The organism is Providencia sp. PROV208 (genome assembly GCF_028479465.1).
GTDB classification, from domain to species: Bacteria; Pseudomonadota; Gammaproteobacteria; order Enterobacterales; family Enterobacteriaceae; genus Providencia; species Providencia alcalifaciens.
In genome coordinates this window covers 230,687-288,118 of sequence record NZ_JAMPNS010000010.1, presented here as the reverse complement: position 1 = coordinate 288,118, position 57,432 = coordinate 230,687, and the positions used below count along the sequence as shown (strand labels likewise).

60 protein-coding genes and 1 tRNA gene (2 of these 61 only partly in view) are annotated in these 57,432 nt (G+C 40.4%); 33 read left to right on the top strand and 28 right to left on the bottom strand.

Going from position 1 to position 57,432, the window contains the following annotated elements; translation table 11 throughout:
• The 4 genes from trhO to ttrB all read right to left on the bottom strand — a co-directional run.
• Window positions 1-984: the 5' portion of an oxygen-dependent tRNA uridine(34) hydroxylase TrhO gene (trhO, locus tag PR766_RS09135; protein ID WP_006662072.1), read on the bottom strand. 63 nt of this gene lie to the left of the window's left edge; only the first 984 of its 1,047 coding nucleotides appear in the window; it begins with the start codon at window positions 982-984; the stop codon falls past the left edge of the window.
• A gap of 525 nt (window positions 985-1,509) precedes the next feature.
• Entirely contained in the window at window positions 1,510-4,611 is a 3,102-nt protein-coding gene (gene ttrA, locus PR766_RS09130) for a tetrathionate reductase subunit TtrA (protein WP_154636135.1), read from the bottom strand.
• Window positions 4,604-5,632: a tetrathionate reductase subunit TtrC gene (ttrC, locus tag PR766_RS09125; protein WP_036965175.1), complete on the bottom strand. Its 1,029-nt coding sequence runs from the start codon at window positions 5,630-5,632 to the stop codon at window positions 4,604-4,606. The genes ttrA and ttrC overlap by 8 nt, the downstream gene beginning before the upstream one ends.
• Window positions 5,632-6,369, bottom strand: a complete 738-nt coding sequence (gene ttrB / locus PR766_RS09120; RefSeq protein ID WP_036960530.1) for a tetrathionate reductase subunit TtrB — start codon at window positions 6,367-6,369, stop codon at window positions 5,632-5,634. Before ttrB ends, ttrC begins: the two co-directional genes overlap by 1 nt.
• A 261-nt stretch (window positions 6,370-6,630) precedes the next feature.
• On the opposite strand from ttrB, the gene ttrS reads away from it, so the two are divergent.
• From ttrS to PR766_RS09085, 7 genes are all read left to right on the top strand, one after another.
• The gene (ttrS, locus tag PR766_RS09115; RefSeq protein ID WP_036960528.1) at window positions 6,631-8,376 is read left to right on the top strand and encodes a tetrathionate respiration histidine kinase TtrS; all 1,746 of its coding nucleotides are present in this window, start codon (window positions 6,631-6,633) and stop codon (window positions 8,374-8,376) included.
• 113 nt (window positions 8,377-8,489) lie between these two features.
• Entirely contained in the window at window positions 8,490-9,086 is a 597-nt protein-coding gene (ttrR, locus tag PR766_RS09110) for a tetrathionate respiration response regulator TtrR (protein WP_006657911.1), read from the top strand.
• 67 nt (window positions 9,087-9,153) lie between these two features.
• Complete coding sequence (locus PR766_RS09105) at window positions 9,154-10,101, top strand: Kdo(2)-lipid IV(A) acyltransferase (RefSeq protein ID WP_006662077.1); 948 nt, start codon at window positions 9,154-9,156, stop codon at window positions 10,099-10,101.
• 167 nt (window positions 10,102-10,268) lie between these two features.
• Window positions 10,269-11,492, top strand: a complete 1,224-nt coding sequence (gene mdtG / locus PR766_RS09100; RefSeq protein WP_006657909.1) for a multidrug efflux MFS transporter MdtG — start codon at window positions 10,269-10,271, stop codon at window positions 11,490-11,492.
• 377 nt (window positions 11,493-11,869) lie between these two features.
• Complete coding sequence (locus PR766_RS09095; protein ID WP_006657908.1) at window positions 11,870-13,402, top strand: peptide MFS transporter; 1,533 nt, start codon at window positions 11,870-11,872, stop codon at window positions 13,400-13,402.
• Window positions 13,403-13,547: 145 nt separating this feature from the next.
• Window positions 13,548-14,339, top strand: coding sequence for a PhzF family phenazine biosynthesis protein (locus tag PR766_RS09090; protein ID WP_154636136.1), 792 nt, complete (start codon window positions 13,548-13,550; stop codon window positions 14,337-14,339).
• A gap of 134 nt (window positions 14,340-14,473) precedes the next feature.
• A complete protein-coding gene (locus tag PR766_RS09085; protein WP_006657906.1) occupies window positions 14,474-14,881 on the top strand; it encodes an acyl-CoA thioesterase in 408 nt (135 codons plus the stop codon).
• Window positions 14,882-14,966: 85 nt separating this feature from the next.
• Here the strand turns inward: PR766_RS09085 and PR766_RS09080 are convergent, their stop codons facing one another.
• A complete protein-coding gene (locus PR766_RS09080; protein WP_036960522.1) occupies window positions 14,967-16,295 on the bottom strand; it encodes an amino acid permease in 1,329 nt (442 codons plus the stop codon).
• Window positions 16,296-17,034: 739 nt separating this feature from the next.
• Here PR766_RS09080 and PR766_RS09075 point away from each other — a divergent pair.
• Together PR766_RS09075 and PR766_RS09070 are read left to right on the top strand one after the other, a co-directional pair.
• Window positions 17,035-17,637 carry a tetratricopeptide repeat protein gene (locus PR766_RS09075; protein ID WP_006657904.1) on the top strand — a complete coding sequence of 201 codons (603 nt, stop codon included), beginning with the start codon at window positions 17,035-17,037 and terminating at the stop codon, window positions 17,635-17,637.
• Between the two features lie 196 nt (window positions 17,638-17,833).
• The gene (locus PR766_RS09070; RefSeq protein ID WP_006657903.1) at window positions 17,834-18,271 is read left to right on the top strand and encodes a universal stress protein; all 438 of its coding nucleotides are present in this window, start codon (window positions 17,834-17,836) and stop codon (window positions 18,269-18,271) included.
• Window positions 18,272-18,481: 210 nt separating this feature from the next.
• Here PR766_RS09070 and agp read toward each other — a convergent pair whose 3' ends face one another.
• Window positions 18,482-19,735, bottom strand: a complete 1,254-nt coding sequence (gene agp, locus PR766_RS09065; protein WP_036974779.1) for a bifunctional glucose-1-phosphatase/inositol phosphatase — start codon at window positions 19,733-19,735, stop codon at window positions 18,482-18,484.
• A gap of 238 nt (window positions 19,736-19,973) precedes the next feature.
• On the opposite strand from agp, the gene PR766_RS09060 reads away from it, so the two are divergent.
• Complete coding sequence (locus PR766_RS09060; protein ID WP_006662083.1) at window positions 19,974-20,411, top strand: GNAT family N-acetyltransferase; 438 nt, start codon at window positions 19,974-19,976, stop codon at window positions 20,409-20,411.
• A 58-nt stretch (window positions 20,412-20,469) separates the two neighbouring features.
• Here the strand turns inward: PR766_RS09060 and PR766_RS09055 are convergent, their stop codons facing one another.
• The 4 genes from PR766_RS09055 to fdnG all read right to left on the bottom strand — a co-directional run bounded on the left by PR766_RS09055 (window position 20,470) and on the right by fdnG (window position 25,713).
• Window positions 20,470-21,003 carry a GNAT family N-acetyltransferase gene (locus tag PR766_RS09055; protein ID WP_224063783.1) on the bottom strand — a complete coding sequence of 178 codons (534 nt, stop codon included), beginning with the start codon at window positions 21,001-21,003 and terminating at the stop codon, window positions 20,470-20,472.
• A gap of 114 nt (window positions 21,004-21,117) precedes the next feature.
• Window positions 21,118-21,774: a formate dehydrogenase-N subunit gamma gene (gene fdnI / locus PR766_RS09050; protein WP_006657899.1), complete on the bottom strand. Its 657-nt coding sequence runs from the start codon at window positions 21,772-21,774 to the stop codon at window positions 21,118-21,120.
• A complete protein-coding gene (gene fdxH, locus PR766_RS09045) occupies window positions 21,767-22,654 on the bottom strand; it encodes a formate dehydrogenase subunit beta (RefSeq protein ID WP_006662085.1) in 888 nt (295 codons plus the stop codon). Before fdxH ends, fdnI begins: the two co-directional genes overlap by 8 nt.
• A gap of 11 nt (window positions 22,655-22,665) precedes the next feature.
• Window positions 22,666-25,713 (bottom strand): formate dehydrogenase-N subunit alpha, encoded by a 3,048-nt coding sequence (gene fdnG, locus PR766_RS09040; RefSeq protein ID WP_096759658.1) that lies wholly within the window; start codon window positions 25,711-25,713, stop codon window positions 22,666-22,668.
• Window positions 25,714-26,168: 455 nt separating this feature from the next.
• Between fdnG and PR766_RS09035 the strand changes: the two genes are divergently transcribed.
• The gene (locus tag PR766_RS09035; RefSeq protein WP_154636137.1) at window positions 26,169-26,717 is read left to right on the top strand and encodes a hypothetical protein; all 549 of its coding nucleotides are present in this window, start codon (window positions 26,169-26,171) and stop codon (window positions 26,715-26,717) included.
• 173 nt (window positions 26,718-26,890) lie between these two features.
• Window positions 26,891-27,163, top strand: coding sequence for a hypothetical protein (locus tag PR766_RS09030; protein ID WP_154636138.1), 273 nt, complete (start codon window positions 26,891-26,893; stop codon window positions 27,161-27,163).
• Window positions 27,164-27,200: 37 nt separating this feature from the next.
• Here the strand turns inward: PR766_RS09030 and PR766_RS09025 are convergent, their stop codons facing one another.
• Both PR766_RS09025 and PR766_RS09020 read right to left on the bottom strand, forming a co-directional pair.
• Entirely contained in the window at window positions 27,201-27,524 is a 324-nt protein-coding gene (locus PR766_RS09025) for a YnfA family protein (protein ID WP_006657894.1), read from the bottom strand.
• 62 nt (window positions 27,525-27,586) lie between these two features.
• The gene (locus PR766_RS09020) at window positions 27,587-27,853 is read right to left on the bottom strand and encodes a DUF2798 domain-containing protein (protein ID WP_006657893.1); all 267 of its coding nucleotides are present in this window, start codon (window positions 27,851-27,853) and stop codon (window positions 27,587-27,589) included.
• Between the two features lie 271 nt (window positions 27,854-28,124).
• Here PR766_RS09020 and PR766_RS09015 point away from each other — a divergent pair, with 271 nt between their 5' ends.
• From PR766_RS09015 to aac(6'), 4 genes are all read left to right on the top strand, one after another.
• Window positions 28,125-28,661 (top strand): dihydrofolate reductase family protein, encoded by a 537-nt coding sequence (locus PR766_RS09015; RefSeq protein ID WP_036974772.1) that lies wholly within the window; start codon window positions 28,125-28,127, stop codon window positions 28,659-28,661.
• Complete coding sequence (locus tag PR766_RS09010) at window positions 28,658-29,251, top strand: TetR/AcrR family transcriptional regulator (RefSeq protein WP_154636139.1); 594 nt, start codon at window positions 28,658-28,660, stop codon at window positions 29,249-29,251. The genes PR766_RS09015 and PR766_RS09010 overlap by 4 nt, the downstream gene beginning before the upstream one ends.
• A gap of 150 nt (window positions 29,252-29,401) precedes the next feature.
• Window positions 29,402-30,553: a beta-ketoacyl-ACP synthase III gene (locus PR766_RS09005; protein WP_154636140.1), complete on the top strand. Its 1,152-nt coding sequence runs from the start codon at window positions 29,402-29,404 to the stop codon at window positions 30,551-30,553.
• 41 nt (window positions 30,554-30,594) lie between these two features.
• Window positions 30,595-31,038, top strand: coding sequence for an aminoglycoside 6'-N-acetyltransferase (gene aac(6'), locus PR766_RS09000; RefSeq protein WP_006657889.1), 444 nt, complete (start codon window positions 30,595-30,597; stop codon window positions 31,036-31,038).
• A gap of 65 nt (window positions 31,039-31,103) precedes the next feature.
• On the opposite strand, the gene PR766_RS08995 is transcribed toward aac(6'), so the two are convergent.
• From PR766_RS08995 to PR766_RS08985, 3 genes are all read right to left on the bottom strand, one after another.
• Entirely contained in the window at window positions 31,104-31,532 is a 429-nt protein-coding gene (locus PR766_RS08995; protein ID WP_006662090.1) for a TOBE domain-containing protein, read from the bottom strand.
• Window positions 31,533-31,809: 277 nt separating this feature from the next.
• The gene (can, locus tag PR766_RS08990; RefSeq protein ID WP_006657887.1) at window positions 31,810-32,493 is read right to left on the bottom strand and encodes a carbonate dehydratase; all 684 of its coding nucleotides are present in this window, start codon (window positions 32,491-32,493) and stop codon (window positions 31,810-31,812) included.
• A 169-nt stretch (window positions 32,494-32,662) separates the two neighbouring features.
• Window positions 32,663-32,998, bottom strand: coding sequence for a hypothetical protein (locus tag PR766_RS08985; RefSeq protein WP_112860135.1), 336 nt, complete (start codon window positions 32,996-32,998; stop codon window positions 32,663-32,665).
• A 202-nt stretch (window positions 32,999-33,200) separates the two neighbouring features.
• Between PR766_RS08985 and PR766_RS08980 the strand changes: the two genes are divergently transcribed.
• The gene (locus PR766_RS08980) at window positions 33,201-33,698 is read left to right on the top strand and encodes a hypothetical protein (protein WP_006662092.1); all 498 of its coding nucleotides are present in this window, start codon (window positions 33,201-33,203) and stop codon (window positions 33,696-33,698) included.
• 97 nt (window positions 33,699-33,795) lie between these two features.
• Complete coding sequence (locus PR766_RS08975) at window positions 33,796-34,671, top strand: leucine-rich repeat domain-containing protein (RefSeq protein ID WP_154636141.1); 876 nt, start codon at window positions 33,796-33,798, stop codon at window positions 34,669-34,671.
• An 80-nt stretch (window positions 34,672-34,751) separates the two neighbouring features.
• Here the strand turns inward: PR766_RS08975 and PR766_RS08970 are convergent, their stop codons facing one another.
• Window positions 34,752-36,167, bottom strand: coding sequence for an NAD(P)/FAD-dependent oxidoreductase (locus PR766_RS08970; RefSeq protein ID WP_006657878.1), 1,416 nt, complete (start codon window positions 36,165-36,167; stop codon window positions 34,752-34,754).
• Window positions 36,168-36,579: 412 nt separating this feature from the next.
• On the opposite strand from PR766_RS08970, the gene PR766_RS08965 reads away from it, so the two are divergent.
• Window positions 36,580-36,795, top strand: a complete 216-nt coding sequence (locus PR766_RS08965; RefSeq protein ID WP_036974768.1) for a KTSC domain-containing protein — start codon at window positions 36,580-36,582, stop codon at window positions 36,793-36,795.
• Window positions 36,796-36,845: 50 nt separating this feature from the next.
• Here the strand turns inward: PR766_RS08965 and PR766_RS08960 are convergent, their stop codons facing one another.
• The 3 genes from PR766_RS08960 to PR766_RS08950 form a co-directional block, all read right to left on the bottom strand.
• A complete protein-coding gene (locus PR766_RS08960; protein ID WP_006657876.1) occupies window positions 36,846-37,307 on the bottom strand; it encodes a GNAT family N-acetyltransferase in 462 nt (153 codons plus the stop codon).
• A 33-nt stretch (window positions 37,308-37,340) separates the two neighbouring features.
• Window positions 37,341-37,859 (bottom strand): GNAT family N-acetyltransferase, encoded by a 519-nt coding sequence (locus PR766_RS08955; RefSeq protein ID WP_154636142.1) that lies wholly within the window; start codon window positions 37,857-37,859, stop codon window positions 37,341-37,343.
• Between the two features lie 102 nt (window positions 37,860-37,961).
• Complete coding sequence (locus PR766_RS08950) at window positions 37,962-38,861, bottom strand: LysR substrate-binding domain-containing protein (protein ID WP_006662095.1); 900 nt, start codon at window positions 38,859-38,861, stop codon at window positions 37,962-37,964.
• 148 nt (window positions 38,862-39,009) lie between these two features.
• Here PR766_RS08950 and PR766_RS08945 point away from each other — a divergent pair, with 148 nt between their 5' ends.
• The 4 genes from PR766_RS08945 to PR766_RS08930 all read left to right on the top strand — a co-directional run bounded on the left by PR766_RS08945 (window position 39,010) and on the right by PR766_RS08930 (window position 41,674).
• Entirely contained in the window at window positions 39,010-40,020 is a 1,011-nt protein-coding gene (locus tag PR766_RS08945; protein ID WP_006657873.1) for an aldo/keto reductase, read from the top strand.
• Window positions 40,021-40,071: 51 nt separating this feature from the next.
• Window positions 40,072-40,869, top strand: a complete 798-nt coding sequence (locus PR766_RS08940; protein WP_006657872.1) for an SDR family NAD(P)-dependent oxidoreductase — start codon at window positions 40,072-40,074, stop codon at window positions 40,867-40,869.
• Window positions 40,870-40,896: 27 nt separating this feature from the next.
• A complete protein-coding gene (locus PR766_RS08935) occupies window positions 40,897-41,307 on the top strand; it encodes an SRPBCC family protein (protein WP_154636143.1) in 411 nt (136 codons plus the stop codon).
• 154 nt (window positions 41,308-41,461) lie between these two features.
• Complete coding sequence (locus PR766_RS08930; protein ID WP_154636144.1) at window positions 41,462-41,674, top strand: DUF1471 domain-containing protein; 213 nt, start codon at window positions 41,462-41,464, stop codon at window positions 41,672-41,674.
• Window positions 41,675-41,725: 51 nt separating this feature from the next.
• Here PR766_RS08930 and PR766_RS08925 read toward each other — a convergent pair whose 3' ends face one another.
• The gene (locus PR766_RS08925) at window positions 41,726-42,046 is read right to left on the bottom strand and encodes a MoaF-related domain-containing protein (protein ID WP_036965210.1); all 321 of its coding nucleotides are present in this window, start codon (window positions 42,044-42,046) and stop codon (window positions 41,726-41,728) included.
• A 267-nt stretch (window positions 42,047-42,313) separates the two neighbouring features.
• Between PR766_RS08925 and PR766_RS08920 the strand changes: the two genes are divergently transcribed.
• The 5 genes from PR766_RS08920 (at window position 42,314) to PR766_RS08900 (ending at window position 48,114) form a co-directional block, all read left to right on the top strand.
• The gene (locus PR766_RS08920) at window positions 42,314-43,228 is read left to right on the top strand and encodes a TIGR03571 family LLM class oxidoreductase (RefSeq protein ID WP_154636145.1); all 915 of its coding nucleotides are present in this window, start codon (window positions 42,314-42,316) and stop codon (window positions 43,226-43,228) included.
• A 200-nt stretch (window positions 43,229-43,428) separates the two neighbouring features.
• Window positions 43,429-44,586, top strand: coding sequence for an MFS transporter (locus PR766_RS08915; RefSeq protein ID WP_154636146.1), 1,158 nt, complete (start codon window positions 43,429-43,431; stop codon window positions 44,584-44,586).
• Window positions 44,587-44,879: 293 nt separating this feature from the next.
• Window positions 44,880-45,980 carry an alkene reductase gene (locus PR766_RS08910; protein WP_006657866.1) on the top strand — a complete coding sequence of 367 codons (1,101 nt, stop codon included), beginning with the start codon at window positions 44,880-44,882 and terminating at the stop codon, window positions 45,978-45,980.
• A gap of 68 nt (window positions 45,981-46,048) precedes the next feature.
• Window positions 46,049-46,996 carry an alcohol dehydrogenase catalytic domain-containing protein gene (locus PR766_RS08905; protein WP_036965215.1) on the top strand — a complete coding sequence of 316 codons (948 nt, stop codon included), beginning with the start codon at window positions 46,049-46,051 and terminating at the stop codon, window positions 46,994-46,996.
• A 218-nt stretch (window positions 46,997-47,214) separates the two neighbouring features.
• Window positions 47,215-48,114, top strand: a complete 900-nt coding sequence (locus PR766_RS08900; RefSeq protein ID WP_006662101.1) for a LysR substrate-binding domain-containing protein — start codon at window positions 47,215-47,217, stop codon at window positions 48,112-48,114.
• Window positions 48,115-48,140: 26 nt separating this feature from the next.
• On the opposite strand, the gene dkgB is transcribed toward PR766_RS08900, so the two are convergent.
• Complete coding sequence (gene dkgB, locus PR766_RS08895; protein ID WP_006662102.1) at window positions 48,141-48,944, bottom strand: 2,5-didehydrogluconate reductase DkgB; 804 nt, start codon at window positions 48,942-48,944, stop codon at window positions 48,141-48,143.
• Between the two features lie 453 nt (window positions 48,945-49,397).
• Here dkgB and PR766_RS08890 point away from each other — a divergent pair, with 453 nt between their 5' ends.
• Window positions 49,398-50,291 carry a hypothetical protein gene (locus PR766_RS08890; RefSeq protein ID WP_006662103.1) on the top strand — a complete coding sequence of 298 codons (894 nt, stop codon included), beginning with the start codon at window positions 49,398-49,400 and terminating at the stop codon, window positions 50,289-50,291.
• Window positions 50,292-50,482: 191 nt separating this feature from the next.
• Here the strand turns inward: PR766_RS08890 and PR766_RS08885 are convergent, their stop codons facing one another.
• The 4 genes from PR766_RS08885 to PR766_RS08870 form a co-directional block, all read right to left on the bottom strand.
• Complete coding sequence (locus PR766_RS08885) at window positions 50,483-50,743, bottom strand: hypothetical protein (RefSeq protein ID WP_006657861.1); 261 nt, start codon at window positions 50,741-50,743, stop codon at window positions 50,483-50,485.
• Window positions 50,744-51,134: 391 nt separating this feature from the next.
• The gene (locus PR766_RS08880) at window positions 51,135-51,497 is read right to left on the bottom strand and encodes a DUF1622 domain-containing protein (RefSeq protein WP_006662105.1); all 363 of its coding nucleotides are present in this window, start codon (window positions 51,495-51,497) and stop codon (window positions 51,135-51,137) included.
• Window positions 51,498-51,814: 317 nt separating this feature from the next.
• A complete protein-coding gene (locus tag PR766_RS08875) occupies window positions 51,815-52,246 on the bottom strand; it encodes a hypothetical protein (protein WP_036965219.1) in 432 nt (143 codons plus the stop codon).
• A gap of 246 nt (window positions 52,247-52,492) precedes the next feature.
• A tRNA-Ser gene (locus PR766_RS08870) sits at window positions 52,493-52,580 on the bottom strand.
• A gap of 194 nt (window positions 52,581-52,774) precedes the next feature.
• Here PR766_RS08870 and PR766_RS08865 point away from each other — a divergent pair.
• Window positions 52,775-53,104, top strand: a complete 330-nt coding sequence (locus PR766_RS08865; protein ID WP_006657858.1) for a TusE/DsrC/DsvC family sulfur relay protein — start codon at window positions 52,775-52,777, stop codon at window positions 53,102-53,104.
• 3 nt (window positions 53,105-53,107) lie between these two features.
• On the opposite strand, the gene PR766_RS08860 is transcribed toward PR766_RS08865, so the two are convergent.
• Complete coding sequence (locus tag PR766_RS08860) at window positions 53,108-53,386, bottom strand: acylphosphatase (protein ID WP_036960421.1); 279 nt, start codon at window positions 53,384-53,386, stop codon at window positions 53,108-53,110.
• Window positions 53,387-53,604: 218 nt separating this feature from the next.
• On the opposite strand from PR766_RS08860, the gene hspQ reads away from it, so the two are divergent.
• Window positions 53,605-53,925, top strand: a complete 321-nt coding sequence (gene hspQ / locus PR766_RS08855; protein WP_006657855.1) for a heat shock protein HspQ — start codon at window positions 53,605-53,607, stop codon at window positions 53,923-53,925.
• 75 nt (window positions 53,926-54,000) lie between these two features.
• Here hspQ and PR766_RS08850 read toward each other — a convergent pair whose 3' ends face one another.
• Window positions 54,001-54,414, bottom strand: a complete 414-nt coding sequence (locus tag PR766_RS08850) for a CoA-binding protein (RefSeq protein ID WP_036960420.1) — start codon at window positions 54,412-54,414, stop codon at window positions 54,001-54,003.
• Window positions 54,415-54,526: 112 nt separating this feature from the next.
• Here PR766_RS08850 and PR766_RS08845 point away from each other — a divergent pair, with 112 nt between their 5' ends.
• Complete coding sequence (locus tag PR766_RS08845; protein ID WP_006657853.1) at window positions 54,527-54,985, top strand: methylglyoxal synthase; 459 nt, start codon at window positions 54,527-54,529, stop codon at window positions 54,983-54,985.
• Window positions 54,986-55,050: 65 nt separating this feature from the next.
• Here PR766_RS08845 and helD read toward each other — a convergent pair whose 3' ends face one another.
• Entirely contained in the window at window positions 55,051-57,105 is a 2,055-nt protein-coding gene (helD, locus tag PR766_RS08840) for a DNA helicase IV (protein ID WP_154636147.1), read from the bottom strand.
• Window positions 57,106-57,228: 123 nt separating this feature from the next.
• Here helD and yccS point away from each other — a divergent pair, with 123 nt between their 5' ends.
• A protein-coding gene (gene yccS / locus PR766_RS08835; protein ID WP_155250257.1) for a YccS family putative transporter crosses the window boundary here: on the top strand, window positions 57,229-57,432 show its start. Its footprint extends 1,947 nt past the window's final position; only the first 204 of its 2,151 coding nucleotides appear in the window; the start codon lies at window positions 57,229-57,231; its stop codon lies off the right edge, out of view.

Here is a 57,432-nt window from a genome sequence, read left to right as displayed (position 1 = left end):
ACTTACTTCTCGACCTGCACGGCGAGCACGCTGCTCTTCTTCAGGTAATTTCATCTCTTCAGTACATGCATGGCTACAGCATCCTTCATATTTTTCAGCGCAACTTGGGCATTGAATAAATAATAAGTGACAGCCATCATTTTTGCAGTTTGTGTGGGTATCACACTCATCACCACATTGGTGGCAGTGTGCTAATGTATCATCAGTGATACGCTCACCCATGCGGTTATCGAACACAAAGTTTTTACCTTTGAAGCGTAATGGCAAACCTTGTTCTTTTGCTTTGCGCGCATATTCAATGATCCCACCTTCCACATGATAAACATTTGGGAAGCCGTTATGTAGCATGTAAGCACTCGCTTTTTCACAGCGAATACCACCAGTGCAATACATCACCACATTTTTATCTTTCTGATCTTGTAGCATTTCAACCGCCATTGGCAGTTGATCTCTAAACGTATCAGAAGGGATTTCTATCGCATTATCAAAGTGACCCACTTCATATTCATAGTGGTTACGCATATCGACAAAAATTGTGTTTGGGTCGTCAATCATTTCATTGACTTGTTCAGCCTTTAGATACTGCCCTGTATTCGCAGGGTTAAATGTTTCATCATCAATACCATCAGCAACAACTCGGTCACGCACTTTCATGCGTAGTACCCAAAATGATTTGCCGTCATCATCAATAGCGATATTTAAACGCAGACCATTTAAAGCTGGCTCTGTCGTATAAATAAGTTCACGCAATGCATCCACATTAGATGCAGGGACGCTAATTTGAGCGTTTATCCCTTCTTTTGCAATATAGACACGACCAAATACACTCAACGCTTTGAATTGTTGGTACCATTCATTACGAAATGCAATAGGATCTTGAATATTAAAATATTTATAAAAAGAAATAGTGGTACGTGGCTCGACCTCCGCCAACATACGTTCTTTTAGAATTTTATTTGAAACTTGGTTATGTAACACTGGCATGGTGTTCGCTTTCCTTCGTAATGCTTTGATATAAAATAAATTTCAATTACTAACCGTGAATTGCTAGTTAATTGTGAGTTATTATCCCCTTTATTATGTTAATAAAAAACCATTTATTTTTAGTGGGTATTACATTTTCTATCAAATTTTTATGGTGTTGTTAAACGATAATTGCATAATTTAGCCAGTGATAAACAAATCGCCCTCAATATTCATTTATATCGGGAACGAATTCAAAAAGCATCATACTCGATTATTGTGGATACATTTGAAATGGTAGACCCACTGATTAAAACCATTGGTGAGAAAAAAAGTCAGCATGTTGATTGTATGCTTAATAAGAAAAAAGGGAGGGCTCCCCCTCCCTGGCATTTGCCGAAGTTACGATGGGTAAACCGCATCGTAGAGCGCAATGTCAACTGCAAAGGCTCTTCCCTACTCCGCTATGCAGAACAGAGTAGGTCAGAAGCCCCTTACTACACTTTACTACCGTACAACTTTTTAACTTATAGGCAAACTTCACCTTTAACCAAGTAATTCAATACGGGCTGGTAAACCTTGTCTCACGGAGGCACCAGAAACCCAATCAAGCCAAGTATTGGCGACCTCACGCGTCGGGTCCGCAAACCCCAAGTCATTCAAGTTAATACCTGAACCATTTGCCGCATTCATTAGCATTGGCGCACCGTCTAAATAGTGCTGTTTTGCACCCATTTCAGTGTGCCCATAGCCATGCTCAACCGCCAAAACTCCCGGCATAACCCCATCAAGCACACTAATCTGAGCCTCCGCATGACCACCCGGCGTGGTAATTTTGATCCAATCCCCGTGTTTTACCCCCATCTTCGCCGCATCATCGGGATGAATCGCAACTAAGTTTGTTGGCTTCACATGGCGTAGACGCTCGATCATCGTCGTAGAGCTGCTCATGACATGGGATTTAAAGGACATCATTTTTAATGGCCACTCTTTCTCTGGGAATACCGCATTAACATCTTCACCATTTGCCATACGTGGCGGATAGTAAGTCGGGCAACCACTAAAACGCTCACCCGTAATAGCATGACGGTTAATGGCTACGGTTGGATTCCAAATTTGTAACCCTTTCTTCCATTGTGGACCTGTCGCATCACCATCCCACGCTTTTTCATAAGGAGCAAACCGACCACCACGAGTAAAGATATACGCTACACGGCGAACTTCTTCCGGTTTCAATGTCCGAGTAATATCAGGCATGATGCGTTCCACTCCACTGATTTTGATGTCTTCCGTTGCTGCTTCTGGAACTGGTTTCTCACCCAGCCAAGCCATGTTCGCCGCGACTCGAAGATAATAATCCTCGGCGGTGTTGAGTGGATACATATTGCCATCCATATCCGCGATGACATTATCGCCGAAGCCGGGTAATTTCAGTTCTTTTGCGACGGCAATACAGAATGCTTCTATTGAAATTGGCTGACCATCCACCGTTTTTGCAGTACGAGATTCAACAATTGGCCAACGCGCCGTACTCGCTTTCACTTGAACACCAGACCATGGGGCACTGAACCCCCAACTTTCAAAGTTATGGGTATCTGGCACAATGTAGTCCGCCAACGCCGTGGTTTCATTCATGAAAGCATCAATACCAATAATCAAAGGCAGATGTTTCGGGTCTTTCAGTTTTTCTTCCATCACCTGACGAATACCCGCAATACCATACACAGGATTAGTCATATTGGTGATCCACGCTTTCAGCGAATATGGATAGCCCAATAATGCAGATGCAAGCTGCTCGGTTAACTGACCTTTTGCAAACGGATACCAAGGAGCTTTAGCTGGATACGGTTTTTCACCCGCCGCCACTCTTGCTTTGAATTCATCCGATTTTTCATAAACTTCATTACTGCGTGATAACACCACCCCTTTAGGCTTCACTTTGCCTTTATAGCCAGCGATATTGTAACGGGGGCCATCATTTTCACCGTTAAATTTGCCGCCACCTACAGACACGCCACCTTTCAGGTTTAAATTACCAATGAGAGCATTGAGCATAATCACAGCCCAAGCCGTATAGAAACCATTCCCACTCATCATACCGCCGTGAGAAATCACCGCCGCTTTTCTATCGTAAGAAGTTAAGGCTTTACCCAGTGATTCAATGGTTTTTACTGGAACTTGGCAGCGCTGGCTATATTCTTCTAGCGTCATGCGATCCGCAGCTTCTTTTAAACATTGGAAACTGGATTTTACAGTGACTTCGCTACCATCATGCAAAGTCACTTGACGAGTGACGAACAACTCCGCATTGGTCACATCATCCGCGAGCTTCAGCTCACCATTCGCATCCTGTACTAAATACGCTTTTTTCTCTTCATCCTTGCCATTTTCAGCGACTTCTGGCACCACACCCGTCAAATGGAATTCTTGTAGTAAATTACCTGCCAGCGGATGCGCATCATCGGTGATCACCAAATGGGTTGCATTCGTCCAGCTTTTTTCGCCTGCCGCTTCCATCGATTTTTCACTTGGTACGCTGAGATACGCTGCGTTATAGCGATTATTTTCAATAATCCAGCGGATCATTCCCATCACTAATGCCGCATCCGTTCCCGGCTGAACTGGCACCCAGTGACCATGATCATTCGCTAGCGTTGTGGTTAATGGTAATGCAGGAGAAACAACAACATAATTAAAAGAATCTCGCAGACGAGCACTCGCCAACTGGCGACCTTGACGTTTAAATGGGTTTCCTGATTGTGCCGGAGAGGTTCCAATAAACAGCGCAAAGCGCGTATTGTCCCAATCAGGCTTAACGTGGGCGTTTTTGTCCAAATCATCCATCAACGCACCGGAGCCCGCACGATAGGCAAGACCACAATAAGCCCCGTGAGCACCAAAGTTTTTACTCCCAAACGCATTTTGAGCAAAGCGACGAATAAACCCATCACGACCATCATCTCCGGCATTCGTCACCAATAACTGATTCGCTTTTGGTCCTAACTTTGGTTGAGATGGATCTAATGGCGTTTCTAGGTCCCGAATAGCACGTAAGCCATCCACGTGCCCTTCGCCAAATAAATCTCCACCTTCAACAACTTCTTTAATTAATTGCTCGAAGCTAATACGTTCCCATTTACCTTCACCGCGTTTACCTACACGCTTCATTGGTTCGAGAATACGTAATGGGCTGGTTAGCCCTTCCATTAACGTTGCACCACGGGCACAAGCTGTCGAACGATGCTCTAAGCCACTTTCGCCCCCCATTTTGGCAAATGCTGTCGATAACGGCATACCATAAGGGAAATGTTTTTCGTGGGATAATGGATGATAAGGGTTACCGGCGATGCGCAGCACTTCATTTTTTGCGCTATCTACACGGGCACGGATCCCACATTGGGTCCAACAACCAAAGCATTGTGTCATCGAGACAACTTGCTCCGGATTTTCCTTCCAACCACCAATCGCCGTTCCTTCAGGAATAAGTGAATTACCATTAATGCGATTCAGCGTCACTTTCCCAGAAGTGCCATCCACTAAACCATCCACAGCACGCTTGGCAACTTCACGGTAGCTTGCACCAAATAAGGCAAGACCACCGACAACTAAACCACCTTTAAGCCATTGACGTCTTGAGAATTTAGCCATGTTGCACTCTCCCCGCAAACCAGCGAACACCTTCGCGAACAATAATTGTTAATGCAATCCACAATCCAAACGTACCGACTATTGCCAGTAATCCATCATTCCCTAATGGGAAATGATATGGATTGGTAATTATGTTGTATTTTGGCACCGCTTGGACTTCCATCAGGAAAATCCAGCGTAATACCCACGCTAACGCCATAGACACTAACGCTAAAATGGTGATGTAAGGCACTGAACGAACAGCTTTTACATTGCTCACTGCCATCACAAAGGTGATAGCCCACAGCGCACAAACGCCCATCAACATCCACCAGCCCGGGCTTGCCACATCTAATTGTTGGCGAACCGCAATACCTGATGTGGTATCACCGGAGATCCACAGGGCAAAACAGACCGCAAACAGCAACAAGCTAATCACTTGGAAACGAGCCAAACGATTTTGATATTGCGGCTCACGACGTGCGCCTAAACTCATCAGAGCAGGTAACACTTGTAGTGCACTTAAGAACATCAAGGCAGGTATCCACCAGCTAAACCAAATTGGACGAGCAACTAAAACAGACGCTTCACGACCGGTATACAGCAGTAATCCCATCGCAGACAGGGCACCTAACAGTGCAACCCAACGGGTCGCTTTATACTCTTTCTTCCAAATCAATTTGACCAATAGCGCTACAAAGTACAACCCAACAAACGTGGTAAATAGCGGTAGCAACACAGAGCCCCACCACATCCAAGACCACATTGTTGGATGTGCATAAAAGTGCCATACACGCGCGGTTTGGTGCAGGTCAGCCGTCAATGCCAATGGAGCAGTGATCCCCATCGTAATCGCAATAAAAACAGCAATCATTTCGAGGCGACCATTCTCACTGCGATTTTGCCAATGAAGATAGCAGGCATACAGCACCGCACAGGCAGCAATACCAATAAAGAAAAAGTATTGCACTGCCCAAGGAAGCCAGAAAAACTCTTGTGGCTGCGCCATAATTTCAGAAATATAGGTCACTTGTTCGCTCATCAGAACACCTCCTGCCATAATGCCGGTTGCCCTTTACCTTGCAACGGCTCCACAAACGCATCATCCAGCCCTAAATAAAACACCTGTGGCAACGTGCCACTTTCTGGTTTCAATACTTTGATTTGCGCTTCATGCTCTGTCAGCATCTTACGGATGGTGCTATTGGGATCTTTTAAATCGCCAATAATACGCGCGCCACCGACACACGATTCCACGCAAGCAGGTAATAAGCCGACTTCTAAGCGATGTGCGCAGAACGTACATTTGTCTGCAGTTTGTGTTGAGTGGTTAATAAAACGCGCATCATACGGGCAAGCTTGTACACAATAGGCACAACCCACACAACGTTCATTATCAATAACGACAATGCCATCTTCACGCTGGAAAGTTGCTTGCACTGGGCAAACAGGCACGCAAGGAGGGTTATCACAATGGTTACACAAGCGGGGCAATAGAACGTTAGTCAACCCATCTTCCCCTTTTAAGGAAACTTGATATTGGTTAACAGTGGTTCTAAATTGACCTTGTGGTGTTTGGTTTTCAACGGAACAGCTGACCGTACAAGATTGACACCCTACACAACGGCGTAAATCAATCAGCATTCCATAACGTTTTTCAGGGTTGCCTTCACGGCGAGTTGGGGAAAAACTCAAACCCGCCTCAGCGATTGGGATCAGCGATGCACCCGCAGTGACGGCTCCAATCTGTTGTAGGAATTTTCGTTTACTCAGATCCATAATCGGCTCCAGTATTGACATTGCTAATGCGAAAATAAAAGTTAATAATCAATCTATTATTGGTTTATCTTACGTTTGGGTAACACCGTGTTACCGATGTCTGATAACCACTAAATTCTTATTTCTCTTTAAAATCGGTGTGTTATCTTTGTGCTACTCGAATGATTCTGATGCCATAGTAAGAATAAAAGCCTTGTACCCCTATTGTGGTTTACCACATACCCGAAGGGATATTGATCTAACGCAACGAATAAACCCCAAATGTTAAAAAAATCGTCTATGCCGTTGTATCACATACTTTTAATAACCTTACTGCTATGGTGCATACCTGCGGGCGCGGCACAATGGACCATTGGTGTTCTCGCCTTACGTGGACCGAATTTCACACAGTTGCACTGGCAGCCTTTGGTCGATACGCTTAATCAGTCCATTCCCGGTGAACGCTTTATCCTAAAGCCCCTGAATCTTGAAGAAATGAAAGAGGCGATTTCCAATCGCAAAATCGATTTTTTGCTGACCAATCCTGCACAATTTATTCAGCTTGATAATCGGTACCATCTTCGCTGGTTGCTCTCTTTGCGTTCTGATGTTGAGCCGAACAGTACAACCCGCAACGTGATTGGTAGCCTTATCTTGGTACGCAGTGACAGCGATATTCACGATGCAAACCAACTCATTGGTAAAAAGGTCGGTGCCATTTCGACGGATGCCTTTGGGGGATATTTGTTAGGTTATAAAGTGCTACGAGACTTGGGATATGACGCGGAAAAAGATTTTCGAATGCAATTTTTAGGCTTTCCTGCCGACGCATTATTATACGCCTTACGGGATAAATCATTGACTGCGGCAATTGTCCCTGTTTGTTTATTAGAAAACATGGATAGCGAAGGACTGATTGATAAACACCAATTCCGACCACTGATTCAAAAAGAGAGTGCATTGCCCTGCTTAACGAGCACTGAACTCTACCCTAACTGGTCATTTGCTGCGTTAAGCGAAGTGCCCGATAATTTGGTGGATAAAGTCACCAAGGTTTTATTATCTGGCGATGCGCCAAGCATGCGCTGGGGAGCTCCCGCATCCATCACACAAGTTGAAAACTTACTGCGCGACGTCAACCAACACCCACAGCAAAGAGAAATTTGGCAAGATATCGTCAGTTGGACCATCCAACACCAAATTACCATTGGAATTATCGCCTTAGTTTTTGTGCTACTGGGCATTAATCACGTCTGGATTGCTTTCTTAGTTCGCCGCCGCAGTCAACAATTGGAAGTCGCGCATAACCGCTTGCGACAGCAAGAAACTAACCTACAAAAAGCGCAACGACTCAATATATTAGGTGAAATGGCATCTGGATTTGCCCATGAACTTAACCAGCCCCTATCGGCAATCCGTAACTATGCCCAAGGCTCCATTTTACGATTAAAAAAAGAGTCTGAAAGCCACCCGCTTCTTGGTGCGATCAGTAAGATTGATGAACAGGCTCAACGGGGTGCTGATATTATTCAAAACCTCCGTTTATGGGCAGGGAAGCCAGGGCAAGAGTCTCCTCTGACACTTCGCCAGCACTCCGTCAAACAAACCATCAATCACATTTGGCAACTGTTGCAAGTTGAGCAACACTTCCCAATGGCTCGTTTACAGCTACCTGATAGCCCTGATGTGCAACTCTTGTTGCCAGATACCCTACTCGACCAACTATTATCCAATCTGATTAGTAATAGCCTCCAAGCAGGAGCCAACACATTAACGTTTAGCTTCCACTTTGCTGAAAACCGATTTTTGCTCGTATTACAAGATGATGCTGGTGGAATGCCCGACGAACAACTCAGTCAAGGAATAACACCGTTTGCTACGACGAAACCAGAGGGATTGGGGCTAGGCTTGGTGATTTGCCAGCGATTAATTCAAAGCCAAGGTGGCGATATTCATATTGAAAATCAACGTAATGAAGATGGGAAGGATGGTCTGCGCGTTACTTTGATTTTTAATTATTCGGGATAATCAGAAATAGCGCATGTTTTGCCACACAAAAGATAACATTCCCAATAACTATATGTGACAATGCTTTCAAAACCACTTATATGAATAAGAAATAAGCTACGAGGAATGAGTTAATGCCTGTCATTCACCTTGTCGACGATGACAGCGATGTCACCGATTCCTGTCAGTTTTTACTTGAAACGCTAGGTTATAGCGTCACTGTCTGGAACGACAGTGAACAGTTTGTTCAACAAGCTCCTTTACATGAAGAAGGTGTGGTATTGCTGGATATGCGGATGCCAAAACTGGATGGACGCCAAGTTCACCAATATCTCAAAGAACAACAGAGTACACTTGCCGTCATTTTTCTTTCTGGGCATGGCGATATCCCAATGGCAGTAGAGCAAGTGAAACTAGGCGCTATCGATTTTTTACAGAAACCTATTGATAGCCAGCAACTTGCTGAAACTCTTGAGCAAGCTCGGCTGCAAACTATTAAAGCGACTGAGCGTTTTCTTATTCAACAGCGCTATGAAACGTTAACCCCCAAAGAAAAAGATGTGTGTGGCTATGTGCTTCAGGGGCTGATAAACCGTGAAATTGCAGAGGTTGCTTGTGTTTCTGTACGTACCGTCGAAGTCCACCGCTCTCGAGTGATGGAAAAAATGGCAGTTAGAAACCTTGCGGAATTAATGAGCACGATGCAAGCCGCGCAACTTTTTGCTGATTAATTTGATATCATTCAGATTAACAAGCTATTTTTAATTGAAATCCACTAAAGTAGAAACCGAAAAAACAATGATCCCAGCACCAAAATTTGAGAAAAGTTTATTACATCCCCGTTATTGGTTAGTTTGGTTTGGCATTAGCGTGCTATACCTGCTAGTCCTACTTCCTTATCCAGCCATTTATTGGATAGGCACCCGTTTGGGGCGTTTCTCCAAGCGCTTTTTAAAGAAACGCGTTCTCATTGCCGATCGCAATTTACAACTGTGCTTTCCCGAAATGAGCCAAGAAGAGCGCAAGAAACTGGTTGATCAAAACTTTGAATCCGTTGGTATGGGCGTTTTTGAAACAGGAATGGCGTGGTTCTGGCCTGATTGGCGAGTGCGCCGTTGGTTTAAAGTTGAAGGTCGTGAAAATATGCTCACCGCTCAAGAAACCGGTCGTGGCATTATTGTGTTAGGCGTCCATTTCTTAACGTTGGAAATCGGCGGTCGTGCATTTGGTATGTTGAACCCCGGCATTGGTGTTTATCGCGCTAACGATAATAAACTGATGGATTGGCTACAAACTCGTGGACGTTTGAAATCCAATAAATACATGCTCGACCGTAAAGACGTTAAAGGCATGATCCGCGCATTAAAAGAAGGGGAAATTTTATGGTATGCCCCTGACCATGATTACGGTCCTCGAAACAGTTCATTCGCGCCATTATTTGCGGTGGAAAAAGCGGCAACCACCAATGGCTCACAGATCTTATTATCTCTTGGCAATCCACTCGTTGTGCCGTTTTCAGCTATCCGCTTACCCGATGGTAAGGGCTATAAATTGCTGATCCAGCCAGCGGTGGACAATTTCCCTGTGGACGATAATGTCGCCACCGCGACAATGATGAATCAGGTCATTGAGAAAGAAATTTTACGGGCACCAGAGCAATATATGTGGATGCACCGCCGTTTTAAAACGCGTCCAAAGGGAGAACCTTCTCTGTATGGCGATTTAGATAAAATCCACCACCGCTAGGCTGCCTATTCCCGAAATTATTCGCATTAGAACAGGCGGTTATCCCAAAATAGTTCGTGTTGCAGCTAGGCGGCAAATGAGTGGATCCCCAGGAGCATACACAAGTATGTGACTGGGGTGCGCGAATGAAGCCAACAACGCTGCGGCGCGAAATATGAAGGGAGCACATGAAGAAAAGTACTTACTGGAAAAAAAACCTCTACATCGTCTGGTTCGGCTGCTTTCTAACGGGCGCAGCCTTCAGCCTGATCATGCCTTTCCTCCCTCTTTATATTGAAGAGCTTGGCGTTACTGACCATACTTCATTGAATTTATGGACCGGTGCTGTTTTCAGTATTACTTTTCTCTTTTCCGCTATTGCTGCACCTTTTTGGGGGCGCCTTTCTGACCGCCGCGGTCGTAAATTAATGTTGCTGCGTTCTGCCCTTGGTATGGCGATTGTGATGGTGTTGATTGGCTTTGCGCAGAATATTTGGCAGCTTTTGGCTTTGCGAGCACTTTTAGGCTTACTTGGCGGGTTTGTCCCGAATGCTAATGCGCTAATTGCAACACAGGTGCCCGTTAATAAAAGCGGCTGGGCGATGGGCGTTTTGGCGACTGGCGCAGTTAGCGGCGCATTGATTGGTCCACTCATTGGTGGTTTTTTAGCTGATCAATATGGCTTGCGTCCCGTGTTTTTCATTACCGCAAGTGTGTTATTTATCTGCTTTTTTGTCACTCTTTTCTATGTGCGTGAGCGCTTTACTCCTGTTTCTCGTAAAGATGCCCTCACAGGGAAACAAGTTTTTGCCTCTTTACGTAATAAAAACTTAGTAATCAGCTTGTTTTTCACCACCATGATCATCCAAGCGTCTATGGGTTCTATTAATCCCGTGATCACGTTATACGTGAGGGAATTGTCTAACTCGATGGATAACCTTGCTTTTATTAGCGGCGTGATTGCCTCCATTCCCGGCGTTGCCGCGCTGATTAGTGCCCCTATGCTCGGTAAACTGAGCGACCGCATTGGACCCGACCGTGTTTTATTGGCAGTGCTTGGCGCATCCATTTTTGTCTTATTCCCGATGGGATTAGTCAGTAGCTATTGGGAGTTAGGCGCTTTACGCTTTTTGCTTGGTGCCCTTAATGCCGCGTTATTACCCGCAGTACAAACTTTAATAATTTATAATATCTCCCACCAAATTACTGGGCGAATATTTAGCTACAACCAAGCATTACGCGATGTAGGTAATGTCACAGGTCCTTTGATGGGTTCCTTTGTGGCAGCCACTTACGGCTTTAGAGCCGTCTTCTTCTTCACCTCTGTATTAGTACTCATAAACCTGATTTATTCGTGGATAATAATCAGAAAACAATCTGATGGTTTAAGAGCATCTCCCTCCCAAAAGTAATGGTAATGTGTGATTTCCACGCCAAAACATAACTTTTTATTATCTTTTCCATGAAAAGTTTATAAGCACAGAAATCAACTTGTAACCATATGTTTTTAATGAACTTAATCGATTCAAAAAACATTCTTTTATTGTCAATAAAAATCCGTTATTCTGTGCCCTCTTATCGTAAGAATGAGAGTTACATCGAATTTTCATCTTAAAACTAACTTTCTTACGATAAATTCATTCTGCTTATTAGCAATTTTATAATAATGTATGCCGAAAATATGTTTGCAACACAGCATTAACATATCAATAAAAAATAGTGGTGGGGTTTTGCTCCACATTCACAATTCGGCACAACCTCTTAAGTCATAACGTATTGGAGTTCACAGATGAGTCATTCTGCGACTAAAACTAAAACTTTTTTTGGGCATCCTTACCCATTAAGTTCACTTTTCCTCACAGAAATGTGGGAACGTTTTTCTTTCTATGGTGTTCGTCCCCTTCTGATCCTCTTCATGAGTGCAACTTTGTTGCAAGGTGGGATGGGGCTTCCGATTGAGCAAGCTTCTGCAATTGTCGGTATCTTTGCAGGTGGTGTTTATATCACCTCATTACCGGGTGGTTGGTTAGCAGATAACTGGTTAGGTCAACGCCGTGCGGTTTGGTATGGTTCCTTAATCATTGCATTAGGTCACTTATCTATTGCGCTGTCTGCACTCTTCACCAATACCTTCTTCTTTATCGGTTTACTGCTGATTGTCCTCGGTACGGGTCTATTTAAAACCTGTATCACTGTCATGGTCGGTACTTTATATAAGAAAGAAGATACCCGTCGTGATGGCGGCTTCTCTCTGTTCTATATGGGTATCAATATGGGCTCATTTATTGCCCCATTAATTATTGGCCCATTACATGAGAAATACGGTTGGCACTTAGGCTTTGGCTTGGGTGGCTTGGGTATGTTAGTCGCCCTGCTTATCTTCCGTTTCTACGCGATTCCACAAATGCGTCGTTATGACAAAGAAGTTGGCTTAGATTCCACTTGGAACCACCCTACTGTGCAACGTAAAAATGTCGGTAAATGGGTTACGGTTGCAATGGCGGCACTGGCAGTACTAGTCGTATTAATCAATAACGGGACGATTCCATTCAACCCTACGGTGATTGCAAAAAGTTCTGCTTACATTATCTCTACTTGTGTGGGCATCTACTTTATTTTTATGTTCTTCTGCGCAGGTTTAAACAGTAGCGAACGCTCCCGTTTACTCGCTTGCTTGATTCTGTTAATTGCTGCGGCATTCTTCTGGTCTGCGTTTGAGCAAAAACCAACATCATTTAACATCTTTGCGCGCGACTACACCGATCGCCAATGGGGTAATTTTGAAATCCCAACGATTTGGTTCCAGTCAATCAACGCCTTGTTTATCATCCTGTTAGCACCTATTTTCAGCTGGTTCTGGCCATCATTAGCCAAGCGTAATCTGAACCCAAGCAGCATGACCAAGTTTGTCATTGGTATCCTGTTTGCTGCGGGTGGTTTTGCTATCATGATGGTGGCAGCTAACCAAGTTCTTGCGACACAATCTGGTGTATCCCCATTCTGGTTAGTGGGCAGTATCTTATTACTGACCTTAGGTGAGCTATGTTTAAGCCCAATTGGACTGGCAACCATGACATTACTGGCTCCGCAAAAAATGCGTGGACAAGTCATGGGATTATGGTTCTGTGCAAGCGCGCTAGGTAACTTAGCGGCAGGTATCATGGGTGGTAATATCCGTAAAGACCAATTGGATTCTATGCCTGAGCTATTCTCTCACGTTTCTATCGCACTGGTGATCTGCGCCATTGTGTTAGCCGCTCTGATTATTCCTGTGAGAAAAATGCTGAAAAACGCGGATAGAAACGAAGCTAACGCGAAGTAATATTCCCTATAATTAGACATTATTCTGTTGGCGTAATAATCACAAAAATTATTGCGCCAACCTCTCCTCTATATCGCCAATCTCGTGATACTCTCCTTCTACTTTTCTAACCATAATGAGTTATTTCCTCTCAAGGATTTTTACCATGAGCTCACAATCTTTTCCGATTTATTATGTCGATGCGTTCACTGATACCCTATTTCATGGCAACCCTGCCGCCATTGCCCTGCTCGATGAATGGCTGCCAGATGACAAACTTATCGCCATTGCCGCCGAGATTAATTTATCTGAAACAGCCTTTTTAGTTGGTGAGCACATCCGCTGGTTTACACCACTAATGGAAGTCAAACTGTGTGGTCATGCCACCCTTGCGGCATCCTATATTCTAAACCGATTTAAACAGCACCCTATCAACCCAATTGTGTTCCAATCCTTATCTGGGGAGCTGACCGTCTACAAAAACCAAAACGGCTTCACATTAGACTTTCCAATTTTAGCGTGTGAGCCAGCGAATCTAAGCCAATATCCTCAATTAAATGACATTCTCGGCACAACCATTTCTGAACTCTATTTAGCCAAAGACCGCTACATCTGTTTTGTCGATTCATCAGAGCAAGTGCAACATTGCCACCCAGATATGTTGAGACTCGCTAAGCTTCCCTTACAGGGCCTAACCATCACAGCAAAAAGCACTGATGATCAATGTGACTTTGTTTCTCGCTATTTTGCCCCTGCCAAAGGCGTCGATGAAGATCCCGTCACAGGAACTTCCCACTGTGCGATTGCCCCACTTTGGGCTAAGCGCTTACAGAAAAATTCGTTATTAGGTCATCAAATTTCTGAGCGTGGTGGAAAAATACACTGTTTGGTTGAACAAAATCGCGTCAAATTGACGGGAAAAGCGACACTCTTTCTAGCCGGAACGATTCATGTTTGATTAATCACTGTATTTATTTGTGATCAGGATTACACTTATTCGCAACATTAATGATACGCACATTAATGTTGCAGCAAGTAATTAGTTTGCTGGTTCGACATTTAAATAGTGAGAATTCAAAGTAAGGCTTAAATATGTGTTCCAACGTTGATGATGTAATCAAACAAAAAATTGAACAATCTGTTACTCATGTCTCTAAAGTGGTTTTCCCAACCACCACTAACCATCACAGCACATTGTTTGGTGGCACCGCATTAGCGTGGATGGACGAAGTGTCCTTTATTACCGCTACCCGTTTTTGCCGTAAAAGACTGGTAACCGTTTCGACAGAAAAAATCAATTTTACGCACCCGATTCCATCAGGCACCATTGTTGAATTAGTTGGTAAAGTGATCCGTGTCGGTAGAACTAGCCTTACCGTTAATGTCTCTATCTTTTTAGAAGATATGTACGCGGAAGGACGCGAAGAGGTAATCCACGGACAATTTAATTTCGTGGCTATCGATGACAACGGCAAGCCAACCCCGTTATTTGAGCAATAATCACTTTTCTTTATTACGCTTAAGTACAATAAAAAATGTGCGCCCGATCATTCAGATAGAGCGCACATTATTTACGTATTTAACATTAAGCGAATGCTAAGAATGGAGAGATACACAATAAAATCCCTGTGAAAATAATGAGGTATAAAGAGATACCTTTATATTTATGCAACATAGGAACTTTATAAACTAAATACGCTGGAATTAAACAACCCACCATCCCGAAAATTGGGCTACAAATTGAGGTAAAACTAAGCACCGGTGCATTGAGAATAATCGCTCCCCATGCCAGCAGTACCGCAAATATCATAATGCCATTTTTCACCCAGTTCTCATTAATGCGCTCTACCGGCATCATGCGTTGCAAAATATTCATCACAATACCCTGCGTGGCTTCGCGAAACCCTAAGTAAACCCCAAAGAATGCCGTCATTACCGCAAAAATATTCAACATAACACTGACCACAGTCACCCAACCGCCAGGGAAGAATTTTGCTGCAATCGCTAATGCAGAAATATTTTGCTCATACGCTTTAACCGCTTCATCATGTCCCATGGCTAACGTAAATGACACTGCATAGAAAAAGACGGTACAAAATAAAACAACAAAAGCGATATTCATAGCTCGTAGCGCTTTATAGCGTGCAACTTCACGATTTACGTTTTGGCTACGGAATGAAATGACCATCGGACTTAATGTTTGAATAAACAGAATAGAGGTTAACGTAAAAGGTAACGTTATAACGGCTTCTTTAAATAAACGCCCAATTGGTGGCAATGAGCCTACATTATACAGGTGCCACATCCCCACCATTGAAATACCTAATGCTGCAACCACGAATAATTTAGTCAGCACCATAAAACTAGACAGTTTAAATAACAGCTTTTCACCGCGAGACGAAATTGCAACTAAAATACAAATCAGAACTAAACCATACCAAGGACTTTCAGATAATAACCCATCCGTTACACCGAAAGTTTGAAAATAAGATGCGCTGTCATTAGTAATTGCTGTCGAATAAACAAACATCCAAATCACCAACATAACGAAATATAACGCCCCGAGAAACATGCCCCAGTTTTTACCTAAATACCCACTAATGACACTTGGGTAATCTTTACATTCTGGTGACTCAGCTAAGGTGTTAATAAATAAACGCTGAAATAAATACATTGCAGGATAACCGACAACGGATGAAAGCAAAAATACCCATAGCCCCATCAATCCAACTTGCACTGGGAGGAAAACTATCCCCGCCCCAATTGCCATCCCGATACTCATGATCACCCAGCCGACATCTGTACCGTCAAACTTAATGGCAGCACGCCATTGTTCTTGTGTCATTCCTGCACGGGAAGCAGCCGTAGAAGCTTTTCTGTCATCAACATTATCTATTGTAGGGATCGTAGCCATAGTTACTCACTTAATATTGTTGAACGCTTAAAAGAGAAATTTTTTGTTTTAGATGCGACTTAAGTGGTTATTTCTTTCAATAACCTTAATTATTTGCAGGCTATTATGATGACTCCATCATAGAGGATATGAGAGAGAAAAATTATCTCTTTATTTCCCTATAAAACCCCCAATAAAGAGAAATTTTTTCTACAAAAAGAGCAAACCGACGTAAATATCTCTATCCATCGACAGAAATAATCCCAATTCGTTGTTTTCAACAAGGATGGGCATAACCTATTGTTTTTAAAAGCGTTAGTCTTTTTACAATAAAAAAACTCGTCTTAACAATTTCAACAATTCACCATTTATTTCGTGCGAAACATCACAAGAGCTCATGATAATTGCTATTATTCTTTGCAATAATTCCGTAGTTTGTATTTCTCTTGTTAAATTTCAAAATAAAAAACTAGTTCTTTATTTCGAATGATATTTTATTTTCATCAATTCAATTTTATAGTTATTCAATACGGTAATTTTAATAACCATTAACAAAGAAAACACTTTTGACATTCACTTATAATGCGTAAAAAACTCGCCTAAACTGTATTTTTGCTGGAACGTTGATATTTACAGAGTATAGAAGTAGAGTAATTGATACTTTGATGGTTATCTTTTCTTACCAATAACTGTCAACACCGTTTCGAGTTTATCTTGAAATAAGGATATTCATAGCCAACTTAAGATGCGGAAAAGCACCATGTTACGATTATTAGCGTTCGTCTCTTTATTTATATTTTCACTAAATTTAAGTATTGCAGCCCCAGTTCCTCCTGAAGTTATTAAACAAATCGAGCAACAAGCACAAAAAGGGGATGTTAAAGCCCAAGTTATGCTCGGTATTGGTTACTATGTCGGTAACGAAATTAAGCAAGATTATCCGAAGGCAAAGAAATGGCTAACAATGGCGGCCAATAAAGGTAATGCGGATGCTCAACTGTTTCTTGGGGATATGTACCTTAATGGCAATGGTGTTCCTAGTGATTTTGAAACCGCCTATAGCTGGATTGAAAAATCCGCAAATAAGGGTAACCCTGAAGCACTGAATTATATGGGACAATTCTATTACCAAGGGGCAGGTGTAAAGCAAAACTACCTTATCGCCTTTGAATGGTTCCAAAAAGCCGCTGATAAAAAATTCCCACCAGCCCAATATCAAGTAGGAAAAATGCTACAAAATGGTGAAGGGACGGAATTCAATGACAAACTCGGTGCTGAATATCTTGATAAAGCCTGTAAAGGTGGTTTAAAGCAGGCTTGCTCGGAAAAAGAACCCGTAAAACCTAAAGTCACCAAAAAATAGTACTGACTATTAAGAACGGTAATATATCGCTCTCCAATTACCGTTTTTCTATCCTATCGTGTTTATTCCCATCAATTACGTACCTTCGCTCACAGCATTTTTAATCGAATTTGATTAATATTAATTTATTAACAATCAATATCAAAACTGATTAAATTGATCTAAACTTATAATATAAAAGAAAAAAGGAGATATTATGTACAATACAATTTTAGTTCCTATTGATGTTACCGAAGACTCACTCACCGAAATGTTAGTTCCACATGTCAATGCATTGCAAAAAATGCACAACTCAACTGTCCACTTTCTCGCTGTAACTGCACCTATCTCCAATTATTTACGCTATGGCGGTACCATCCTGCCAAGTGATTTTCCTGATGATCAAAAACAAGCAGATATCATTCTTAATGAGCTGAAAGAGAAAGTGAAACTATTCTCTGTCCCAGCAGATAAAGTGCAAGTAAAAGCAGTTGTTGGATCCGTTAAAGATGAAATTCTCGCAACGGCAGAAGATATTAAAGCAGATGTGATATTGCTTGGCTCACGTCGTCCTAGTATGTCTACTTACTTATTAGGCTCGAACGCAGCCTCAGTTGTACGTTATGCGAAAACGAGCGTTCTAGTGGTTCGCTAATCCATCAAAAGGGTCAATGTCAGAGTAAAACGCTATTTTAACTCGCCGAATGGCTAGGCTTAAAGTTTGTTACACTAAATGGTAATTCCATACAATTTATAAGCCCTTTCCTTCGGCATTTGGGGTAAATTAGACGCTCATAAACATTTTCGTGACTCTTTCACACCCTGCTCCAAAGAGCAGGGTTTTTTACATATTATCTCTTTGATATTACTGTTTTAATGCTGCTTTCATGACGTTTTCAAAATCTTCCCATGAACAATAACCATTTTTATCAATTGGGCAATTTTTCAACTCTAAAGTCACATGTTTTGGTGGTGTATCTAATGAAAGATACGCGCTATCACGTAGCTGATCGGCAGTTTGATAAACGTATTCGATCTTCACGTAATCCTTAGTCTCTTTTTTATCGGTCCAACGTTGGAAGACTAATTTCCCACCAATTGGTGTATGTTCGTATTGCTGCGGTAATTGATAGGGTTTGAAATCCATGGCTGACAAGACTGATGCAATATTTGAGTCATGCCCCACTAAGAAAATAAACTTGGCAGTTTCGCCTTTATTCACAGAAACAAAACCCTTATCCATGTAACTCAGAATTGGATGTGCCACATTTTTTGCGATGATTTTTGGTGTGAATAATGTTTCTTGATAACCATTTTTTAGTGTGTTGAGCTTTTTCCATTTTTCATCACTATTCACCATTCCCCATGCCACATCTTTCTCTGGGAAACCTTCATAATATTGTAAATCAATAGCATCAACCGCTGAGTTAGCCATTTTTAACGGTCCACTCACACCAGGTTCTTTTTCAGCTTCTATGATAAAACTATTTTTCGGTGTGGCTAAATTACACAACTTATCGGTGGCGCACTTTTTCGAATCTTTAATATTCAGAACATTGTCTAATTCATCATAGCCGGGTTTTAAATTAAGCCCTTTAAGATGGGATTCCATCGCATCGATCGCTTGCTTTTTAAACTCAGGAGAACTGTTAGTAATAATTGGATTAAATACAGGGTCCATCGTGCCAATTTCTGGCTTATGATGGATATTCACTTTACACCCTGGGAATGCTCCCGCAGTAAAGAACTGGGCTGTTGCAATGGTTCTTTGTAGGCTGTTGGTGTAAACATAAACGTCATCGCTACTGGTTGGGCATAATTCATTAGCAAAGAGCTTATTGCTGTCGAGCCACTCTCTAAAGTAATGCCCCATATACACTTCCAGAGCGCCTCCTTTTGTCGTTAAATAGCCACTTTCCGCATCCCATGCAGGCCATTTTTTGTCTGTTATTTCAGTGAGAATTCCTGTGTTAACAATAGGAGTGCGTAAATTATGGCGACTTAATACGAATACTTGATTCAATTCCATATTTTGAGCATTATCTGTGCTTGCAAAAACGGGGGCCATTGGTGTTAATAATGCAGCCGATAAACACACTGTTAGCATTTTATATTTCATTAACATACTCCTACCATGGTTTTTAAATGGGTTAACAAAATCGGGTAATAAGCGCTACGATAAAATATGAGTATAGTGCTTATATTAATTTCGAAAACATATCCTCTAATAATGAATAAGTTATCTTTTTTTTCTGAGAGTAATATCCCAAAAACGCCCCATAACCAAAATAGCCATCAGATATTGACTTTCTAACCTGACTATCTAAGATAAATTCTCTATATAAGGATAAAATGCAATGAATATTCAACCAGCTACCGTTAATCATTACGATGAAATCATGCGTGTTTGGGAAGCCTCAGTGAGAGCAACCCATGATTTTCTACCCGAAAAAAACATCGAACTGTTAAAAAAACCAATTAGAGAGCAATATTTACCTAACTTATCTGTTTTTGTCGCTTTAAATCCACAAGGTGAAGTTGCTGGATTTTTAGGGGCTGGGGAAAATCGACTCGAAATGCTGTTTATTTCCCCGCAAGCGAGAGGAACTGGCATCGGTAAACAATTGCTGAATTATGCTATTGAGCAGCTAGGTGTTAATGAAGTTGATGTGAATGAACAAAACCCTCAAGCCGTTGGCTTTTACCAACACATGGGGTTTGTTCAATATGCTCGTTCAGATACCGATGGTGAAGGAAATCCATTTCCTTTGTTGCATATGCGCTTAGCAAAATAATCCAGATTCAATACTAAGTTAGCATCGTCACTGGCTTTGCATCAAGGCAGGTACATACTTATAAAAAGTTGCGGTTCATCACGGTATTCACGAGAAATTGGTTAAATGTTTGATATTCATCCTGTGTAAAAGGTGAATGCAAACTTAAAATTTCTAATTTATGAGGCGTGTACTTGTCGTTATAGCTCGGATGATGGTGGGAATAATCATTTTTGATAAACCCATTTTTCTCATAAAAATGAAGGCGCTTTCTTGCCACTTCATCTACCAACGGATCAATTTCTAAGACAATCCTAGGGTATAACTGACACAGGGCACTCAGGGATTTTTGACCATAGCCTGCACCACGAATATGTTGAGCAATCGCAAAATGCTCTATATAGAAAAAAGTCTCAATAAGCCATCCACCAATGAATCCAACGAATTGATTGTTATCGACAATTTTATACAAATAAAACTGTTCCAAAGGCAATAATGACTCCCGTCCTCGGATAGAGCGCTTTTCATGGTCAGGAAAAGAAATGTCATATAACTCATTAATTAACGCAATATCATGTTGATTACTTGCAGATACTCTTACCAATTGAACCATTTTCCCTCCTGAAATTAACCCTGTATTGGGTTCAAAATAAGTCATTTTGCGAATAAAAAAAGCCACTGTTATCATGAAATAACAGTGGCTCTATATTACTTAATAATATCGAAATTATTGACCTTTTTTCGCTTCCGCTGCGTCTTCTTTCGCCTCAACATCACGATACCAACGTGGGTGATGTTTCTTCGCCCAACGGCGGCTGACTTTACCTTCAATCATGCCGTTGATAGACCCTTTAACCCAGAAAGCCATATACATGTGGATTAAAATGGCGTGGATCAGAATAATCGCTGCCAATGCGTGAACTAAAATACTCCAACGTACCATCCAGATTGGGAATAAATGCGCAAAATAAGGGCGCCACATGATAATACCGGTGACCAAGAGTACAAAAATCATACTCATGATGCTCCAGAACATCATCTTTTGACCCGCGTTATATTTGCCCACATCCGCAACTTCATGTTCATTGCCTTTGAGAACTTGAACAATATTCAGGATCCAAGGAATATCTTTTCTATCCGGAATATTATGTTTCACAAAGCGCACAAACATAAACATCAGTACGACAAAAATTAGCACACCGAAGAAAGGATGCAGAATTCGACCCATTTGTGGCGTACCGAATGTTTCGGTTAGCCACTTTAAGGTTGGGAAAAATAACGCAATCCCTGACAATGCAACTAAGAAGAAGCTGATAACCACTGTCCAGTGGCACGCTCGGTCAATAAATTTCGTCCGAACGATCATTTTGCTCTTTTTACTCATGGTCATCTTTCTCCTCTTCATCATCCACTTCTTTGTTTGGACCAATACCCACATAGTGGAAAATCAGCCCCGCAAATGTGGCGATAAAGCCTGCAACCGATAATGGTTTCAGGATGCTTTGCCATAGATTAATTGGGGTATCAATCTTTGGATCTTTTGGTAACCCGTGATACAGCTCAGGTTTATCCGCATGATGTAACACATACACCACATGGGTTCCTCCCACGCCTTCAGGATCATAAATGCCCGCTTGGGCGTAGCCACGTTTTTGAAGTTTTTCAACGCGTTCAGCACCGTATTCCAACATTTCGTTTTTGGTACCGAAGCGAATGGCTCCCGTTGGACATGTTTTCACGCAAGCAGGTTCTTGTCCGACTGCCACACGATCCACACACAACGTACATTTATACACACGATTATCTTTTGGATTTAATCGTGGAATATTGAACGGGCAGCCCGCAATACAGTAGCCACAACCAATACAGTGCTCTGATTGGAAATCCACAATACCGTTAGCATATTGAATGATTGCGCCCGCTGATGGACACGATTTCAAACAGCCCGGATCCGTGCAGTGCATACAACCATCTTTGCGGATTAGCCATTCTAGCTTGCCTTGCTCAGTGGTTTCGCTAAAACGCATTACCGTCCAAGATTTGGCACTCAGATCTGTTGGGTTATCGTAAACCCCAACACAGTGACCGACTTCATCGCGGATATCATTCCATTCAGAACATGCCACCTGACAAGCTTTACAGCCAATACAGGATGACACATCAATGAGCTTACAAACTTCAAATTTATCGTCACGCGCCTGTGGTGGAGGCGTAATACTGTTGGTCGCGGAACGTTTAATAATGTCTTGAGATTGCATGGACATAGTTCCCTCCCTTACACCTTCTCAATGTTAACTAAAAACGCTTTATACTCAGGAGTCTGAGAGTTAGCGTCCCCCACAGATGGCGTCAACGTATTGGTAATAAAGCCTTTTTGCGTTGCACCTTCAAAGCCCCAGTGAATAGGAAGCCCGACGGTTTCAATCGGTTTACCATCAACCATTAAGGTTTGCAGGCGTGGTGTAACCACGGCAATCGCTTTAATAAAGCCACGTTTGCTACTCACCTTCACCTTGTCCCCTAAAGCAATGCCTTTGGCTTTGGCTAAGGTTTCGCTGATTTCCACAAACTGCTCTGGTTGTGCAATTGCGTTCAAACGCGCATGCTTCGTCCAAGTGTGGAAATGCTCCGTTAAGCGATAAGTGGTTCCGACGTAAGGGAATTCTTTGTGATTACCAAGACGTTTCTTGTCATCTTCAAAAATTCGCGCAGCAGGGTTAGAGACCACATTTGGATGCAGAGGGTTAGTTCCCAATGGCGTTTCAAATGGCTCGTAGTGCTCAGGGAATGGACCTTCTGCCATTTTATCAATCGCAAACAGACGGCCTAAACCTTCTGGTTGCATGATAAACGGACCGGTTCCCACTTCTGGCGCCGACGCGTTAAAGTCTGGCACATCGTTTCCAACCCACTTCTTACCGTTCCACTCAATCAGAACCAGATCTTTATTCCACGGTTTACCTTTGGTATCACAGGAAGCGCGGTTATAGATCACACGGCGGTTTAATGGCCATGCCCATGCCCAACCCAATGTATTACCAATACCGGATGGGTCGCTGTTATCGCGATTCGCCATCTGGTTACCTTTCTCAGTCCAGCTACCGGTGTAGATCCAACAAGAAGAAGCCGTTGAACCATCTGCGCGTAACAGTGCAAATGAATTCAGAAGCTCGCCTTTCTTGGCTTGTAAGTTGCCATCAGCGTCATATAAATCCACCAGTGCAACACCGTTGTTTTCTTTCGCCACTTCTTCCGATTCTGGATGGAATTGGCGTTTATAGTCCCAACGCATTTGCAGTAATGGCTCACTACCTTTACCACCTTCTTGCTCATACATTTCACGGATTTTATGCAAAATACCCGTTAAAATCTGACCATCATTACGCGCCTCACCCGGGGCATCCGCTGCTTTCCAGTGCCACTGTAACCAGCGACCCGAGTTAGCTATAGAGCCATCTTCTTCCGCAAAACACGTAGACGGTAGGCGGAAAACTTCTGTTTGAATTGAGGCAGGATCAACGTCGTTCATTTCACCGTGGTTCTGCCAGAAGTTCGCTGTTTCTGTGGTTAATGGATCAACCACAATTAAATATTTCAGCTTACTTAAGCAGCTAACCACTTTGTTTTTATCTGGGAACGAGGCAACTGGGTTAAAGCCTTGGCATATATAGCCTGTGACTTTATCTTTGCTCATCATGTCAAAATACTTCATGACATCATAAGCTTGATCCCATTTAGGTAACCAATCATAACCCCATTGGTTTTCAGGTTGAGCAGCATCGCCATAGAACGACTTCATCAAACTGACGAAAAATTTAGGGTAGTTACTCCAATAGTTGACCTGATTTGGCAATGTAGCTTTTGGTGTATTCGCCGCTAAATAGCTATCAACATCTAACTGTTTTTCAGAAGGTAACGTTAAGTAGCCCGGTAAACTCGTGGAGAGAAGACCTAAATCCGTTAAGCCTTGAATATTTGAGTGCCCGCGCAGTGCATTCACCCCACCTCCACAAATCCCCATATTACCTAACAGCAATTGGATCATTGCCATGGTGCGAATATTTTGTGCACCAACAGTGTGTTGAGTCCAGCCAAGTGCGTAGAGGAAAGTACCCGCTTTATCCGCTGCACTTGTTGTGGCTAAAATTTCACATACTTTCAAGAAATCAGCCTGTGGAGTACCACAGATTTTCTCTACCATATCAGGAGTATAACGAGAAACGTGTTTTCTTAGCAGATTCCAAACGCAGCGCGGATCTTGCAATGTGTCATCGCGTAATGCATGACCATTCTCATCGAATTTATAGTTCCAGCTGGTCTTATCGTAACGACCTTTTTCAGCATCATAACCGCTGAATAACCCATCATTAAAGTCAAAGTCATCTCTGACAATCAAAGATGCATTCGTATAGTTTTGAACGTACTCTGCATTTATCTTATTATTTTCAATCAGATAAAGTAGTACGCCTGAAAGGAAGGTAATATCCGTTCCTGAACGAATTGGCACGTAATGATCCGCGACCGATGCGGTACGCGTGAAACGCGGGTCCACCACAATCAAGGTTGCATCATTATTATTTTTCGCTTCAATCGCCCAACGGAATCCGACAGGGTGAGCTTCAGCGGCATTACCGCCCATCACCACAATCACATTGGCATTTTTAATATCAACCCAGTGGTTGGTCATCGCACCGCGACCAAATGTTGGAGCAAGACTTGCTACCGTTGGTCCGTGTCAGACACGCGCTTGGTTGTCGACCGCTAGCATACCGAGCGATCGTGCGAATTTTTGGGTTAACATTCCCGTTTCATTGCTAGCCGCAGAGGCACAAAGCATCCCTGTCGATAACCAGCGATTGACTGTGGCACCTTGTTCATTTTTTTCAATGAAATTGGCATCACGATCATCTTTCATTAAGCGGGCAATACGTGTAAAGGCATCGTCCCAGCTAATGCGTTCCCATTTATTCGAGCCTGGTGCACGATATTCAGGATAACGTAAACGACTGTCACTACGAATGTAATCCAGTAACCCTGCGCCTTTCGGACACAAAGCACCACGATTCACAGGATGATCAGCATCGCCCTCAACGTGGAAGATGGCTGAGCGAGCATTCATGGCCCCATCACCCATACTATAAATCAGCAATCCACAACCCACGGAACAATAGGTACAAGTATTACGCGTTTCTTTAGAACGCAATAATTTATTTTCACGTACATTAGCCATTGCCATTCCTGGCATAAAACCTAACGCAGCTACAGTTGTACCTGCCATCCCGCCGGCGCAGATTTTAAAAAACTTTCTGCGACTGACGTTCATTATTAACCTCTTTTTATTTTTGTATATTCGCGGGAGAGAATATCAGTCACTTGTAATCATATATTGCCTAAAATCAATGAAAGTGAAAATAAAGGTTAATTAATGTCATTTAGGTAGTTAATCAGCCATTAAAATTACCACTTAATGAGTAATTTTTGTTAAATTGATTCAGATCAATTAGGAAAAATATTTGGATTATAGAAATCATTATTTCCGTAGGAGACTAAAATATATTTAGTTTATGTCAACATGAGCCGTTATATTGTGGTTTATACCTATGCCTTAGCCTCATTTAATATTTTTAGATATAAATAATCATTTTTGCAGGCATTTTTAAATTAAAATGATTAATATTTAATATTCATAAAATCCCCACAAGCTGGCGAGTTGCTAAAAATTTAGCCCCAAGTATTAATACAATTAAATCCACATCATCATGCCTATTAAGCCTTGATATGGACGAGCTTATATTAACAAATCCCCAACCCCTTAATGCACTAAGAGATATTATCAAGAATAGGCTTCAAAATCATCATGATAAGTCTACTGCTCAAGGCATTGCAGTATATGGATTTGCTGCGCAGCAGCTAAATAACTGCCATTACCTTTATTCAACGAAACCTAGGAAAGCTATTACTACAATTTCTAACTTCAATACTAAATTAGATTTAGTTAAAGAGACCTTTAATTATCAATTAAGCCATAGGGATTATATTTATCAACTTTTATTCCGACAAGTCGATAATTTTATTGATGCATTATATGAAAATAAACCCAAGCATTATTTATATGTTGGTAATAAAAACCTAGCGCCTTATTTACATGCATGGAAAGAGTATCTAAATAAATCAAGCCATAAGATCGATTTATTCAAATATATACATAGCAAAGAAATCTCAATAGAAGAAAAAACAAAGCTATTAAAAAACTTATTATTAAAAACACCTCTAGCTCAGTTGACAGTCAAGAGTTATACGATTTCATTACTAAAAATAACATTATAAATTGCACTTCATTAACTGATTTCAAGAAAAAAATAACCGAACTCAAAAATAATAAAAACGTCGATTTAGATAATTACATTATCGGATTATTTGAATTAGTCCAAAATCATTTCTTTAGAAATACCAGTAAACTTGGATTAGATTTTTTTAATAAAAATGTCTTCTCTATTGTTATGACTTGGAATGATGCAAAAAATGCACCGCTGTCATTAGCAGATATTCGTCAAAAGATCTTCAAACAAGAGTATCACCGTCTATTTGATGGGCAAAGTCATATTGAACCAATTACTTTTTCTGAGATAAGGCATTTAGATAAGCATTCGGAGCAATTTGCACATAAAATTATCAGAATCATCACCGATGATAAACACGTCGCCTTTTCCCTTGGATTAGAAGGTCATTGGGGAATATATGACAAAGCAGAATTTTTATCCGAAGCTAATTAATCATAGCGAGTAAAGGATAAATAACTTTACTCACTGGCTATTTCCATCCACTGATAATAATTCCAGCGCCCAGTAATACGACGAAAGCGCCAACCCAATCAGTAACAGCAAGGGAAACACCATCAACCACTTTTAGCCAGATCAATGCCGTGACAATATAAATCCCACCATAAGTGGCATAAATACGTCCACTGGCTTCAGGATGCAAAGTTAATAGCCAAACAAACAGCATTAAGCAGAGCACTGCTGGTAGTAACAACCACGGACTCCCCTGCTTTTTCATCCATAAATATGGAAAATAGCACCCCGCTATTTCCGCTATCGCGGTTAAAAAAAACAACCCAAGAATTTTTAATGGCATAACAATAGGCTTTCCAAATTAAGTCATGAACAATACCGCCCAATATTGGGCGGTACATTAAATTAAACTTGCTTAACAAGCAGCAACGAAATACGTCTTGCAATCGGCAAGATAAATAACACCGTAGGAAATGCAATCATCCATGAAAGTCCCCATGAGCTCATCCAAGGCGCATAAATTTCGGATGTAAAACCCAATGCTCTTATTGTACTAATAAGAGAAACAATGCCACTCATGACTAGGGATAGGAAGAAAGGAACCAAAAAAAATAAGGCTCGCATTGGAAGCTTAGGGATACCTAATACAAAATTACGATCTTGATACGACATAAAATCTCCGTAAATCAGCAAGTACACAACAGCATATAACTGTTGGTACAACAACGTTATATGCGTTGATTTACGTAAACGCTTACGAGTCGTAGAGACCAATTGAGAATCATTCTAATCTTTGTTCATGCTTTGTCAATATACCCTTCAATCTCTTTCTCACTCAATTTTATGCATTTTATCTTAGCAATGAATTCCACGCGGTTTCTATTGTATTATTTTCGCTTCAATTTATTATACATCGTATAATAAATTGAAGGGGAAAATGATAATGACTACCGGACATGTTTTTATTGCCACTAGCCTTGATGGATTCATCGCCCGTGATAACGGTGATATTCATTGGTTACTCCAATTAGATTCAAAGGGAGAAGATCATGGCTATGATGAATTTATGGCTAATATTGATGTGATTATTATGGGTCGAGGTACCTACGAATCCATCAAACATATCCAGCCTTGGTTTTATCATCGTCCTGTTATTGTGCTATCAAAAACACTCGCCCAAGAAACCATCCCTGATGAATTAATCGGTAAAGTATACTTTCTGGATTTATCCCCGAAAGAAATTATGAACAAGCTAGAATCTGAAGGTCATCATCGTGCCTATATTGATGGTGGTAAAGTCATCCAATCCTTTATTTCTGATGGTTTAATTAACGATCTCATCATCACGAAAATTCCTATTTTGTTAGGATCTGGTCGCCCATTATTTGGTGAAATTCCTAACGACATTCATTTACGCCATATACAGACCACAACATTTGCCTCAGGATTTGTACAATCCCACTATGAGATACAACAATGACAATGCAAAATAAAATAGCGACCACAAGAAGTGTAGGAAGACCCAGTAAAAAACAGCCAAAAATATCTGCTGAAATCATCATAAATGCGGCAATCAAGTTTATCGATTCTCATGGATTTTTAGCGTTGAGTATGCGAGCGCTCGCAAAAGAAATGGGGATCAATCCCATGACAATTTATTACTACTTTGAAGATAAAGAATGTTTGGTCAAATCCATTGCCAATCATCTATATGCTGATATTAAACCCAATTTATCGGGTACACCGTCTGAACAAATAAAGCAGCTATTAACTGAATATCGAGGCTATATTGTACGCTACCCTGAGCTGACATTATCAATATTTAATCATCCCAATACATTTCCAGAACAAGCAAAGCGGATCACAGATACGCTCATCAACCTTGCAATGAAATTAAGCCTCATCCCAGAACAAGCCACATTATGGATGTATATTTTAGTCGATTTTACTCATGGCGCGGCGCTCGCTGTATCAAATAGACAAAATATGGATAATGACATCAGTGACATAAACTATTATCACCAAGGTATTGATGCTTTATTACGTAATTTAAATAAAGACTATATTTAACAATATAATTCATTACCCAACCAATCGCTTTAAAACACATTATTTATTAGTTGGTTAAATATTTTATTTATTATCCAATTATTATTTTTAGGTATATTCCTTTGTTCACATCAACATTTAGAATATTTAATTTAAATAAATAGGGAACACATGAGTAAACTTGATACTTATATTACAAAAACGTCCATATTCCTCCCTGGTGAAGCCGTTGATAACAAAGATATAGAACATGTTTTAGGTTATATTGGTGAAAAAGCATCTCGTTCCCTTCGAATTGTGCTGAAAAGCAATGGAATTAAAAAGCGCCATTATGTCCTCAACCCTTCCTCTGGTGTGGCTAATTTCAACAATGCACAAGTTACTGCAAAATCCATCCATGGATTAGTTGATAATGATTTTTCCCTCAATGATATTGAATGCCTAGCCACAGGTACAACTCTGCTCGATCAACTCATGCCAGGTCACGGCGTCATGGTTCATGGCGAACTAGGAAATACACCTTGTGAAGTTGTTTCAACATCAGGTATTTGCTTAGCTGGCTTAACTTCGTTGAAATATGCTTATTTGTCAGTCAGTTCAGGGACAACTACTAATGCAGTTGCCGCCGCATCAGAAGTTATCTCCCCCGTTTTACATGCACGTAATTTCCAAGCTGAAAATATGGCATTGGTCGAACAATTAGTTCAGCGCCCAGAGATTGCATTTGAAAAAGATTTTCTACGTTGGATGCTTTCTGACGGCGCAGGTGCATTCTTGCTAAAAAATAAACCCAATCTACATAGCTTGTCATTACGCATCGACTGGATTGATATCTCCTCGTACGCGAATGAAATTCCTACATGTATGTATGCTGGGGCAGAAAAAGACAGTGATGGAAAATTAATTGGTTGGAAACAACTGAAACAAGAAGAATGGATTGCACGTTCAATTTTTTCCATTAAACAAGATGTGCGTTTACTTAATGAAAATATCATTGCTTTAGCATTAAAAAAACCACTACAAAAAGTCATCGAGAAATATGGAATTTCAGCGAATAATATAGACTGGTTCCTTCCTCATATTTCATCCGAATATTTTCGTCAGCCAGTATCTGAATGTTTAACTGACCTCAATTTTGCAATACCTCAAGAACGCTGGTTTACCAATCTCTCAGAAAGAGGAAATACCGGTTCTGCCTCAATCTATATCATGATCCATGAATTATTACATTCAGGACGTTTAAATAAAGGCGAAAAAATCTTATGCTTTGTTCCTGAAAGCGGTCGTTTTTCTGGTGGATTTATGCATCTAACCGTTGTTTAATTTACTTTTATTTTTAGCACTAGAATCTAGAATGAGAAACTATGACCAAAGTTTGCACGTCTGAATTAATCACTGAATGGTTAGCATTACGCTTAGCGTTATGGTCCACTTCAGATGAAAGTTCTCATTTATCTGAGATCAAAGATATTTTAAATAATCCGAATTTATCTGCCTTCTTTGCTTTTGATGATAATCAGCAGATCGTCGCATTTGCAGAAACCTCAATACGAGTGGATTACGTTAATGATTGCTCATCATCTCCAGTCGCTTATTTAGAAGGTATTTATACCGCTCCTCATGCAAGAAAACGAGGATACGCTAAAGACCTGATCAACCATGTCAAACAATTGGCGATTAAGAATACATGCAAAGAATTAGCTTCTGATACCAATCTAGATAACGAAATTTCACAGAAACTTCATCAATCTCTTGGATTTATTGAAACTGAACGAATTGTTTTTTATAAGCAACAACTTTCTGATTGATAGGTTATAGGAAAATAGATAGGTCGTAGAAGAACTACGACCTTGATAATATAGGACGGTCTAATCTATTTTTTCGTCGCTAAAATTACACTCGATGCTTTAACAATAGCAGTAACTTTACTTCCTGCCGCTAATTTCATCTCTTCGACGCTATTATTCGTCACAACAGCAGATAACTTGGTTCCGGCATTCGTTGTCAAATGAACAACGGCGTTCACACTACCAGTTTCAATTTCATCAATACGGCCGCTGAACTGATTACGTGCTGAAAACACATATTCATGCTCATCAGAGACTAAAACAACCCATGGCGCTTTAATAATTGCGACAGCCTGTTTACCTTTCACGAGCCCCAATAATTGAGTACTGTTTTTTGTGATCACTGCGGAAATTGTTTCACCATTACCTAAACTCAGTACCACTTCATCATTAACCGCTCCAGCAACAACTGACTGGACGGCTCCGACAAGTTGGTTACGCGCTGAAATTGACATAGAAAGCTCCATTCAAAGGAAGATAAATACATACTTAAAGGGATATTAGTCTCTTTAAAATTTGTTTACAAACAATCAAAATGTTTAAACTGTCTAAATGAGTTTCAAATCACATTGACCATAAGCCCATCAATTCAACGGAAAACACACAAATAAAACAGTGTGAGATACCGAGCTGGAGTTGTGGTTAACGTTTAATTTCCCGCGTTTGATTGCTACATCATTCATCATAAAAAGCGCCGCGGAACGGTATTGTTCAACGGCGCTTTGTATTCCATTAATTAGCAGAACAGCCCGTCGTGAACGGGGCTTTTGTTGTTAATGCTGCAATGGCTTCTCGGTAACAAAGTTCAAGTTTTGCTCGGCTATCCGCAGTAATATCGAGATCGATTAAATAGCCGTCGGTAATACCGTATATCCAACCGTGTACCATAATATCCTGCCCTCGTTTCCAAGCAGATTGTAATACTGTGGAATGACCTAAATTATAGACTTGCTCAATCACGTTCAATTCACATAAGCGATTAATTCGCTCAGTGGGTTTGAGCTCTCCTAACATTCGGCTATGTTTAAACCAAATATCACGAATATGCAGTAACCAATTATCAATTAAGCCCAATTCTTTATTATTAATAGCAGCTTCAACCCCACCACAACCATAATGCCCACACACAATGATATGCTCGACTTTAAGAACATCGATGGCGTATTGAATTGCTGATAAACAATTAAGATCAGTATGCACAACCAGATTCGCAATATTTCGATGAACGAAGAGATCGCCAGGCCCCACTTTTATGAGTTTCTCAGAAGGAACTCGGCTATCAGAGCAACCAATCCATAAAAATTTAGGTTGTTGATCTTTTGAAAGCTGACGAAAAAAATCAGGGTCCTGCTCTTTAATGGACGTCGCCCATTCTCTATTATTTACAAATAATTCTTTAACTTTATCCATCGCCATGTGACACTCTCACTTACCAATCTTACTGTCTATCGTATTTTAAGTTTCTTATAAAAATGCAGTTAATTTAATTAACACGCCTCAATTTACCAGAAGATTATTCTCAATCGGTGAGGATGTAAAAAGAAAAATACCATAAATGATGACAATGCCTATTCTAAATTCATCATTAATTCGTTTCTATTTCTACAGACTCTTTCGCCATTTGCATTTTTAACCAAAATGCTTGTTGGCATAAACTAAAAAACTCTTTTCTTTGAGGAAAAACGGAACGACCAGCAGAATCAATAACCTGCCAGATAATCCAGCGTTCAGGACATTGACTATCATTATTTGGAATAGAAAGCTCGATTTCTTCAGTGCATTGAAGAATAACAGCATCATGAAAACGCCACCGCCGAATAACTTGCATAACTTCTGATTGAACATCTTGCTGGAGTTGCTCAAAAATAACTTCGCAAGTAGCCGGTTTCTCTAGGGTGTTTAATATGTACTTCGCTAGCATAGTTTACTATTGCTCATAAAATTCTAATGGCTTTTTTATACCTAAAAAAACAAGTATAAACACCCAACATTCCAAAGCATGCAAAATAATTAGATATCAATTACAAAGTCCAAATAAAATCTAAAGACTACCGTTAATCCTATATCCTTAATTGCACTTAAATTGTACGTTACTTTATCATTTAAAAAACGAAAGGTTTGTTATGTTCAAAAAATTACTTTTATCCATCATGTTAAGCGGTACGGTAGTATCTGGCGCTATCGCCAATTCAGCCTGCTTACCGATGACAAATCAGAGTTTAACTAAAAGTGGTCTACCTACCCCTAAAAATAGTACCGCTTATAGCAACTACACGGATGTGACAAACAGTGTTTTTAGTGCCATAACTAAAGATATGACTTCGGAAGAAAGAAATGATGTTGTTTGTACTAAAGATGCCTTTAGCTATTCTATCTATATGTCTAATGAACAGAAAATCGCCAACATTTGTGAAACTAAAAGTGGTTGCAATGATTTAAAAACAATTTTCCTTGTATTAGCTAACATTGATATTAATGAAGGTACTGAAGCTAAATTAAAAACAGCGATGACAAAATCTGGGATCACAGAAGCCAACATTAAAGATACCCCAGAAAAACTCGAGCGTTTTATTAGCCAATATGAAACTCAATTTACCAAGCATTTCGGTGACTTAGACTAAGATTGCCTTTCAAGAATTTCTTTTTGCAAAAATATTGCCTGTGTATAAATTCATAGGTAATGTTCCTGCAATACTTCCCTCAACAGAGAGATTCTCGATGTTACACCAACATTCCAACTCATGCTTGAATCTGAATCTGGATTCAAGCAATCATAAAAACATCGATTCGTTTGTCACTCCGCCATTCTCTTACCATGTCATTAGTGCTTATAACAATGCTTTAACTGAGTATCCTTGCATTTTATCTGAATGTGTTGATTTACAAGTTCTCAACTTATCTTGTAATCAATTAACCTATATTCCGACTTCATTGCAAAAACTGACTCAGCTGAAAATGCTCGATCTTGGGCACAATCAAATAACGCAAATACCGGATGTTATTGGTGAGTTGACTCATTTACAGTTTCTGTATCTGAGTGATAATGGCTTCGAAGAATTGCCCGATTCATTGAAAAAATTGAAAAATTTACGCTACTTCAATGCGACTGATAATAAGCTCAACCAACTTCCTGATTGCTTATCGCACCTCATTAATTTGCAGGAACTACGCCTATACAATAATCAAATTACAGATATTTCAGGTAAATTAAGTGGGTTAACTCAAGTGAGTGAAGTTCATTTAATGAATAATGCAATTCAGGAAATTCCTGATGATATCTTTTATTTAAAAAAGATCAGAATACTTGATCTGAATAACAACCAAATTCGTCATATCTCTCCCAATATAGCCCAACTGAAGAATATCACCACGCTCAATCTACGGTTTAATTCACTCACTCAGCTCCCTGACGCGATTGGTGAATTAGCCTCTTTACAGTATTTAGATTTGCGTGCTAACTGCCTCAGCAGCCTGCCAGATTGCCTACTTAACTTACCTCAGCTCGAAAAGCTGGATTTGCGATGGAATAATTTTTTGGTTAAGCCTCGTATTATTGACCAATTACAGGACCAAGGCTGCACTGTGTTTATTTAGTTTTCATCTGCTATTTATACAAAAAGCCCTCATAAATGAGGGCTTTTTCATCTTCACATCAGCAATATACGATGCTCTGATTAGAAGCGATATAAGCTGAAAGGTTTAGCATTGATAACCGGTTCTTTACCTAACAGTAAGTCCGCAGTGATTTCTGCTGAGACTGGGCTTTCAGTCATCCCCCAGCCAGTTGCTGTATTGATAACCAGACCTGGATATTCCTTAACTTCAGAAATAATTGGGTTTTCATCAGGTGCGATAGCCATTGCTCCACTCCATTGGTCAACTAATTTAGAGTCTTTAAATGCAGGGAACTCAGTTTTCAGTTTTTCCAGAGAAGCATTCAATTCTGGCAGATCCGGTAAAGCGGTCATGTCTCGGTTTTTCTCAAACGGAGACACTTCATCTAACTTCCAGCTCGTATCTTGTGTAAACGAGTTAATCAGTTGTTCATTTAATGAAATGTGTACTGGGAAGTCAGGCATCGCTAACAGTGGCAGATACTTATAGCCATAAGTGAAGGATTCTTTAACCACAGGCGCCACAATCACACGAGGAGACGTTGCATAAGTACCATCTGCTTGCTCACGGAAGAAAATATTCCCTGGAAGAGCGACGTTCCCGCCCGGTGCATTTGGTGCTGCGCTGATCAATTGCTGTGATTGATAAGCCGGTAATGTTGGAACATCTACGCCAAGATTTTGCATGAACAGACGAGACCAGACACCGCCAGCAACAACAACCTGAGACGTTTTGATCGCACCTTTTTCAGTCACAACATCAGAGATAACGCCAGCATGAGTTTCTAAACCGCGCGCTGCACAGTTGGTATAAATTTTAATACCAATTTTCTTCGCGTACTCAGCCATCACGAATGCAGTGACTTCAGCATCGAAGCTACCGGAATCTTCTTCGAAACCAGCAATTTTCCAGTCAGACTTCGCTCCACGAAGACGCTGATTTAGCTCGCTACCTTCAATGATTCTAGTTTTGAATGGAATATCTGAACCCACATTTTTACTTCTTTCGTCAATCCAGCTTCTTACATGAACCAGATCTTCTTCATCCAGAGGAACTTCTACACGACCTTGAGTACGGTAAGTGGTATCAACCCCCACTTTTGCATTCATTTCGCGCCAGCGATGTTTACCTAAATGGTGCAATAAGAAGGTTTCATCTGGCATTTTATAGGTGATAGCCTGACCATAGAAGCGTGAAGATTGCTCTCCCGCAATGTTACCTTTTTCGACGATAACAACAGATAAGCCACGCTCAGCAAGGTTGATTGCTGTCATTACACCTAAAATACCTGCACCAATAACAACCACATCAGATTGTTGTGGTAACGCACCTTCTGTACCTTCTACAAAGCCAAAACGTGGCTTACCTGGAACAAATCTCCCTTCGCGAGTCAACATCGGTGTTAAAATTCCAGCACCTGCAGCCACAGCGACTACAGAACCACCGATAATAAATTTTCTTCTAGTTATTGCCATTTCGACATGATTCCTTATACACGACCAATATTACTAATAAAAAACTATTCTATTTTATATTATTTGTTAATCATTCGTAAACTGATAGTAAATAGTGTTTATTATATTCACAACTCCATTTTTTTATCTTTAAAACTGCATAAAAACAATTATAAATATTATTTGTTAATTTTGACCTTTTAAAAATAATCCAATTTAATCATGCAATTAATCCAGCAGTACTGTGATATATTTAACCTTTTGATTTAAAAACATAATACATAAAAAATCATCTTTTTTAGATTATTATTCATTAGCAATTAATGCTTATTGTTATGAATTAGTCTAATTTAGAGATCAATATTATTGGTTAGTGCCTAGAAACCTCTAAATCTTGGCATTAAATACCTCTATTAGGCGTGAGAAATGACATATGGGTAGGCTATATACTGCAGAATCAGAATTGAATTCCGTGCATGATGATCACGAAACAAAAACGTTAGAGGTGGAGTATTCACAAAAAGGTAGCTATCAATATAGCAATGTTTCCTTTCACATTTACCAAGGCTTAATGGTTGCTGAAAATAAGCCACATTATTTAGAATGTTATGTAATGAAAAAATACGCTTTTATTAGGGTTTATTATTAGCCATTGTTGATCGCCATATATTGTTTATCACCATAAAGAGACCACCATCGTTATAACATTCTCACCATTACCGCATTATGAAGCACCATTCCTCTGACAGTCACTTTCTGCCGCTTAATGACTTCAAATTGGTTGATTTTAAAAAACATTTCAGCGGATAAGCTCACATGAGCCCATAATTTATTAATCCTCTTAAATTGGGCTACGTTGATAATCTGATGAATCAGTGCAGTGCCAATGCCACAACAAGGCTGAGCAACAAAAAAATGGTCAATATACCCATCATCTTGAAGGTCCGCATAGCCAACAATCTCATTCCCCCTATAAGCAACAAATGGCATTAATAAATCCATTTTATTTTGCCATTCCTCAGCCTTGAACATTTTTGGTGCCCAAGCATCAAGTTGTTCCTTCGTATAGTAAGAAGCGGCTATAGAATGAATGGAGGTATAAAATATTTTATGCAGTTCTGCTGCATCACTGGGTTTGTAGGGTTTTATATCTATTTTCATATCAATAATAATGGATAAGATTGAATTTAAGTTTTATGACCTAAGCTTGAACATCAGTGTCGTCGATTCCAAATTGCCGTTAACTGATAATGCAAACTGAGGTATCTCACCACTGATCTGCCATCCTAAAGAGCGATATAAATTGACCGTCATGCCCTTAGTCACCGTATCCAGTGTGAGAAGTGTTAACCCTGATTCCCACGCGATTTGTTCAACTCTACTCATCAATTGTTTTGCAAAACCGTTGCCTCTATAGCGAGGTAATACGAGTAATTTGCAAATTTCACCTCGGTGCTTACCATTTAATTTAGAGCATAAATCTAATCCTACAGTAGCGACAACTTGATTATTCACTTCCACCGTCACGAGCTTAAAAGCATGTGTTGTTAATGCACCATTAACGCCAATCCAATAATTTCTCATGTCATCAATCTGTGTCTCTGCATGGGTATACCCCACGCTCGCACCACCAAGAACACATTCATATAATAAGCGAGTCAATTCATCTATTTTGCTTTCATTTATTTTATCGTTATAGCATTGAATAATCATGTTGGTACCTGCGGCTATAGATGACGTCATATTTTGTATATAGAAAAACACATTTCACACAATACCAAGTGGCTATTGATATTCTCGATTTAACATATCAATTTAGTCATGTTGGATTTGACTTAAGATCTCCCTAAAATGAATAACCAACGGGCGTAAATTTGCCTTATGCCACACAGCCCAAAGCTGAGTCGTCATATTCATCCAAGGCACCTCTCGTACAATAGCCCCTTTCGGTAAATTATACCGCAAACCATTTTGTATCAATGTGACGCCAAGACCCGCAGCGACGAGACCTAATGCAGTTAACGGTTCTTCTGCCTCTAACCGAATATCCGGTCGAAACCCAGCTTTCACACAAGCAGCAACAAAATCATCCCTCGAATGTGAATTATCGTTGTTGTGTAAGACGGAAATCCACTGCTGGGCGGTGAGGTCTTCAGGGGTGATCTCCGCTTTTTCAGCAAGAGGATGATGATGAGGTATCGCAACGAGCATATGATCATTGAGTACTTGAAAATATTCTAACTCACTCTCTTTACCTTCAGGCGGTGTATCAACCATTGCAAAATCAAGGCTGCGTTGACGTAGCCCTTCTAATTGGCGTTCTGGTGTTTGACTATAAAGCGCAATATGCACATCAGGGCGCGAATCCCTCAACACACTCAGAGAACTAGGTAGAACGCCTGAATGCATGGCATTTTCAATGTAACCCACACATAGCCCACCATCTTCTCCTCGACCTAAGCGACGACCTAAAGATTCTAGGCGATTGGCGTGAGTGAGAAGTGAACGAGCTTCCGTTAAAAACGTTTGTCCATCAGACGTTAAACGGATCCGTTGCTGACTTCTTTCAAAAAGCATTAAGCCAAGTCTTTCTTCTAATTGAGAAATTTGGCGGCTTAATGGGGATTGGGAGATATGCAGACGCTCCGCTGCACGCCCAACATGTTCCTCTTCTGCTACAACAACGAAGTAGTTGAGTTGGCGCAGGTCAATCATAGTTGATTCCTTTAATGTCTCAAGTTAGATAAATTATGTCCTATCATGTCAGAACAAATCAACCTAATATTTCCACCACGACAGGATGGCACGCTGTCCTGAAATATTATGTTGCTGATAACAATCTAATTTATTAAGGAATAACAATATGAGTATTAAAAAACTACTGCCTAGCCAAATTGGTTTCGGTGGTGCACCACTCGGTAACATGTTCAGAGCTATCCCTGATGATGAAGCACTGGCAGCGGTACATGAAGCATGGAATTTAGGTATTCGTTATTTCGATACTGCACCACTGTATGGTTCCGGTTTATCTGAGATCCGCATGGGGGAAGCACTATCTCAATATTCACGAGATGATTATGTGTTGAGCACCAAAGTGGGTCGCATCATGCTAGATGAAATGGAAGATCCAGCAAAACGTGATTTCGGGGAAAAAGACGGTATTTTCGAACATGGTTTGAAAAACAAAATTCTGAATGACTACTCTGAAGATGCAACGTTGCGCTCTATAGAAGATAGTCTGAAACGTTTAAAAACAGACCGTATTGACATCGTCTGGATCCATGACCCTTCACAAGATTTCTACGGAGATAGCTGGTTAGAGCATTTTAATACAGCACGTACAGGCGCTTTCCGAGCGTTGACTCGTTTGCGCGAAGAAGGTGTGATTAAAGCTTGGGGCTTAGGGGTTAACCGCGTCGAGCCTTGTGAGTTAACGCTGGGTCTAGATGAGCCAAAACCAGATGCATTCTTATTAGCGGGTCGTTATAGCTTATTAGATCACAGTCGTGCACTTCAACGACTGATGCCCGAAGCATTAGAACACAACGTTGATATCGTTGTTGGTGGTCCATACAGCTCCGGTGTATTGGTCGGCGGCGAGCATTTTGAATATCAAAAAGCCTCTCCTGCTATTCATCAGCAAGTGGCGAAAATTTATCAAATTGCTCAGCAATTTAATGTTGATGTTAAAGCTGCCGCATTGCAATTTTCATTAGCTAACCCAGCCGTTGCTGCTGTGATTCCAGGCTCAAGCCGTCCAGGTCGTATGGCGGATGATTTAGCCGCATTAGCCACTAAAATCCCAGCTGAATTCTGGTTGGAAATGCAGCGCCAAGGTTTGATTGCCGCGAACGCACCGTTACCCATTCGTTAATTGCGCAACAATGAGTAGGTACGCATAGCCTACTCATCTTTAAGGATTGATATGAAATTAGATTTGAATAATCGCGTCGCTATTGTTAGCGGCTCAACATCGGGTATTGGTCTTGGTATTGCGCGTGGCTTAGCAAAAACAGGTGCAACGGTCGTGATCATCGGGCGTAGCCAGAGCAGTGTCACTAATGCCATGAACTCTATTAAAGATGGCGTACCTGAAGCAAAATTACGTTCGGTGATCGCTGACTTAGGGACAGAAGAAGGCGCTAAGGTGTTATTTAACCAAGAGCCGACTGCCGATATCTTAATTAATAATTTGGGTATTTTTAACAGCAATGACTTTTTTACTGTTCCAGATACTGAATGGTTAGATTTTTACAATATTAATGTACTTTCTGGTGTGCGCTTGTCACGTCACTACGCGCAACACATGGCTTCACAAGGTTGGGGGCGTATCATTTTTGTTTCCTCTGAATCGGGTGTTGCAATACCGAGTGACATGATCAATTACGGTGTGACGAAAAGCGCTAACCTCGCAGTATCGCATGGTCTCGCTAAGCGCCTTGCTGGAACAGGTGTGACGGTGAATGCAATCCTACCAGGACCAACCTTTACCGATGGATTAAAAGAGATGCTAACGGATGCTATGGCGAAATCTGGATTATCGGCTCGAGAACAAGCGGATGAGTTTGTCAGAAGCGCACGTCCAAGCTCCATAATCCAAAGAGCCGCAGATGTTGATGAAGTGGCTAATCTTGCTGTGTATTTAGCATCCCCCCTTTCATCTGCAACAACCGGCGCCGCATTGCGTGTCGATGGTGGTGTTGTAGATACACTTGCAATGTAACGAATTTTAAAATCAAAGGAAATTATTATGGCTAATACAACGGTTTCTATCGAAATTCCCGCTTCGCCTGAACAAGTTTGGCAATTAATGGGAGGCTTTGATTCGCTTCCTGATTGGCTTCCGTTTATACCTAAAAGTGTGGTGAGTGAAGGCGCTCGCGTGAGAAGCTTAACCACTTCAGACGGTGATACTGTCATTGAGCGGTTAGAAGCGTTTGACCACACAGGTAAAAATTATAGTTATTCGATTATTCAAGCGCCCTTCCCTGTCATTAATTATTTATCGAATATCAGTGTGCATGAAACTGAAAATAAACATGTATCTCATGTTGAATGGACTGGACGTTTTACACCCGTGAATGTCAGTGATGAAGAAGCAGTAAAATTATTTACGGGTATTTATCAAGATGGTTTAGAAGCATTAAAATCAAATTTTTAATTTATTTAATCTGTCTATATTTAATAATAATACCGATTATTCTCTTTTTAAGAAAAGAGTATTGCGAAGTTAACGCTATTAAATAACAACAAAAAGAATACACTGTACTCATCGCCTAAATCATTAGGTCAATTAAATTAAAGGATATTATTCAATGAAAACATTAAAAATGTTAGCAGCCGCTATGACTTTTTCTATTTTTTCATTCGGCGCTTTTGCTCAATCAGTCACCGCAACGAGTGATACACTTTCCTCTGCTGAAGCTATTATTGCGCAAAAAGCGCAAGAAGCAGGTGCTTCGGGTTATAAAATCACAAGCGCAAGAATGGGAAATTATGCAACAGTCAGCGCAGTATTAATTAAATAAAAATACGATTACAATAAAAGCCCTTTACAGGGCTTTTTATTAAATAAAAACTTATTTCAACTCTGTAATAACACCTTCCATTACAAAGAACTGACCATTCATCATCGTATAATAAGCGTATGACTTACCGAGTAAAAAATTATCACAATGCACAACAGTTGAATTGTCGCTTTCTTGCCAAGAAATCAAAAAATTATCTCCATCTACCGCTTTGGCAGTATATGGGACATGCATTATAGAACCTTTTAAATCACCATTTAAAAACTCAATAGTCACGGTTTTACCGTCAGTCGTATAGGTGTTTTTCACTTGCAATCCGTTATCCATTTCAATTTCAAATGACTTACCCAAGAAATAATATTTTTCTGTCATCACTAACCTCATTAAAAATAAAACAGCTGTTATTTTTAATATAGTACGTTACTAATGTATGATTGTTCTTTTATTTGCAATAGTCTTTTCTTTATAAAGAAACAATAGACAATGACATATCAATTATAATAAAAAATTCCCAAACATGTACCACGCCGCTACCTTTGCTTTTATCGCAAAATATTATTGTCATTATTCATATTTACTTCAGATGTCATATCCAGAAAATAATCACATCTAAACTCTATTTCTTATTTAAGGTTAATTATGAATACTCATCAATTTATAAATGAATCATTTTCTATTGGCATCGAATTACCCCTTGATAATGATTGGTCTTCAACAGGACAAATAAAACGTCAACAAGAAAATCGACCTTTTGGCGTACCGGATATGAAAGAACATGCATCTAGGATCAAGTTGGCGGATAAGTTAGGTTATCGCGCAGCTTGGGTACGAGATGTCCCTTTCTATGACCCTAACTTTGGTGATGCTGCTCAGGTATTTGAGCCATTTTCCTATCTGGGTTACCTCGCAGGGATCACTGAAAACATCTTACTTGGCACCGCCGCGATTGTTCTGCCTTTACGCCAACCTTGGCTAGTTAGAAAATCAGCAGCAACACTACAAACATTAAGTCATGAGCGCTTATTACTGGGTGTCGCGAGTGGAGATAGACCGATTGAGTATCCTCTTTTTGATGTTAACTACCCTGATAGAGGTAAATTATTCCGCCAACATGTTGATATTCTAACTGGCAAAAAAGACGCACAGTTACCCACTGGCGTACAAATTTTACCGGAACATCAGCCTATCCCATTATTTGTCGCGGGACTTGCTCAGCAATCGCCGGAATGGATTGGGCAACATATGCAAGGTTGGCTTGCCTACCCAGGTACCCCAATTGATCACACCGAAAGGGTTAAACTATGGCGCAATGTTGCGGGGAGTAAGCCGTATGTCAGCTTTATTCATCTTGATTTTATTGATGATATAAACGCGCCAATCCAACGCCACCGTTTTGGTGTAAAAACAGGTCGAAATGGATTGCTCAAAGAGTTAACCGCAATGAAAGCCGCAGGTGTTAACCACATTGGTTTACAATTTCGCCGTAATGAGCGCCCAATAGAAGAAACATTAGAAGACATTAGTCTGTCTGTCTTGCCAGAATTTCACCAATAGTCACCATAAAATGAGGGACGATACGCCATTTTATCTCCCTCTTTCAATGAGTCACATTTAAACACCGCTAACAATCCTTCCATTGATTATTGCGATTTTAATAGAAATCATTTGCTGATTTGGATAATTAACCCCTTAATTTTTTGTGACATACTTAACGAAATTCAGTCATATATTTCTAACTTATTATCGAGACAATAATGAAAATTAATCTTCCTCTATTTGCCCTTGCGCTCGGTGCATTCGGTATCGGCACGACAGAGTTTTCCCCAATGGGACTACTGCCTGTTATCGCAAATAGCACTGGAGTTTCTATCCCTGTAGCAGGGATGCTTATTACCGCTTATGCCGTTGGTGTGATGGTGGGCGCCCCAGTCATGACATTACTGTTATCTCATCAGGCAAGAAGAAAAGCGCTAATTATTTTAATGTCTATATTTACGCTTGGAAACGTCTTATCTGCGCTTGCACCCAATTATGAATTTTTATTGCTGTCACGAATTTTAACCAGTTTAAATCATGGTGCATTTTTCGGGTTAGGGGCCGTCGTTGCTGCAAGCGTTGTTCCTGTAGAAAAACAATCAAGTGCAATTGCCACGATGTTTATGGGATTAACTATCGCGAATATTGGGGGAGTTCCCGCTGCGACATGGATAGGGAATACGATAGGTTGGCGTTCGTCGTTTTTAATCACCGCCGGTTTAGGGGTCATCACGATGATTTTCCTATGGATATCACTTCCTAAAGGCAATGCTGGCGTGCGTCCTAATGTTAAACAAGAGCTATCTGTGTTGATGCGTCCACAAGTGTTACTTGCACTCTTAACAACCGCATTAGGCGCTGGTGCCATGTTCACATTGTACACCTACATAGCCCCAGTACTTGAGTATCTTGCAGATGCGAGTACAGGTGTGATTACGGTCATGTTAGTCCTGATTGGTGTCGGTTTCTCAATTGGGAACTATTTAGGTGGAAAATTTTCAGATCGTTCTGTCGATGGGACGTTAAAAGGATTTTTACTATTACTTGCCGCCATCATGTTACTAATGACATTTATAGCACAAAACTCAATAGGTGCTGCGTTCGCTATGGTCATATGGGGAGCCGCTACCTTTGGTGTTGTCCCGCCATTACAAATGCGAGTGATGCGTGTGGCAAGTGAAGCTCCAGGGTTAGCCTCTTCCGTGAATATTGGTGCATTCAACCTTGGAAATGCCATTGGTGCCGTTGCGGGAGGCGCTGTGATTTCGGGCGGATTATCTTATGCCTATGTTCCGGTCATGGGGGCAATTATTGCAGCCTTAGCATTAATTATCGTTTTGATAAATGCACATCAGCAAAAAACACAAACGAACTAATTCGCCTATCACAATTAGCCCTTCCGTAATGAGGGGCTAATTTTCTAATATTCCAACTTGAACATACTGGGTATCTACAAAGACTTGGGTGCACGCTAGAACGCGAATCCCACCCCAGATGCCCTTCGCCTCAAAATGCAGTGATGAATCGTGATTATTCGACTTTTCGCAAAAGTGTATTGTAGTGAGTGATATTTATCTTACATCTGCAATTGATTATATTTTTGTCATGTAGTGATGAATTAATCACGTTTTAAGACAGATTAACAAGAGATAAATACGGGAGCAGAATCATGTTATTTGAGCATTATAACTTACGTGGCTTACCATTAAAAAACCGCATTGTTATGCCACCAATGACTCGTTCACGAGCCGGTAAAGACGATATCGCCACTGAAATGATGGCTGAATATTATGCTCAGCGTGCCAGTGCTGGGCTAATCATTAGCGAAGGTACTCAAATTAGTCGCCAAGGGCAAGGCTATGCTTGGACGCCAGGTATCTACACACAAGCACAGATTGCTGGTTGGAAAAAAGTCACCGATGCCGTTCATCAAGCGGACGGTAAAATCTTCGCACAGCTTTGGCACGTTGGGCGCGTTTCCCACACCATTTTACAACCTGATAATGCCGCCCCTGTTTCCTCATCCGCTATTCAAGCTAAAGGGGTTAAAGTCTTTGTGGATACTGAAGGTCGTGGACCTGAAGATGGCGTTGGAGAGATGGTTCAACACTCCATGCCTCGCGCCCTTGAAACAGCAGAAATTGCAGGCATTGTTCAAGACTATGTTCAAGCTGCTCGTAATGCAATCGAAGCCGGTTTTGATGGTATCGAATTACACGCTGCGAATGGTTATTTAATCAATCAGTTTATTGATTCACGAGAAAATCAACGCGATGACGAATACGGTGGTTCATTGCAAAACAGATTGCGTTTTCTGCGTGAAGTGGCACAAGGCGTCTCCGATGCTATTGGTAGTGAAAAAGTGGGCGTTCGTTTAGCACCATTGACCACGCTGATGGGCTCTGAAGATGCGACACCAGAAGCAACTTATCTTGCCGCTGCCGCCGTCTTAAATGAGATAGGTGTTGCCTACATTCATATCGCCGAAGCAGATTGGGAAGATGCGCCAGTTATGCCAATGGCCTTTAAAGAAGCATTGCGTATTGTTTTCCACGGCACAATGATTTACTCAGGGCAATATACTGTAGAGCGTGCAGAGCAAGCATTAGCATCAGGTTCAGCTGATTTGATAGGGTTTGGGCGTCCATTTATTGCCAATCCAGATTTACCTTATCGATTAGAACATAACCTTCCGCTGAATGAACCAATAAGAGAATTGTTCTTTGGTGGTGGTGCTGCGGGTTATATCGATTACCCGACAGCCAAATAAGTGACTCACAATAGCCTCTGTTCATCAAACAGGGGCTTTTTATTATTTCCAATATAAATCAGAATATTATGATAAAAAGCATAGAATACGATAGCTGGCAATATGATGCCTCTCAGCATTCCGTTATCCAACGTACCTCGATAACAAGAGAATTAGCGGATAATGAGATCTTAATACAAAATGCCGCAGCAGGCATAAACCCCGTTGACTACAAATTTATCCAGAGTAACCCTCTCAACTGGGCTTCGGGGCATATCCCAGGCGTTGATGGAGCCGGTATTATTGTGTCTGTTGGACATAATGTAGCGCCTGAGCTGATTGGCCACCGAGTTTGCTACCATGCCCCTTTGTTAAAACCCGGTAGTTTTGCCCAATATACCATCCTCAATTCCAATAGTGTGATGATGATACCGGAAGAAATGTCATTTTCATTAGCGGCAGCGGTGCCATGCCCATTACTCACGGCCTGGCAATCCGCTGAAAAAGTTCCCGTGAATAACGGAGAAAGCGTATTAGTTTCAGGGCTTGGTGCGGTTAATCAATTTCTGGTGCAGATCCTGCGACAACGAGGTTTCCTTGTCGATGTTATCTCTGCGAGTGCCACACAAGACACCGCGGCAAAACTCGGAATTAACCAAATATTTAAGCAACATTCGAAGGTTGATAAAACCTATTTTGCTATCTTTGATGCCACGGGTCCCGAATATGCTTCTTTATTAGTTCCGCACCTCAAAGCGAATGGACATATTGTGTCTATATTAGGTCGAATTGAATCGCCTGTTGATCCTGCATTTACAACCGCCATTTCTTATCACGAAGTTGCCCTGGCAGCCATTCATCAGTTTGGCGAACCACTTGCAATAACACAATTAATGCTGGCAGGAGAAGCATTAATCAAACAAATAATGACGGGTGACTTAATATGTCCTATTCCCGATACGTTTTCATCAGAGCAACTTCCTCAAGCGCTATTACACAGTGAAAACGCTCACATTAAAACGGTAGTGACCTTTTAATACTTTGTCGTTTTACTTGCTATTGTTTTATTTAGTATTGTGTTACTTGTTGTTAGATTCGATAAAACAACGCATCCAACGTACACCATCAAACGTATACGTTGGTTTTTTCGACAAGCACACCCTCACTGTATTATCATCCCTCTCGAAATACGCATTTTTTATTGATCATATGAGCTGGCACGCGTTAAGCACCTCAGATCTGAAAGGAACTTTGAATGAAGGCTACATCTGACGAAGCACATGTATTTATTGAAGTCGTTGAACAAAAAAGTTTCACAAAAGCCGCGGATAAGCTAAATATCGCCAACTCTGCGGTCAGCCGAACGGTCAAAAAGCTGGAAGAGAAATTGGGCGTCAATTTACTCAAACGAACAACTCGACAAATTGATCTTACTGCGGAAGGTGAACTGTATTTTCAACGAATGAAAAATGTGTTGCAGGAAATGCAAACCATTGAGGATGAACTCCTTGATACACAAAGCTCGCCAAAAGGATTATTGCGTATTGATGCAGCAACGCCAGTCACTTTGCATCTCCTTATTCCGTTTGTTGCTATTTTTCGGCAGCAATATCCTAACATTGAATTATCACTCGTCTCTTCTGAGACATTTGTTAATTTAATTGAACGTAAAGTGGATATTGCAATCAGGGCTGGACAGTTGGCAGACTCAAGTTTGCGTGCCCGCCCCTTATTTAATAGTTACCGTAAAATAGTGGCCTCACCTCGATATATTGAAACAGCCGAAAAAATCACGTCTGTAGCCGATTTACGCCACCATACTTGCCTAACATTTACAGAGCCAACGTCACTCAATACTTGGCCAGTTAACACCGAAAATGGGCTATTAATTGATGTTGCTGATGGAATATCATCAAACAGTGGCGAAACATTATTGCAATTGTGTGTTAATGGCGAAGGAATTGCTTGTTTGTCTGACTTTATGGTGAACGAAGGGATTAAACGTGGAGAATTGATTGAATTATTACCTGATGAGATTCTGCCTATTCCATTGCCATTTCATGCTGTCTATTACAGCGATAAGGTCGTCAGCCAACGAATTCGCGCTTTTATTGACTGCCTGACGACCTATTTAGACCAGATTGGAAAGCCATGATTATGGCTTTCCAACAGGAATAATCGTTAATCCCACTTAGGCGCTAAGCCTTCAGGGCTCACGAGACGATCATTGCAATCCAGTTTTGCAATTGCATCACGATCTTCTTGGTCAAGCTGTAATTCTATGGCTTTTAGGTTACTGATTAAATTCTCACGCTTGGTTGATGATGGGATCACAGAGTAACCTTCACCCATCGCCCATGACAGAATGACCTGAGCTGGAGTTGCGTTATGTTTTTGAGCAATAGACTGGATAACTTCATCTTTTAATGCCTTGCCGTAAGCCAGTGTCATATAAGATGTAATATGAATACCTAATTCTTTTGCTCGCTCAACCACTTTGCGGTTTTGCAGATAAGGTGATAATTCGATTTGGTTGGTGGCAATATTTTCCGCACCAACAACTGCGACCGCTTCTTCCATCAATGGAATGGTAAAGTTTGATACACCAATTTCACGAGTTAAACCTTGTTTTTTCGCTTCTAATAACGCAAGCATAAACTCTTCAACAGAAACCGCATCATTTGGAGATGGCCAGTGGACCAATGTTAAATCGACATAATCTGTCTGTAAGTCGCTCAGGCTTTTTTTCAGGCTTGGAATCAGATTATCTTTGCTTAAATTCTCAATCCAAATTTTGGTTGTAATATAGAGTTTATCGCGTGCAATACCACTTTCAGCAATTGCCTGCCCAACAGCAGCTTCGTTTTCATAGATTTGAGCCGTATCAACCGCACGATACCCAACATCTAATGCATTTTTTACTGACGCAATCACAACATCATCTTTTAAACGAAACGTACCAACACCCATCATAGGAACAGTCATTGTGTTATCTCTCTTAAGTTTATTCATATTAACTATCAGAACTAATCATGTTCTTGACAACTTGATGTTAAAAAGAATAGGACATTAGGACTATTTTAAAAATAGTCATTCGCTCAATAATCTTTTGCTTAAAAGTCAATAATGAAGCTAACCAGTTGATTTATACATCAACATGACCGTAAACAGAAAAACACCCAGCAAATTAATCTCGTGGAACAGGAAATCATGCCGGCAATCTATAACATTGATAATAAATAATTATCATAGCTATGTTGAGTTTAATTTGTTTTACTGCAAGTTAATGTAATATAGCACTAGCGCGTTTCTTGACTATCTCAATTTATTCACCGTTATTATTTTGTTTTTTCAATGAAAAGTTACAATAACAACTTGAAAATCAAATGAAAAATAAAAAAACTTGTTATTTTACTGTTCACTTAAGGGGCATGACTAATGAATTTATTATCTTCTAGACAATTACTTTTGCTTTGTATCATTTTTACAAATAGTGCTTATAGTGATGAAAACTTAAACTCAGGTTACGCAAAACTGCTCGCGCTTTCGTTAACCGATGACATTAGTGCTTCCCAACTGAATTCTGACGGATTTAACTATGAAAAATATTCTTTACCCTATGAATTCAAAAACCTTTATGTAAAAGATGATTATTCCTTTTCTATGCAATTAAAAGGTAATTACCTCAAAGTTAAATCTTCTCTCGTCAATGTGGATTCTGTCGGTAGCCTACGTGCTCGGTGGGATATTTTTAGTATCTCGGCAGCACCCAAAGTTACCTACCAAATAAATGAAAGATTTAGCGTAGAAAACGAGCTTGAATTCGGTTATGCAAATATGAGTAATAAATCCTCATTTCATGGTAGTCAGCAAATGAGAGAAATATTACGTGATGAAGGTCTATTAGATTGGGATCTCAACTCATTTCACGTAACACCTAAAGTTGGACTAAAAAACACCAATAAACTGGACAATAATGATGAAATAAATATATACGGACATTTGGCATATATGTTTGCGAACGGTTTTAAAAATGAAAAACAACTTAACGTCAATAGCAGTACAGGTACATGGTCTATTGGTGGTGAATACGTCATGACTGACCTAATCCACTTAAATGGCAGGAATTTCAGTCTAGTCTTATCGAATGACATCGGTGGGTTCTATGGAAATAACTATAGAGAGCTATCATTCGGCTTTATTAATAATACTTCGCTAGCATTAGAAACTCCCATGAATATTTATGGCAGCAAAGTAAAAGTACAAGCTGGAATCGGCTATTTATCAAGCGATAATGCTCATGGGATAGCATTAACACTCGGCATTAGATAAGTGCTCAATTTCCATAATATGGCTTAAGCCGTGCAATATGACACGATGCTTGATTCAGCGATAAAACAAAAATAGTGCTAGAGGGTCATTTTATCAAGAACAACCGCAGTGCTGTAAAATATCAATACTATAAAATTGGAATCAAAAATACTGTTTGATAATCATAAAGAATATAGTATTCATATTTTTAGCTATTTATGATTAATTCTAAATTGGCGATTATTAAACCGACGATCTAAGTTTTTTTCAATTAACGAAATACTATTATTTTCGGTGTCTTCTCTCATTGATTCAATATCACCATTATCTTGTATTTTATTTTTTTTCAGTAAATACTCGATTTTCGTGCTCTGATATCCGCCACTCATATCGAGTGTTTGAGCGAGTACTGAGGCGCTAGTAAGCAACGCTATCACGATAAATAATTTTGAAAATAACCGTTTTTTCATCATGTCCTCCTTAAATTAGAATCTAGTTTTAACCTATTCAACTGTCAAAAAGTAGTGCATTAAGGTAATGATTTGGAAAAAATTGTATATTTATAGGATTTTCTTCAATTAAAAACCATTTATTTATTAACAGGTTAAATTAAAGTGATGATTGCTAAATAAGGTATTGATAATCCATACTCAAAAAATTGTGAGTGACGACTTTACTCATAAGAATAATTAAGCATGATTAATACCAAAATCATGAAAGGGCTGGCATTCAGTATTGACTATTTAAAGTAAGCCATCGTACAAGGTGAAAGTTCACTCTTTGCGCCCTGTACAATCACTTAAATTTATATTTTCGCTACTGCATAACAAATAAACTTGCCACATTAACATTTATCATATCAGGCTATTGATGCTTACTTGTTTTCCCCTTCGATTCTTCAACTAAAGGGTTGTGCTCTAGCTCTTTGGCAAGAAAGTAATTTAAGAACGTTCTAATTACAGCGATAATTGCCAGCTTAATGAGACTATCTAAATCAGGATCAACGGTCGTGAGTAAAATATCCGCTGCAAGTTGAAATTCTAAAGCCATTGCCAGCCAGTTACCGAAATAAAAACGAGCAACTCTGCCATTCTTAACTGTAATTAGAATATACAGTGTTTTCACAAGCCCTATAGCAACGCACGTTACTGATATTGCCTCAAGAAAAAGCTGTAAATAATTAACACTTGAGATTAACAGCTCACGTAACACAATCAGATCTGGCATTACATCCCCCTAAAAATGTATTTTGACGCACTGATACAATACGCATTCACTTAGCCAATAAGCGTATAACTCTGGATACATTCAAGTTTTATCTTTCATCTACCTACTTGAAACTCAAGCTCTATTTAACCAGGCTAGTCATCAGAATAAAGCGGTTATAACGAGACGCATTAGGCATAGAAACATGGCGAGGATCTTCCAGATAAGCTGGATTAAACAAAAAAAATTTAACACATTATGAATGTACTCATGGGCGATCTTAACTGATTAACTCGCCCACATTAAACCTGAAATAGATTATAAATAATAACGGTTAATCACCACATTGGATCGCATTCAAAATCACTAAACGTTTTCTTGTGGTTTTTAGGTGAAGATGTGAATTTACCTGCTGGTTTGTTATTTACGTATACTTCAAATGTTGATGTTTTTTTTATCGCATCAGTAAAACTCACCCACGCATTGGCACCATTCCTCGTCGTTGTGTTCTCAGGTATGTAGTATGCTTCATCATCAATTAGAAATGATATATCCCCAGTTAACTGTTGACCATCATGATAAACAGACACTCCGTTATCAAATCCCTCCCCCGCGCCAACATTGCATGCAATGATGACGGAATCATTAGATTCGTTGGTGAGGCTGTATTCGGAATAGCCTTGAGCAAAGCTACTTGACCATATATTAGGCACTGCCCATGACGCTGTTGAAAACCCCAAGATTACCCCAGCTATTAATATTTTTTTCATGTATTCCTCCAATTTTTTTTAAGTATACTTTACCGGAATGACTATTATTCTTAGAGAAATCACATATTTAAACAATAATTCTCCTAATGAGGTACTCACCAATACTTAATTTATATACAAAAACGGTGCAATAGGTTTTAGACGTGTAGAAAGATATTAGTAGACGTTGAAATAATAGGATTTTATTGACGAATTTGGATTTACTTGAGATTGGAATACTTTGGAGGACGTTACTAGAAGTGAAGATGGCGGAGGAGGAGAGATTCGAACTCTCGGATGGTTTCCCATCGGCGGTTTTCAAGACCGCTGCCTTCAGCCGCTCGGCCACCCCTCCGCAATGACGAGCACTATAATCATCTGCGCTTTCAATGTAAACCCCTAATTTGTTCGTTCGCTTTAAAAATAAGCGCACATGAGTTCAATGGATGAAATTATCAACATTTTTTCCTAACCTCGCAGGGTTTACTTGGGTTATTGCTGTTTTTTTGCTAAATTTGCGGTCTACTTTTGTTTGGATAGAAATTAAGTATGTTGGTTTTTAATAATCAAGAAATTGAAACAGATGCACAAGGCTACCTACTTGATAGCCAACAATGGAGTGAAGATCTTATTCCTTTGCTAGCTGAGCAAGAAGAGATTGAAATCACTGATGAGCATCTCGAAATTATCCGTTTCGTTCGCGCATTCTATTTAGAATTTAATACCTCACCCGCGATCCGAATGCTGGTTAAAGCCGTTTCTCAGCAGTTTGGCGAAGAAAAAGGTAACAGCCGCTATTTATATCGACTGTTTCCAAAAGGACCTGCCAAGCAAGCAACAAAACTTGCAGGTCTTCCTAAACCAGTAAAATGTATTTAATCTCTAATAGCGGACCGAAAAATCCGCTATTGGATCTGTATGCCAGTTTTCACTAAAATAATGATCAATTTTCGCACCTGGCGGACCGCCGGCTTTTAACCATTCGTCTACAAATTGAATGTCCTGCTCGGAACCATAAATAGCCAGTTTCACGCTACCATCATCCCGATTATAAACGAATCCTTTTATCCCATTCTGATTCGCCCAATGATACGTTTGGTAACGAAACCCAACACCTTGAACTCGTCCATAAATATAGAAATAACGACCTGTTGCTGCCATATAAGCCTCCGATGTCATGACTTAATTAATTAAAACCCTCTGGCACAGTTGTTTTTTATTCATTCAGCAGATAATCTGATTATTGAGGCACTGCTTTTCGTTATGACTTCAAAGACAGTGTATTGCGTTATAAGTAATTGTCCAAACATTGGCTTGAAAACGCACAGCACTGCCCACATGTAGTTTACAGTACAAGCAAGGCTTTTAAGGAGGTCGCTATGATGATCACCAGTAAATATGGCATCGGGCAACAAGTCAGACATAAACTTCTCGGCTACCTCGGGGTAGTTGTTGATGTTGATCCTGAATACTCACTCGAACAACCACATGATGATGACATTGCATCCAACAGTACATTACGCGATCTGCCTTGGTATCATGTTGTCATGGAAGATGACAATGGGGAAGCGGTTCATACTTATCTAGCAGAAGCACAAATTACTTATGAGATGACTGATGACCATCCGGAACAACCATCTATGGATGAGTTAGCAGAATCTATAAGATCCCAATTGCAAGCTCCACGTCTACGTAACTGATCATGAACGCAATCCAGTAAAGCAGCCCACCAGCTGCTTTATTTTTTTACGTCCCTTTTTCTACAACGCCAACACTTATTTTTCTAAACCTAGCGCAGGAATATCTTGTTTTGGGCATCTATCCATGACAAATTGCAGCCCAGCATCCGTCGCGATTTTTTTCGCTTCTTCGCTAATCACCCCTTTTTGTAGCCATAAAACTTTGGCTTTAATGGCTACTGCTTCATGAGCAACACCGACAGCAGCTTCTGAGTTTCTAAAAACATCAACCATATCAACAGACTGGGGGATATCTTTCAGCTGCGCATAAACTTGTTGTCCCAATAATATTTGCCCAGCTAACTTAGGGCTAACAGGAATAACCTGATACCCTTGGTGAAGAAGATACTCCATGACCTCATAACTTGGACGGTCTGTACGATCACTTGCACCAACAAGAGCGATTGTCTTTACACCCTTTAAAATTTCAGCAATTTCTTGATCTCTCATCAAAATATCTCCTAAACCAGTAAACTATTCATATACATTATGATATATGTTGTACCTGTTTGTTCACTCAATTTTTAAGATGCGTGACACTTATCTTGTTTAAGGGAAACTCATGGAATCCACCACTCGTAAAATCTCAGCTTCAAAGAACATTGCTTTAGTTGCCCATGACCACTGCAAATCATCGCTGCTCGGTTGGGTAAGCAAAAATAAAGTAAAATTAAGTTCACATAAATTATTTGCGACTGGCACTACCGGAAGTTTAGTGAGTAAAGAAACGGGCTTACCTGTTACTGGCATGTTGAGTGGTCCAATGGGCGGGGACCAACAGATTGGTTCAATGATTGCAGAGCAGAAAATCGACCTACTCATTTTCTTTTGGGACCCACTCAATGCGGTACCTCATGATCCTGATGTAAAAGCGCTTTTGCGTCTCGCTACTGTGTGGAATATTCCAGTTGCAACGAATCCAGCGACCGCTGATTTTCTGATCACGTCTCCTTACTTTGACGAGGAAATTGATATTGTGATCCCTGACTATCAAAGTTATTTAAATAAACGCACCAGTTAATCTGCAGAGAACATAAAAAAAACCTGCGCTATTCATCTCATAACGCAGGTTTTTTAGCATCACGCTTATGGTTTTTTCTGGCGAGGAACGCCCATCTGCCGCAACTCCTCAACAAATTCTGAAGGGTTATCTGGATTATAGAGCAGCCATACCTGCTGTTTCGCACGCGTGAGTGCAACATAAAATAATCGACGCTCTTCAGCATGCTCGAATTGTTCAGGCTGAGGAAGTAACGCATCCTCAATAATTGACTCTCTTGCCGGCGCGGGAAACCCTTCTTTTCCCCCATTTAGACCACAAATAATAACATGGTCTGCTTGCTGACCTTTTGACGCATGCATCGTCATAAATTGAATATTAAGCTTCGGCCAACGAGTGGCGGCTTTATTCAAAATCTCAGGCTTTAAATAATGATAACGCGCTAAAATTAGGATGTTTTCATCCTCTAAAACATAGCCGCTCATTTTATCCAGCAAGCGTTCCAATGCATCTTCATACAATAGAACAACTGATTTTTTATTACCTTTAATTAAGCTATTCAGAGGTTTATCTAGCTGACTAGGATTCTGTAAAACAAAACGATTAGCTATATCGCCTATACGCTCATTAAATCGATATGTTGTATCTAATGCACATAAATCCCCGTCACCAAAATGTGTTTTAAATGCAGTTGTTAGACCCAATTCAGCACCACTAAAGCGATAAATAGCCTGCCAATCATCCCCAACCGCAAATAAACATGTCTGTTTATTCTGCTGACGTAATGCCTGCAATAACCTAGCACGCAGTGGCGAAATGTCTTGAAATTCATCCACCAAAATATGCTTCCAAGGACTTATAAAGCGCCCTTTTTCAATGATATTGACAGCTTGATGAATCAACCCTGAGAAATCAATCGCGCCCTCATCTTTTAATACGTTTTTCCATACTTTTAATAGCGGTGCCATCAATCGAATGCGCTTTTGGAATCGATCTCGAATTTCTTCTGGTGTATTTTCAACCATCTCTTTTTGGCTGCCGCCATGCGAGCGAATTAAACTTAACCATCGCTCTAATCGAATCACGACTTTACGACTAATTTTTTCATCATTCCAATATTCACCATCTGGAATATCCCAAAGGAGCTCGTCAGAAAGCCACTCTCGCCACCCTTTTGCCTGCGCCTTTTTACTCGAGCATTGTTCACGCCACTCCGTTAATAAAAGTGACTGACGTTTTTCAGCGTTGGATTCTAATTCACTAATCACTGGTGACTTATTGCTACCCTCTCGGATAATCTGCAATGCAAGAGCATGGAATGTCTTCGCCTCAATCTCTTGCTGCTGTAACCGAGATTGAATACGCTCATTCATTTCTGCAGCGGCTTTACGTCCAAACGCCAATAGCAATATCTGCTCAGGCTTCGCGAGCTCTCTTAATAACAGCCATCCCGCCCTTGCGACTAATACAGATGTTTTTCCGCTTCCCGCTCCGGCTAATACTAAAACATTATCCTCACCATTAATGACAGATAAAGATTGAGAATAATTTAATGGAGAAGATTCTATATTTTGGAAAAAATCGTGATAACGACTTAAAACTGACTGGCACCAATTTTGATTATTTAGATTTCGGCACTGCTCACTATCATGTAGCCATTGGCAGCATAATTGATATTGTGTCGCACAATTTTCAAATAAGGGGATTCGCGCTAATGGTAAAGGAAGCGATGAAAATTGCTGAGTGATTTTTTCCTTAATGGCGTGAAGACTACGTAAGCTTAACCAAGCATCTTGTTGAGTTTGTTGTATAATTGACTGAGCTAATGACGTCAAGACTTGAGCGCTAACCTCACTCATTTCTACGCTCCATTGCTGCCATTTTTCATTTAAAAAATGATAGAAACGCTGAGTTTGTTTCCACTCCGTGCCATGTAAGCGAACAACTTGCTCCTCTAAAATCTCAAACTCTAACTCTCCCCAAACGATCCCTCGTTTGCAGCGAATATCAATTAATTCATTGAATGGAATAAGATATTGATGGTTTTCACCACTAACTTCGATGCCTGCATTAAGTAAGCGAACCCGATTATAGGGATGCTGAGCCAGGCGCTGTCCAATCTGTGTCGATTTCAGTTCCATACGTTCTGCACCTGTGTAAATCATTCGTGAAGATAATCAAAGCATAATTGCTAATAGTTTTTTATTCTACGTAAACACGTTATTCTATGTAGATAAGGATTTGTCTTACCACTGAGGTATTTTGTGCTAACGCTGCTAACCAGTTATCGCCGTGTGCTATATAACAGCCATATTTTATATTATATCCGAATCTTAATTGCGCTGACAGGCACAACCTTGGTCCCATGGCTTTTAGGCTTAGAGCCAAAAGTGACAATCCCCTTAACATTGGGTGTTGTTGCTGCCGCACTGACCGACTTAGATGACAGATTGGTGGGCAGAATAAAA

Excerpts from the sequence above, each read along its gene's own strand:
- PR766_RS08900 (WP_006662101.1), top strand. The coding sequence starts at position 47,215 with ATGAAGGCTACATCTGACGAAGCACATGTATTTATTGAAGTCGTTGAA.
- PR766_RS09055 (WP_224063783.1), bottom strand. The coding sequence starts at position 21,003 with ATGGTTCAATTGGTAAGAGTATCTGCAAGTAATCAACATGATATTGCG.
- can (WP_006657887.1), bottom strand. The coding sequence starts at position 32,493 with ATGGCGATGGATAAAGTTAAAGAATTATTTGTAAATAATAGAGAATGG.
- PR766_RS08925 (WP_036965210.1), bottom strand. The coding sequence starts at position 42,046 with ATGACAGAAAAATATTATTTCTTGGGTAAGTCATTTGAAATTGAAATG.
- PR766_RS08935 (WP_154636143.1), top strand. The coding sequence starts at position 40,897 with ATGGCTAATACAACGGTTTCTATCGAAATTCCCGCTTCGCCTGAACAA.
- PR766_RS08975 (WP_154636141.1), top strand. The coding sequence starts at position 33,796 with ATGTTACACCAACATTCCAACTCATGCTTGAATCTGAATCTGGATTCA.
- PR766_RS09025 (WP_006657894.1), bottom strand. The coding sequence starts at position 27,524 with ATGCCATTAAAAATTCTTGGGTTGTTTTTTTTAACCGCGATAGCGGAA.
- PR766_RS08890 (WP_006662103.1), top strand. The coding sequence starts at position 49,398 with ATGAATTTATTATCTTCTAGACAATTACTTTTGCTTTGTATCATTTTT.
- PR766_RS08950 (WP_006662095.1), bottom strand. The coding sequence starts at position 38,861 with ATGATTGACCTGCGCCAACTCAACTACTTCGTTGTTGTAGCAGAAGAG.
- PR766_RS08860 (WP_036960421.1), bottom strand. The coding sequence starts at position 53,386 with ATGGCAGCAACAGGTCGTTATTTCTATATTTATGGACGAGTTCAAGGT.
- PR766_RS08945 (WP_006657873.1), top strand. The coding sequence starts at position 39,010 with ATGAGTATTAAAAAACTACTGCCTAGCCAAATTGGTTTCGGTGGTGCA.
- ttrR (WP_006657911.1), top strand. The coding sequence starts at position 8,490 with ATGCCTGTCATTCACCTTGTCGACGATGACAGCGATGTCACCGATTCC.
- PR766_RS09095 (WP_006657908.1), top strand. The coding sequence starts at position 11,870 with ATGAGTCATTCTGCGACTAAAACTAAAACTTTTTTTGGGCATCCTTAC.
- ttrA (WP_154636135.1), bottom strand. The coding sequence starts at position 4,611 with ATGGCTAAATTCTCAAGACGTCAATGGCTTAAAGGTGGTTTAGTTGTC.
- PR766_RS09060 (WP_006662083.1), top strand. The coding sequence starts at position 19,974 with ATGAATATTCAACCAGCTACCGTTAATCATTACGATGAAATCATGCGT.
- ttrC (WP_036965175.1), bottom strand. The coding sequence starts at position 5,632 with ATGAGCGAACAAGTGACCTATATTTCTGAAATTATGGCGCAGCCACAA.
- agp (WP_036974779.1), bottom strand. The coding sequence starts at position 19,735 with ATGAAATATAAAATGCTAACAGTGTGTTTATCGGCTGCATTATTAACA.
- PR766_RS08955 (WP_154636142.1), bottom strand. The coding sequence starts at position 37,859 with ATGATTATTCAATGCTATAACGATAAAATAAATGAAAGCAAAATAGAT.
- PR766_RS08960 (WP_006657876.1), bottom strand. The coding sequence starts at position 37,307 with ATGAAAATAGATATAAAACCCTACAAACCCAGTGATGCAGCAGAACTG.
- PR766_RS08905 (WP_036965215.1), top strand. The coding sequence starts at position 46,049 with ATGATAAAAAGCATAGAATACGATAGCTGGCAATATGATGCCTCTCAG.
- helD (WP_154636147.1), bottom strand. The coding sequence starts at position 57,105 with ATGGAACTGAAATCGACACAGATTGGACAGCGCCTGGCTCAGCATCCC.
- PR766_RS09075 (WP_006657904.1), top strand. The coding sequence starts at position 17,035 with ATGTTACGATTATTAGCGTTCGTCTCTTTATTTATATTTTCACTAAAT.
- mdtG (WP_006657909.1), top strand. The coding sequence starts at position 10,269 with ATGAAGAAAAGTACTTACTGGAAAAAAAACCTCTACATCGTCTGGTTC.
- hspQ (WP_006657855.1), top strand. The coding sequence starts at position 53,605 with ATGATGATCACCAGTAAATATGGCATCGGGCAACAAGTCAGACATAAA.
- PR766_RS08970 (WP_006657878.1), bottom strand. The coding sequence starts at position 36,167 with ATGGCAATAACTAGAAGAAAATTTATTATCGGTGGTTCTGTAGTCGCT.
- PR766_RS09020 (WP_006657893.1), bottom strand. The coding sequence starts at position 27,853 with ATGTCGTATCAAGATCGTAATTTTGTATTAGGTATCCCTAAGCTTCCA.
- PR766_RS09010 (WP_154636139.1), top strand. The coding sequence starts at position 28,658 with ATGACAATGCAAAATAAAATAGCGACCACAAGAAGTGTAGGAAGACCC.
- PR766_RS08920 (WP_154636145.1), top strand. The coding sequence starts at position 42,314 with ATGAATACTCATCAATTTATAAATGAATCATTTTCTATTGGCATCGAA.
- ttrB (WP_036960530.1), bottom strand. The coding sequence starts at position 6,369 with ATGGATCTGAGTAAACGAAAATTCCTACAACAGATTGGAGCCGTCACT.
- PR766_RS09080 (WP_036960522.1), bottom strand. The coding sequence starts at position 16,295 with ATGGCTACGATCCCTACAATAGATAATGTTGATGACAGAAAAGCTTCT.
- PR766_RS08910 (WP_006657866.1), top strand. The coding sequence starts at position 44,880 with ATGTTATTTGAGCATTATAACTTACGTGGCTTACCATTAAAAAACCGC.
- PR766_RS09030 (WP_154636138.1), top strand. The coding sequence starts at position 26,891 with ATGACTTGGAATGATGCAAAAAATGCACCGCTGTCATTAGCAGATATT.
- PR766_RS08885 (WP_006657861.1), bottom strand. The coding sequence starts at position 50,743 with ATGATGAAAAAACGGTTATTTTCAAAATTATTTATCGTGATAGCGTTG.
- PR766_RS08865 (WP_006657858.1), top strand. The coding sequence starts at position 52,775 with ATGTTGGTTTTTAATAATCAAGAAATTGAAACAGATGCACAAGGCTAC.
- PR766_RS08875 (WP_036965219.1), bottom strand. The coding sequence starts at position 52,246 with ATGAAAAAAATATTAATAGCTGGGGTAATCTTGGGGTTTTCAACAGCG.
- PR766_RS09070 (WP_006657903.1), top strand. The coding sequence starts at position 17,834 with ATGTACAATACAATTTTAGTTCCTATTGATGTTACCGAAGACTCACTC.
- PR766_RS09035 (WP_154636137.1), top strand. The coding sequence starts at position 26,169 with ATGGACGAGCTTATATTAACAAATCCCCAACCCCTTAATGCACTAAGA.
- fdxH (WP_006662085.1), bottom strand. The coding sequence starts at position 22,654 with ATGTCCATGCAATCTCAAGACATTATTAAACGTTCCGCGACCAACAGT.
- dkgB (WP_006662102.1), bottom strand. The coding sequence starts at position 48,944 with ATGACTGTTCCTATGATGGGTGTTGGTACGTTTCGTTTAAAAGATGAT.
- PR766_RS08980 (WP_006662092.1), top strand. The coding sequence starts at position 33,201 with ATGTTCAAAAAATTACTTTTATCCATCATGTTAAGCGGTACGGTAGTA.
- PR766_RS08845 (WP_006657853.1), top strand. The coding sequence starts at position 54,527 with ATGGAATCCACCACTCGTAAAATCTCAGCTTCAAAGAACATTGCTTTA.
- PR766_RS09105 (WP_006662077.1), top strand. The coding sequence starts at position 9,154 with ATGATCCCAGCACCAAAATTTGAGAAAAGTTTATTACATCCCCGTTAT.
- PR766_RS09085 (WP_006657906.1), top strand. The coding sequence starts at position 14,474 with ATGTGTTCCAACGTTGATGATGTAATCAAACAAAAAATTGAACAATCT.
- PR766_RS09015 (WP_036974772.1), top strand. The coding sequence starts at position 28,125 with ATGACTACCGGACATGTTTTTATTGCCACTAGCCTTGATGGATTCATC.
- PR766_RS08985 (WP_112860135.1), bottom strand. The coding sequence starts at position 32,998 with ATGCTAGCGAAGTACATATTAAACACCCTAGAGAAACCGGCTACTTGC.
- PR766_RS09005 (WP_154636140.1), top strand. The coding sequence starts at position 29,402 with ATGAGTAAACTTGATACTTATATTACAAAAACGTCCATATTCCTCCCT.
- PR766_RS08930 (WP_154636144.1), top strand. The coding sequence starts at position 41,462 with ATGAAAACATTAAAAATGTTAGCAGCCGCTATGACTTTTTCTATTTTT.
- ttrS (WP_036960528.1), top strand. The coding sequence starts at position 6,631 with ATGTTAAAAAAATCGTCTATGCCGTTGTATCACATACTTTTAATAACC.
- PR766_RS08850 (WP_036960420.1), bottom strand. The coding sequence starts at position 54,414 with ATGAGAGATCAAGAAATTGCTGAAATTTTAAAGGGTGTAAAGACAATC.
- PR766_RS08995 (WP_006662090.1), bottom strand. The coding sequence starts at position 31,532 with ATGTCAATTTCAGCGCGTAACCAACTTGTCGGAGCCGTCCAGTCAGTT.
- PR766_RS08965 (WP_036974768.1), top strand. The coding sequence starts at position 36,580 with ATGGGTAGGCTATATACTGCAGAATCAGAATTGAATTCCGTGCATGAT.
- PR766_RS08915 (WP_154636146.1), top strand. The coding sequence starts at position 43,429 with ATGAAAATTAATCTTCCTCTATTTGCCCTTGCGCTCGGTGCATTCGGT.
- PR766_RS08940 (WP_006657872.1), top strand. The coding sequence starts at position 40,072 with ATGAAATTAGATTTGAATAATCGCGTCGCTATTGTTAGCGGCTCAACA.
- PR766_RS08880 (WP_006662105.1), bottom strand. The coding sequence starts at position 51,497 with ATGCCAGATCTGATTGTGTTACGTGAGCTGTTAATCTCAAGTGTTAAT.
- fdnI (WP_006657899.1), bottom strand. The coding sequence starts at position 21,774 with ATGAGTAAAAAGAGCAAAATGATCGTTCGGACGAAATTTATTGACCGA.
- PR766_RS09090 (WP_154636136.1), top strand. The coding sequence starts at position 13,548 with ATGAGCTCACAATCTTTTCCGATTTATTATGTCGATGCGTTCACTGAT.